This window comes from Christiangramia echinicola DSM 19838, from assembly GCF_000423065.1.
GTDB lineage: Bacteria > Bacteroidota > Bacteroidia > Flavobacteriales > Flavobacteriaceae > Christiangramia > Christiangramia echinicola.
The window spans coordinates 922744-971266 of sequence record NZ_AUHG01000010.1 but is presented as its reverse complement, the minus strand read 5'-3'; the positions used below and the strand labels follow the sequence as shown (position 1 = coordinate 971266).

At 38.0% G+C, this 48523-nt stretch carries 43 protein-coding genes (1 of these 43 cut by a window edge); 21 read left to right on the top strand and 22 right to left on the bottom strand.

Annotated elements, in window-relative coordinates; genetic code table 11:
- The 5 genes from G530_RS17880 to G530_RS0104960 all read right to left on the bottom strand — a co-directional run.
- Positions 1-3680, bottom strand: a 3680-nt coding sequence (locus tag G530_RS17880; protein ID WP_051199683.1) for a LamG-like jellyroll fold domain-containing protein, incomplete at its 3' end; no start/stop codon positions are given.
- A 479-nt stretch (positions 3681-4159) separates the two neighbouring features.
- The gene (gene hemL, locus G530_RS0104975; RefSeq protein WP_026933486.1) at positions 4160-5449 is read right to left on the bottom strand and encodes a glutamate-1-semialdehyde 2,1-aminomutase; all 1290 of its coding nucleotides are present in this window, start codon (positions 5447-5449) and stop codon (positions 4160-4162) included.
- A gap of 99 nt (positions 5450-5548) precedes the next feature.
- Positions 5549-6361 (bottom strand): glucosaminidase domain-containing protein, encoded by an 813-nt coding sequence (locus tag G530_RS0104970; protein ID WP_026933485.1) that lies wholly within the window; start codon positions 6359-6361, stop codon positions 5549-5551.
- Between the two features lies 1 nt (position 6362).
- Positions 6363-7292 (bottom strand): 1-aminocyclopropane-1-carboxylate deaminase/D-cysteine desulfhydrase, encoded by a 930-nt coding sequence (locus G530_RS0104965; protein WP_026933484.1) that lies wholly within the window; start codon positions 7290-7292, stop codon positions 6363-6365.
- A gap of 112 nt (positions 7293-7404) precedes the next feature.
- A complete protein-coding gene (locus tag G530_RS0104960; RefSeq protein ID WP_026933483.1) occupies positions 7405-7731 on the bottom strand; it encodes a hypothetical protein in 327 nt (108 codons plus the stop codon).
- A gap of 32 nt (positions 7732-7763) precedes the next feature.
- Here G530_RS0104960 and G530_RS17685 point away from each other — a divergent pair, with 32 nt between their 5' ends.
- From G530_RS17685 to G530_RS0104940, 4 genes are all read left to right on the top strand, one after another.
- The gene (locus G530_RS17685; RefSeq protein WP_169514031.1) at positions 7764-7934 is read left to right on the top strand and encodes a C1orf53 family protein; all 171 of its coding nucleotides are present in this window, start codon (positions 7764-7766) and stop codon (positions 7932-7934) included.
- Positions 7935-7940: 6 nt separating this feature from the next.
- Positions 7941-9929 (top strand): urocanate hydratase, encoded by a 1989-nt coding sequence (locus G530_RS0104950; RefSeq protein WP_026933482.1) that lies wholly within the window; start codon positions 7941-7943, stop codon positions 9927-9929.
- A 28-nt stretch (positions 9930-9957) separates the two neighbouring features.
- Positions 9958-10500, top strand: a complete 543-nt coding sequence (locus G530_RS0104945) for a DUF4136 domain-containing protein (RefSeq protein WP_026933481.1) — start codon at positions 9958-9960, stop codon at positions 10498-10500.
- A gap of 118 nt (positions 10501-10618) precedes the next feature.
- On the top strand, positions 10619-12376 hold the full coding sequence (locus G530_RS0104940) for an aromatic amino acid hydroxylase (RefSeq protein WP_026933480.1): 1758 nt from the start codon (positions 10619-10621) through the stop codon (positions 12374-12376).
- On the opposite strand, the gene G530_RS0104935 is transcribed toward G530_RS0104940, so the two are convergent.
- The 3 genes from G530_RS0104935 to alaS all read right to left on the bottom strand — a co-directional run bounded on the left by G530_RS0104935 (position 12373) and on the right by alaS (position 16913).
- A complete protein-coding gene (locus G530_RS0104935; protein ID WP_026933479.1) occupies positions 12373-12987 on the bottom strand; it encodes a DUF4230 domain-containing protein in 615 nt (204 codons plus the stop codon). The genes G530_RS0104940 and G530_RS0104935 overlap by 4 nt on opposite strands.
- Before the next feature lie 314 nt (positions 12988-13301).
- A complete protein-coding gene (locus G530_RS0104930) occupies positions 13302-14252 on the bottom strand; it encodes a GSCFA domain-containing protein (RefSeq protein ID WP_026933478.1) in 951 nt (316 codons plus the stop codon).
- A gap of 45 nt (positions 14253-14297) precedes the next feature.
- A complete protein-coding gene (gene alaS / locus G530_RS0104925) occupies positions 14298-16913 on the bottom strand; it encodes an alanine--tRNA ligase (protein WP_026933477.1) in 2616 nt (871 codons plus the stop codon).
- A gap of 131 nt (positions 16914-17044) precedes the next feature.
- Here alaS and G530_RS0104920 point away from each other — a divergent pair, with 131 nt between their 5' ends.
- The 6 genes from G530_RS0104920 to G530_RS0104895 are packed head-to-tail and all read left to right on the top strand — an operon-like array spanning position 17045 to position 20792.
- On the top strand, positions 17045-18022 hold the full coding sequence (locus tag G530_RS0104920) for a M23 family metallopeptidase (RefSeq protein WP_026933476.1): 978 nt from the start codon (positions 17045-17047) through the stop codon (positions 18020-18022).
- On the top strand, positions 18022-18351 hold the full coding sequence (locus G530_RS0104915) for a MerR family transcriptional regulator (protein WP_026933475.1): 330 nt from the start codon (positions 18022-18024) through the stop codon (positions 18349-18351). The genes G530_RS0104920 and G530_RS0104915 overlap by 1 nt, the downstream gene beginning before the upstream one ends.
- 1 nt (position 18352) lies before the next feature.
- Positions 18353-18949: a LemA family protein gene (locus G530_RS0104910; RefSeq protein ID WP_026933474.1), complete on the top strand. Its 597-nt coding sequence runs from the start codon at positions 18353-18355 to the stop codon at positions 18947-18949.
- Between the two features lie 6 nt (positions 18950-18955).
- Complete coding sequence (locus G530_RS0104905; protein WP_026933473.1) at positions 18956-19399, top strand: TPM domain-containing protein; 444 nt, start codon at positions 18956-18958, stop codon at positions 19397-19399.
- Positions 19368-20183 (top strand): TPM domain-containing protein, encoded by an 816-nt coding sequence (locus tag G530_RS0104900; protein ID WP_422678745.1) that lies wholly within the window; start codon positions 19368-19370, stop codon positions 20181-20183. Before G530_RS0104905 ends, G530_RS0104900 begins: the two co-directional genes overlap by 32 nt.
- A 36-nt stretch (positions 20184-20219) precedes the next feature.
- Entirely contained in the window at positions 20220-20792 is a 573-nt protein-coding gene (locus tag G530_RS0104895) for a pentapeptide repeat-containing protein (protein ID WP_026933471.1), read from the top strand.
- Between the two features lie 72 nt (positions 20793-20864).
- Here G530_RS0104895 and clpX read toward each other — a convergent pair whose 3' ends face one another.
- The 8 genes from clpX to G530_RS0104855 form a co-directional block, all read right to left on the bottom strand.
- Positions 20865-22097, bottom strand: coding sequence for an ATP-dependent Clp protease ATP-binding subunit ClpX (clpX, locus tag G530_RS0104890; protein WP_026933470.1), 1233 nt, complete (start codon positions 22095-22097; stop codon positions 20865-20867).
- A 45-nt stretch (positions 22098-22142) separates the two neighbouring features.
- The gene (gene clpP, locus G530_RS0104885; RefSeq protein ID WP_026933469.1) at positions 22143-22820 is read right to left on the bottom strand and encodes an ATP-dependent Clp endopeptidase proteolytic subunit ClpP; all 678 of its coding nucleotides are present in this window, start codon (positions 22818-22820) and stop codon (positions 22143-22145) included.
- Positions 22821-22931: 111 nt separating this feature from the next.
- Positions 22932-24254 (bottom strand): trigger factor, encoded by a 1323-nt coding sequence (gene tig / locus G530_RS0104880; protein ID WP_026933468.1) that lies wholly within the window; start codon positions 24252-24254, stop codon positions 22932-22934.
- A gap of 85 nt (positions 24255-24339) precedes the next feature.
- On the bottom strand, positions 24340-24681 hold the full coding sequence (locus G530_RS0104875) for a phage holin family protein (protein WP_026933467.1): 342 nt from the start codon (positions 24679-24681) through the stop codon (positions 24340-24342).
- A gap of 86 nt (positions 24682-24767) precedes the next feature.
- The gene (locus G530_RS0104870) at positions 24768-26351 is read right to left on the bottom strand and encodes a lipase (RefSeq protein ID WP_026933466.1); all 1584 of its coding nucleotides are present in this window, start codon (positions 26349-26351) and stop codon (positions 24768-24770) included.
- 8 nt (positions 26352-26359) lie between these two features.
- Positions 26360-27628, bottom strand: coding sequence for an OmpP1/FadL family transporter (locus G530_RS0104865; protein WP_026933465.1), 1269 nt, complete (start codon positions 27626-27628; stop codon positions 26360-26362).
- Between the two features lie 121 nt (positions 27629-27749).
- A complete protein-coding gene (locus G530_RS0104860; RefSeq protein WP_026933464.1) occupies positions 27750-28511 on the bottom strand; it encodes an alpha/beta fold hydrolase in 762 nt (253 codons plus the stop codon).
- A complete protein-coding gene (locus tag G530_RS0104855; protein ID WP_026933463.1) occupies positions 28512-29225 on the bottom strand; it encodes a pyridoxine 5'-phosphate synthase in 714 nt (237 codons plus the stop codon).
- Between the two features lie 89 nt (positions 29226-29314).
- Here G530_RS0104855 and G530_RS0104850 point away from each other — a divergent pair, with 89 nt between their 5' ends.
- The 8 genes from G530_RS0104850 (at position 29315) to murI (ending at position 37281) form a co-directional block, all read left to right on the top strand.
- On the top strand, positions 29315-29971 hold the full coding sequence (locus tag G530_RS0104850; protein ID WP_026933462.1) for a CBS domain-containing protein: 657 nt from the start codon (positions 29315-29317) through the stop codon (positions 29969-29971).
- Between the two features lie 3 nt (positions 29972-29974).
- Positions 29975-30859, top strand: a complete 885-nt coding sequence (locus G530_RS0104845; protein ID WP_026933461.1) for an NAD kinase — start codon at positions 29975-29977, stop codon at positions 30857-30859.
- 100 nt (positions 30860-30959) lie between these two features.
- Positions 30960-31658 carry a type IX secretion system protein PorG gene (gene porG, locus G530_RS0104840; protein ID WP_026933460.1) on the top strand — a complete coding sequence of 233 codons (699 nt, stop codon included), beginning with the start codon at positions 30960-30962 and terminating at the stop codon, positions 31656-31658.
- Positions 31659-32399, top strand: a complete 741-nt coding sequence (locus tag G530_RS0104835) for an isoprenyl transferase (RefSeq protein ID WP_026933459.1) — start codon at positions 31659-31661, stop codon at positions 32397-32399.
- A gap of 7 nt (positions 32400-32406) precedes the next feature.
- Positions 32407-35028: a BamA/OMP85 family outer membrane protein gene (locus G530_RS0104830; RefSeq protein ID WP_205619187.1), complete on the top strand. Its 2622-nt coding sequence runs from the start codon at positions 32407-32409 to the stop codon at positions 35026-35028.
- Between the two features lie 31 nt (positions 35029-35059).
- Positions 35060-35869, top strand: coding sequence for an OmpH/Skp family outer membrane protein (locus G530_RS0104825; RefSeq protein ID WP_026933457.1), 810 nt, complete (start codon positions 35060-35062; stop codon positions 35867-35869).
- 36 nt (positions 35870-35905) lie between these two features.
- The gene (locus tag G530_RS0104820) at positions 35906-36415 is read left to right on the top strand and encodes an OmpH/Skp family outer membrane protein (protein WP_026933456.1); all 510 of its coding nucleotides are present in this window, start codon (positions 35906-35908) and stop codon (positions 36413-36415) included.
- Between the two features lie 71 nt (positions 36416-36486).
- Positions 36487-37281, top strand: a complete 795-nt coding sequence (gene murI, locus G530_RS0104815) for a glutamate racemase (protein WP_026933455.1) — start codon at positions 36487-36489, stop codon at positions 37279-37281.
- On the opposite strand, the gene G530_RS0104810 is transcribed toward murI, so the two are convergent.
- Positions 37278-38297 carry a PorP/SprF family type IX secretion system membrane protein gene (locus tag G530_RS0104810; RefSeq protein WP_026933454.1) on the bottom strand — a complete coding sequence of 340 codons (1020 nt, stop codon included), beginning with the start codon at positions 38295-38297 and terminating at the stop codon, positions 37278-37280. The two genes, murI and G530_RS0104810, sit on opposite strands and share 4 nt — an antisense overlap.
- A gap of 91 nt (positions 38298-38388) precedes the next feature.
- On the opposite strand from G530_RS0104810, the gene G530_RS0104805 reads away from it, so the two are divergent.
- On the top strand, positions 38389-39306 hold the full coding sequence (locus G530_RS0104805; protein WP_026933453.1) for a NifU family protein: 918 nt from the start codon (positions 38389-38391) through the stop codon (positions 39304-39306).
- 55 nt (positions 39307-39361) lie between these two features.
- On the opposite strand, the gene G530_RS0104800 is transcribed toward G530_RS0104805, so the two are convergent.
- Positions 39362-41632 (bottom strand): inorganic phosphate transporter, encoded by a 2271-nt coding sequence (locus tag G530_RS0104800; RefSeq protein WP_026933452.1) that lies wholly within the window; start codon positions 41630-41632, stop codon positions 39362-39364.
- Between the two features lie 182 nt (positions 41633-41814).
- On the opposite strand from G530_RS0104800, the gene G530_RS0104795 reads away from it, so the two are divergent.
- A complete protein-coding gene (locus tag G530_RS0104795) occupies positions 41815-43863 on the top strand; it encodes a thioredoxin domain-containing protein (RefSeq protein ID WP_026933451.1) in 2049 nt (682 codons plus the stop codon).
- Positions 43864-43929: 66 nt separating this feature from the next.
- Positions 43930-44793 (top strand): mechanosensitive ion channel family protein, encoded by an 864-nt coding sequence (locus tag G530_RS0104790; protein ID WP_026933450.1) that lies wholly within the window; start codon positions 43930-43932, stop codon positions 44791-44793.
- Between the two features lie 2 nt (positions 44794-44795).
- Here G530_RS0104790 and tsaB read toward each other — a convergent pair whose 3' ends face one another.
- The 4 genes from tsaB to G530_RS0104770 form a co-directional block, all read right to left on the bottom strand.
- Positions 44796-45455 carry a tRNA (adenosine(37)-N6)-threonylcarbamoyltransferase complex dimerization subunit type 1 TsaB gene (gene tsaB / locus G530_RS0104785; protein WP_026933449.1) on the bottom strand — a complete coding sequence of 220 codons (660 nt, stop codon included), beginning with the start codon at positions 45453-45455 and terminating at the stop codon, positions 44796-44798.
- 11 nt (positions 45456-45466) lie between these two features.
- Positions 45467-46747: an efflux RND transporter periplasmic adaptor subunit gene (locus G530_RS0104780; protein WP_026933448.1), complete on the bottom strand. Its 1281-nt coding sequence runs from the start codon at positions 46745-46747 to the stop codon at positions 45467-45469.
- Between the two features lie 4 nt (positions 46748-46751).
- Complete coding sequence (locus G530_RS0104775) at positions 46752-48188, bottom strand: TolC family protein (protein WP_026933447.1); 1437 nt, start codon at positions 48186-48188, stop codon at positions 46752-46754.
- Positions 48189-48249: 61 nt separating this feature from the next.
- Positions 48250-48523, bottom strand: the 3' portion of a protein-coding gene (locus G530_RS0104770) for an efflux RND transporter periplasmic adaptor subunit (RefSeq protein ID WP_026933446.1). Its footprint extends 845 nt past the window's final position; the window shows 274 of its 1119 coding nt (coding positions 846-1119); its start codon lies off the right edge, out of view — the gene reads right to left on this strand; its stop codon occupies positions 48250-48252.

The following is a 48523-nucleotide window of genomic DNA, read 5'->3' as shown; positions in this document are numbered from 1 at the left end:
ACTGTATTTGGACCAATATTGTCACACGTAAATTCAATAATATCCAGGGATAAACTTGCGATTCCACAAGCATCATTCGATCCATTGTCGATATCAGACACTTCGATGGAAGCCATTCCGTTCTCGTCTAATTGAATTGTGATATTTTGAGTGATTACTTCCGGGGAAATTTTATCTTGTACGTTAATATCAAAACTTATTTCGCTTGTATTTCCGGAATAATCCATTGTTCTGTAAGTCATATTCGCACTGCCGGGGGCAATGAGTTCTTCAGGTAATGGCCCGGTTAATTGTTGGGTTGGCAGGTTCGGAATTACGCCCGGAGCATTTACAGTAACTTCAAGATCTGTGATCCTGGTTCCATAGTGTCCGGCCCAATACTCTGCATCGTCACCTCCATGTTCTATATATACATAGCGAACACCTTCTCCATAACCACTAAAGGTATGATTAATAGTAGCCCAAGTTTCAGAAGCAGTAAGTATTCCCGTATCAAAGGAAGCGAGAATGTTATCATTCGCATCTCTCAACTGAACTTTCAGATAATAATTATCCGAATAATTAGGCCAGGTACCTACATAGCTTTCGGAAACCACAATTTCAGGTACGGCATTAAGCGTTTCCCTGTCATAACCTTGAACCATAAGATCTATCTTCTGGCTCATAATTCCCATGTTATAGGAGCTTAAAAAGCTGCTGCCACTTGTTATCCAGCCATTTCCTCCGTTAAGATTAATGTTCCATCCTGCAAGACCTCCATTCGCATTTCCGTTATATGCGATATTAGCATTTTCAGAACAATTATCAGATGAAGTAATGGTGAATGACGCAAAAGCCCCACAGGCATCTTCTTCCGTATCAAAAGCAGTTTGAACTGGCGCAGTAAGTACAGGAGGAGTTAAATCCTTCACGCTAACCGTTGCAATACAGGTAGTTGAAACACCATCACTGTCGGTTACCGTTAATTTTACCTCGTTATCTCCAATATTGGAACAATCAAAGGCATTCTTATCAATGGATAATACGAATCCTGGCTTATCATCACTCGACCCACCATCCACATCTTCAGGCGTGATAGTAGCTGTTGCATCCTCTCCAAGTTCAACAATAAAGCTCTGGCAAACCGCCATTGGAGGAGCATTTGTAGCTTTCAAAACTGTACTGGTCTCAACTTTTCCAGTATTATCGCTCGAATCGGTTAAGGTTACCGACAATGTTAGGGTTCCATCCTCAAGACTGCTAACATCGATATCAGTAATTTGATCAGTGGCCGTAGTCACAGTTCCCGTACCTCTAACTACATCAAGTCCATCACTACTAGAAATTGTATAATCGTAGGTAGTTCCGATCTCTGCACCTGTAAAAGTAAAACTCAATGTGGTTTGATTGGTATCGTCGATCTCTGTTTGATCTATGTTAACTGAATAACCTGAAGGAGGTGTTACATCTTTTACTGTTACTTTAGCGGTAATCTTAGTCTCATTAGCGTTTACATCAGTTACTGTTAAGGTCACAGTATTTTCGCCCACTTCATCAAGGGTGAAATCTGTAATATCGAGGGTAGAACTTTCAATTCCGCAGTTATCTGAAGAACTTTCAGTAACCATATCTGGAGTGATAGATACCTTTCCAGTTTCATCAAGTTCTACAGTAATATCTTTTGTTTCGACCATAGGAGGTGAATTATCAAGAACGGTTACACTCGCTTTTGCAGCAGATTCATTTCCATTTTCATCGCGAACGGTTAAGGTAACTATGTTTTCTGCACCCAGGTTTTCTGAAGATGTGGTCCAGACATTAGGTTGAGAAAATTCCTGCAAACTACCATTATGGCCATTTCCGGTAAGATCATTTAAATTAATCCCTTCAGCTTCTTCCATATTGTAATAGGCTAAAAGACCATCAGTTGTCGCATCTAAAGTTCTATTATAGTTATCAAGGATTTCATCCTCGGTACGGGCTTTGTTCCAAAGTCTCACTTCATCTATCTGCCCAATGTGATAGGTATGGAAACCGGCGTATCCTATAGTTAAAGGATCGGCACTGGTTACTGGATTAGTGCCACCGGTATTGGTGGCAACAAGTTCACCATTGATATATAATTTCCCGATATTTCCAGTCTTAACTGCTGCTACGTGATACCACTCACCTATATTGATATTTTGATTGAAACTCACTTGCACCCCATTCCCATACTGCTGGAATAACCAGGTGCCATCTGGATGATACCACAGCCCGTAATTTCTTGGATCACTCAGGCTTCCCCCAGAAGACCCAGACCCTTTTCCTACGATCCTCACCCAGTCTGCATTAAAGCCGTCCACCTTAAACCAGGCTTCCATAGCCATATCCCCGGTTAACCTTAAAGAGGGATCATCAGGAATAGAGACAAAATCATTCCCGTCAAAATTCAAAGAAAAATCATTTATGGTCTCTCCTTTATCACCTACATTAACACAACCAAAAACTTGATTATCCAAACTTAAGGTCAAATCTCCTTCTGCTGTACAGTTATCGGAAGATCCATTATTTATCAATTCAGCATTAATGCTTGCCGTTCCAGTTCCATCAAGCTCTATTACAATATTCTGAGCTATTGCTTTAGGATTCTCATTATCATCTGTTGTAATATCTACTATAGCACTACAATCACCTGAGTTAGTACTTGTGGAAGTAAATGTCATACCAGCAGTTACCTCAAAAGGTTCCCCGTTGATGATTCCATTATCCCAAGTAATATTCCCCCCATTGGTTGAAGTTCCAGTAATTGTAACCATTGTACCTGGACAAACATTCGTGCTAGGAGTTACTGTTATATTTAAATCATCACAAAGTACAGTAATTATTACCTTACCATTACCAGAATTTATATCACCTGTATTTACTTGGTTAATCCCAGAGTTGTAAGAACCGCCACCTCCACCGCTTCCCCAACCGGATCCGTACCAGCCATTTCCGCCGCCGCCGCCATTATATCCGCCGCCGCCGCCGCTAGCTCCTGAACAACCAGAAGCACCGCCGCCGCCGCCATAGCCACCAAAAACATTCCCACCAAAACATTGGTTGTATCCTACTCCGCCATCGGCACCCCCTAACGGTGTTATTCCGCCTGTCGAGTTATTAGTACCTGTTCCATTAGAGCCATCTGAAAGCCAACCAGCACCAGCTCCACCATTTCCAGGATAACCTGCAATGTTTCCACTTGTACCTCCTTGACCACCGTTACCGCCAGTTCCACCAGCTGCATTTCCTGACCCAAGGCTACTATTCGTAGTCGAATTTGTAGAAGAACCAATTCCTCCTGGCCCCCCACCATTTCCAGAACGTCCACCACCACCTCCTGCAGCTATTAACAATTCATTTCCTATATTTTTCCATAAAAACGTTCCACCGCCACCGCCGCCATTGTTATTAGGTGCAGTAGTACCCTGGCTTCCAACGACGATTTTTAAAATTTCTCCAGGAGTGACTAGAAATTCTCCGGTAATATCAGCTCCAAGTCCCCCACTGTTTCCTCCTTGTGCTCCAGTTGCCTCTATTTTAATAGAAGTAGCTCCCTCAGGAACTGTGTAAGTTTGAACTGAACCAGTATAATTAAAAGTGGTTTGTGCATTCCCTTGCCATGAGCCAAATATGGCCAACAGGAAAATCAGAAATTTAAAAAAGTAGTTTTGTTTCATTAAAACGCATTTAGGTTAGTATTCGATATAATTTTCGGAGTTTGTTAAATAATTAACAATACCTCTATCGAGGTATTAATATTTTTGGATTTCTATTTTAATGGCAAGCCTGACAAAAAATTGTAACCTCTTAAATATTAAAAATTCTTAATTTTATCTTAAAAGCAACAAATATAGCCAAACCAAAATATTATAAGGCACTGACAATTAGGGGGTTTTACCCCTTTTTTTCACCAATATTACATAACTCACTCTTTAACAATTCTTTAAGAAGAATATAATTTTAACATTTCGAATCTTTATTCGACAAAAGGTTAAATTTATCGATAAAAAACAGCATTGTTTAAAGTGAAGAGAAGGCAGAAATTCTTGCAACGCCCTTATAAGCAAAATAATAGAAGGATAATTGATCAAAGAAGGCATAAAAAATCCGGAAAACTTTCGCTTCCCGGATCTCTATAATTTATTTTCCAGGTAATTTAAAATTCCCTGGTCACCTTATCTACAGCCTCAATGGTTTTATCAAGATCTTCATAAGACAGCGCTTCACTAATAAACCAGGTTTCATAAGCACTTGGTGCGATATAAATTCCGTTTTCCAGCATTCCGTGGAAGAATTTATTGAATAGACCAAGATTTGCAGATTTAGCCGCCGAATCAAAATCGGTCACCGGATCTTTACCAAAATGAACCGAGATCATAGAACCAAGCCTGTTAATTGTAAAATCAACATTATTCGCAGTCAGGACTTTCTCCATTCCTTTATGAAGATATTCGGTCTTTTTCTCCAGGCTTTCAAAGATCTCTCTTTTATTATCCAATTCGGTGAGCATGGCTAATCCTGCGGCCATCGCCAGCGGGTTTCCACTAAGAGTCCCGGCCTGGTAAACAGGGCCAACCGGTGCCAGGTAATCCATGATTTCATTACGTGCAGCAAAAGCACCAACAGGTAAACCTCCGCCAATCACTTTTCCGAAACAAACAATATCAGCCTTCACTCCTGCTCTTTCCTGAACACCTCCGGGAGCAAGTCTGAATCCCGTCATTACCTCATCAAAAACAAGCAAAATTCCGTTCTCATCACATATCTCTCTCAAGCCTTCCAGAAAACCTTCACCTGGCGGGATACAACCCATATTTCCGGCAACAGGTTCCAGTATGATACAGGCGATCTCCTCTTTATTCGCTGCAACAAGTTCCTTAACATTTTCAAGATCATTGAATTTAGCAAGCAAAGTATCTTTTGCCGTTCCCTGGGTCACGCCGGGACTATTCGGAGTTCCAAAAGTCACGGCTCCACTTCCCGCCTGGATAAGGAAAGAATCACTATGCCCGTGATAACAACCGGCAAATTTGATGATCTTTTCTTTTCCGGTAAATCCACGCGCAAGGCGAACCGCACTCATACAGGCTTCTGTACCCGAATTTACCATTCTAATTTTATCGATATTCGGAACCATTTTTACCGCAAGCTCTGCGATCTTAGTTTCGATCTCTGTAGGCGTTCCAAATGAGGTTCCTTTTTTAGCTTTTTCTATCACCGCATCCAGTACAGGTTTGTGAGCATGACCCAGAATAAGCGGACCCCATGAATTAATATAATCGATCAGTTTATTTCCATCCTCATCGTATAAATATGCACCTTCAGCTCTTTCAACAAAAATTGGCTCTCCGCCAACTGCCTTAAAAGCTCTTACCGGAGAATTAACTCCACCAGGAATTACTTTTTGCGCTTCTGCGAATAACTGACTACTTCTTTTATAAATCATAAATGACCTTTTATTTTTTAACCGTCACCCTGAACTTGTTTCAGGGTCTCCAGATTCAAACAAATTAGATTCTGAATTAAATTCAGAATGACGTTTTCTTTACTTTATACTTAATATTTGACCTATTGAAATATTATTACTTCTTAGCCCATTAATTTCCTTAATCTCTTCTACCGAGGTATTATACTTTTTTGAAATGGAATATAAGGTATCACCCTTTTGCACTTTATGAGTATCAGATCCTCGTTTAGGTTGCGCAGTATATCTTGGAGCTTGTCGCCTGCTTACTCCATCATCAAATTTATATAACTCATATCTTTCTATAAGATCAATTAATTTATCAGGATACCTGCGATCTGTAGCATAACCGGCTTTTCTCAAACCTTTTGCCCAGCCTTCATAATCATATATATCCAGATCGAATAATTCTGAATACCTGCCTCTTCCTGAAAGAAATAAAGAATGGTCACGGTAAGAATATTTGGCATGTTTATATTTCCTGAAACATTCACCACGACGATCATCATCGTGATAGACCTTTTCTCCATTCCAGTCATGGCACTTAATACCGAAATGATTATTTGCTCTTCTAGTAAGATCTCCATTTCCAGCTCCAGATTCCAGAATTCCCTGCGCCAGCGTGATACTTGCAGGAATTTTATAAAGTCTCATTTCTTCCTGAGCTATAGGTGCATAATCCCTGATATAATCCTCAATACGATAATGATAGGTATTACGTGGCAGCTCCTCTTTCACATCATCTACTACTTCGGCAGGAGAATCACGGTTCTCTTCTCCTCTATTATCTATTTTAACCTCTTCTTTTTTAGTGGTAACCACTTTCTTTTTACTTCCGCAGGAAGCAGCAAAAACAATGATCACAAAAAGCGATAAAATGCGGGTAATTTTCATATTAATATTCAATTTGAGGCAGCTTTTTTTTCTTCAAAAACCGGTTCATCCCTTCAATTCCCTGCAATCCACCGGTATGAATTGCAAGTATTTTAGAATTCGCAGGAAAATAGCCCTGTTTTATGAGGTCAAAAATACCAAAAAGTAATTTTCCAGTATAGACTGGATCAAGATTGATTTTATAATTTTTACTGAAATCGTTTATAAAGTTGATCAACTGTTCATCGACTTTTGCATAACCTCCAAAATGATAGTTTAGCATAAGTTCCCAATTTGAAGTTTCAACCATATTAGAAATCTCATCTTTAAGGTAATCTGAATTCAATGCTGAATAACCCAGCACCTTTTGAGAGTCTTTAGCAGCATTGATCAATCCGGCTAAAGTTCCGCCGGTTCCTACTGAAGAACAAATGAAATTAAAATCTTTATCCTCTTCAGAAAGTATTTCTGTACATCCTTTGATCGCAAACTCGTTGGTTCCACCTTCCGGAACCAGATAGAAATCATCAAAGTAGTTTCTCAGTTTTTCTATAAATTCCGGAGATTCTTTTTCGCGGTATTCTTCCCGACTAATAAATTTGAATTGCATTCCGCAGGATTCGGCATATTTCAACGTGGGGCTCCATTTCTGCCTGGAATTTTCCAGCTCTTCACCACGAATTATTCCTATGGTTTCAAAATCGAAAAGTTTCCCAGCAGCTGCAGATGCGGCAATATGATTGGAATGTGCTCCGCCGAAAGTTAGTAAGCTTTGAAAATTGCCCTTTTTGGCTTCGAGTAAATTATATTTCAGCTTCCGGAATTTGTTGCCCGAAACTTCAGGATGCAGCAGGTCTTCTCTTTTAATATAAAGCTGAATACCCTTATCGAATTCCTTCACGAATTGATTCGGCATATTTTGAGAAATAGCATTATCAAAAAAGTCATGCATTCTGCAAAAATACCTATTGAATTTCAGAATGAATAACATCATGAAGAAATCGTCATCCTGAACTTGATTCAGGATCTAATAGAAGCTGAATCAAGTTCAGCTTGACGGAAAATTACATGAATTTCAGAAAAGCCCAGAAAGGTCTTTTTTTGAGGTATCCAACATCATTTTCTCGCCGGTAGGCTTCTCTTTCAAAACTTATATTTCTATAAGCCAGCATTCCATCGCGACAAACCAGATATCGTATAAAGAATTCTATCGCGTACCAGACATAGAAAAAAAGCACCAGCAATTCTAACTGCTGTCTTAAATGTATCTTTTCATGATTCAGAAAAAATTCGTTTTTCTTAAGCTGATCACTTTCCAGGATCACAAAAGGCCATAAGCTTATACCCTTGAACCTGCCTGAAAGTAGCCTTTTGTTGACGATCAAAATCATGCTTTCAAGATAAGAAATTGTATTTTAGCCTCATGAATTTTCAGAAAAAAAGGATCCGGTTAGAAGATGGAGATTATTACCTTACTCCTGAAGGCTACCGCTGTTTTACTGAACAATATCATCTTAAAAGAGGTTATTGCTGTGAAAGTGGTTGCAGGCATTGCCCATACGGATATAATAAGAAAACTAATTCTCAAGAATAATATAGAATGAATTTTAAGGATCTGATACTTGAAGGAATACCGGATGAATTACCGGCAGCTAAATCTTATGATGAATCTCTGAATCACGCTCCCAGGCGAAAAGATATTTTAGATGCGGACGAAAAGAAACTGGCTTTAGAAAATGCTTTAAGATATTTCGACAAAAAACATCATAAAACTTTGGTTCCTGAATTTAAGGAGGAGCTAGAAAAATACGGCAGGATCTACATGTACAGATTCAAGCCAGACTATGATTTCTATGCCAGACCTATAGATGAATATCCGGGTAAAAGTGTTCAGGCAAAAGGCATCATGTTAATGATTCAGAATAACCTGGATCCCGAGGTTGCACAGCATCCTGAAGAATTGATCACCTATGGCGGGAACGGTGCCGTATTTCAGAATTGGGCTCAGTATCGTTTAACTATGCAGTATCTCGCCCAAATGGATAATAAGCAGACTTTAGTTATGTACTCTGGTCATCCTATGGGATTATTTCCATCACATGAAAACGCGCCTAGAGTTGTGGTCACTAACGGAATGATGATCCCGAATTATTCTAAACCTGATGACTGGGAGAAGTTTAATGCTCTTGGTGTTACCCAGTACGGACAGATGACAGCTGGGAGTTATATGTATATAGGTCCGCAGGGAATTGTACATGGAACTACTATCACCGTTTTGAATGCCGGAAGAAAGATCTCTAAGAATGGAGAAGGCCTGGACGGAAAATTATTTGTGACTTCGGGTCTTGGCGGAATGAGCGGGGCACAGCCAAAGGCAGGAAATATCGCCGGGTGTATTACAATTTGTGCGGAAGTGAATCCTAAAGCGACTCAAACCAGGCATAAGCAAGGTTGGGTTGATGAAGTGATAGATGATGTTGAAAAACTTGCAGAAAGAGTTAAAAAAGCAAAAACAAATAAGGAAGTGGTTTCTATCGCTTACCAGGGAAATGTGGTAGAGATCTGGGAATATTTTGCAGAAAACAATATTTATATAGACCTGGGAAGTGACCAGACTTCGCTTCACAATCCATGGGCCGGGGGATATTATCCGGTAGATCTGGGATTTGAAGAGGCAAATGAAATGATGGCCCGGGAGCCAGAACTTTTTAAGGCCAAAGTTCAGGATAGCTTGAGAAGACAGGCTTCCGCCATAAATAAGCACACTGCGAAGGGAACCTATTTCTTCGACTACGGAAATGCGTTCTTACTTGAAGCTTCCAGAGCCGGGGCAGATATAATGAGTGAAAATGGGAAAAGCTTCAAATACCCTAGCTATGTTCAGGATATCATGGGACCAATGTGTTTTGATTACGGTTTTGGACCTTTCAGATGGGTTTGTGCATCTGGTAAGGATGAAGATCTTCAGAAAACCGATTTGATCGCTACTGAAGTTCTGAAAAAACTAAAAGAAAACTCACCAGCTGAAATCCAACAGCAAATGCAGGATAATATTCAGTGGATCAAAGGAGCTCGGGAAAATAAACTGGTTGTGGGTTCTAAGGCAAGAATTCTTTATGCAGATGCAGAAGGAAGAACTGCAATTGCTAAGGCATTTAATGATGCCATTGGCCGCGGGGAGATTGGCCAGGTAATTTTAGGTCGTGATCACCATGATGTATCAGGAACCGATTCACCATACCGTGAAACCTCTAATATATATGATGGTTCAAGCTTTACCGCAGATATGGCAATCCAGAACGTTATAGGTGATAGTTTTCGAGGAGCGACCTGGGTAAGCATCCATAATGGGGGTGGTGTTGGATGGGGAGAGGTTGTAAATGGCGGCTTCGGCATGATTCTTGAAGGTGATAAAGCATCAGAAGACCGTTTGAAATCTATGCTATTCTGGGATGTTAACAACGGAATTGCCCGTAGATCCTGGGCCAGGAATAAGGAAGCAATTTTTGCCGCAAAGCGCGCCATGGATATGAATCCGCAGTTGAAAGTAACTATTCCTAATCTCGTAGATCCGACGCTTTTGGATTAAAATTCATATAAATCTAAAAATCTAACCTATGAAATTTCTTAAAATTACTCCAGTTCTGCTGTTATTTGCTGTTCTTTTATCTTCATGCAGCAGTGTAAGAGTCGCTTCAGACTACGATCGCGAAGCCGACTTTACTAACTATGGGACTTATGCTTTTTTTAAGCCAGGAATAGATAAGGCTGAAATTTCTGATCTTGATAAGAAAAGAATTTTACGAGCTATTGAAGCTGAAATGCAGAAAAAAGGATTTACGAAATCTGAAGATCCAGACCTATTAGTTAGCATCTTTACAAAGACAAACGAGAACATTAACATCTACAACAATGTATACCCATATTGGGGTTACGGTTGGGGATGGAACCCGTGGTATTGGGGAAGTGGATTTAACACAGTAAGCAGTACCAGTGAAGGGACCCTATATATAGACCTGATCGATTCTGCAGATAAAGAATTGGTTTGGCAGGGAATGGGAACCGCAGCCCTTGCTCGAGAAGTTAATAAAAAACAGGAACGCATCAACGAGATAGTTTCCAAGATCATGGAGAAATATCCTCCGGGTATGGAGAAGTAGAAAAATAATTAACGCCCCTTTTACAGGGGCTTTTTTATACAGGGTCGCCAGCTAAAATCTTTCCCGTTCTCTTTCAAATTTTGTACTTTTAACGCAAACGTTTTAGTTAAGCCTTATCATGATAGATAATATACAATCCAACGAAATCCTGGACAGGTTACCTGCCCACCTTCAACAATATATTAAGCCACAGAATTATGATGATTACAGCCCAATTAATCAGGCGGCATGGCGCTATGTAATGAGAAAGAATGTAGATTATCTGAGCCAGGTGGCTCATGATTCTTATCTGGAGGGTTTAAAGAAAACTGGAATTTCTATAGATAGCATCCCGAATATGTACGGTATGAACCGTATCCTCGAAGAAATAGGCTGGGCTGCAGTTGCAGTTGATGGATTTATTCCTCCTGCTGCTTTTATGGAATTCCAGGCCTATAATGTATTAGTGATTGCCAGTGACATCAGGCAGTTGGAACATATAGAATATACACCAGCTCCAGATATTATTCACGAAGGCGCCGGTCATGCACCTATTATTGCAAACCCGGAGTATGCTGAATATTTAAGACGTTTTGGAGAAATAGGCTGTAAAGCTATTTCCAGTTCTCATGATTATGAAGTTTATGAAGCTATTCGTGAATTATCTATTCTAAAAGAGGCTGAAGACACACCAAAGGAAAAGATCGAGGAAGTTGAAAAAAGAGTTGACGAACTTCAGAATGCAGATGTTAAGCCTAGTGAAATGGCTCAGATAAGAAATTTACACTGGTGGACCGTGGAATACGGACTAATAGGTACTGTTGAAGAACCAAAAATTTACGGTGCCGGACTCCTTTCTTCTATTGGAGAAAGCAAATCCTGTATGACCAATGCAGTTAAAAAGCTCCCCTATACCCTCGAAGCATCTAAGAAAGAATTTGATATTACTAAACCTCAACCTCAGCTATTCGTTACTCCAGACTTTGCTCATTTGAGCCTGGTACTGGAAGAATTCGCCAATAAAATGGCCCTACGCAAAGGAGGACTGGAAGGTATTCAGAAATTAATAGATTCTAAGAACCTGGGCACAATTGAATTCAGTACAGGTATACAGGTTTCTGGAAACTTTTCTAAAGTGATCGAGCACGAAGGAAAACCTGTTTATATTCAAACCAAAGGCAAAACAGCCCTGTCTTCTCGTGAGAAAGAACTCGTAGGACATGGTGTCTCAACCCATCCTGAAGGTTTTGGCTCACCTATAGGCAGCTTAAAAGGGATTAACCTGGCTATTGAAGACATGAGCCCAAGAGATCTAAGGGCTTACGATATTTATGAAGGTGAGAACGTAAGCCTTGAGTTTGAAGGCGGAGTTAAAGTTGAAGGAGAGATCATCACCGGAACAAGAAATCTGCAGGGGAAGATCATCATTATAAGTTTCAAAAACTGTACGGTGACTCATCATGACGAAATTCTTTTTAAACCGGAATGGAGTAAATATGATATGGCTGTTGGAAAAGAGATCATTTCTGCTTTTGCCGGACCGGCAGATCATCATTCATTCGATCTTATTACTCATACTCCATCCACTACTACTATTAAAAGTAAGAAAACTCCAGAAAGAGAAGAACTGGAGTCTTTATATAAATCAATAAGGAATATAAGAAATGGTGAAAACACTAAATTTTCACTAAACGCTGCATTTGATATTGTAAAAAAGCATCATCCTAAAGACTGGCTCTTATCTGTAGAGATCTATGAGCTTGCGGTCGAGGATGATCCTAAACTAGCTAAGGAGGTAAAAGCAAGGCTGGAAGAGATTAAGAAAGACAGACCAGAAGTTGCGCACTTAATTAATGATGGTATAGAAATGACCGAAATAAAGATGGTCACTCCTTAGAGTTTGATCTTCTCAAGATTTTCAGAATTTGAAATGGGTTGGTCCTTATATTCCAGTGTCCAGCCCATACTACTGATTAGAATGTATATTTTTTGAAGTTCACTAACCAGCCTGTTCCTGGCATTAGATTTTAATGTAGAATTCTCTATCTTCTCCCGTAAACCTTTTTCAATACGCGTTTTGATCTTATTATAATCTTCAGCTTCAAATTGATTTAGATAATCCTGTGTTACATCATAATACTTGATATTAGGATTAATACTAATTTCCTCCTCTGGAATATCGTTAATGATCACTCTTTTCCCTTCTTCATCTATTTGAATATCGAGTTTACTGAGATCATAAGCCACACTCACATCTGCATTCACAACTATAAGCGCCTTCTTCCTGGCTGAAAGAACATCAAAATAGAAGGATTTAGAATTTTTATACGTAAATACCTGGGAAAATGTACCTTCAGTCACCACCAGTTTACCCACGTTCCTTATCTGTTCCTGGGTAAGTACAGTATTTTCTTCAAGACTTTCTCTTTCATCATTCTTTTGTTCCCAATACATAAATCCAAGGATGACGACTGCAACCATGAGAATGGATAATAGAATATTCTTCATAAGAATTTATTAGAAAAGGGAAATTAGGAAAAAAACCGAAGAAGGATTAAAACTAAAACTTAAAGAGAGTTAATTAATTGCTATAAAAAACTAAAGGACGGCCCCACCCGTCCTTTAGTATATTCTAAAATCTACCCCAACAAATTTTAGAAAACAAACCTTCCATAAATATTTGATTATTGAGATTCTCATCATTATAATCTGCATATATTTATTTCAAATCTGCTTTGTAAAAATACGAATATTTTAATATGATTTGTATTTATATGGTTTCCATTATATTAAAAAATTAAGAATCCCAATAACTACAAGGCCTAAGAAAAGTTAATTTCAGGGTATTTTTTTTGAATTTCCTCGATTTTTGCTTGTAATTCCGTAAGAAATTTCCTATGAGCTGCGGAATTTTCTTCGCGCGGAGAGTGTGAAAGTGCCTTCTGAATTTTATCTATTTCAGCATTCAAATTTATAGATTTATCTGTCATCCAGTTCACTGAAAATAAATTCCAGATATATTCTATTGCCACTTTATTTGGATGCAGCATATCTTCAGAATAAAATCTATAATCACGAAGTTCATCCATCATGATTTCATAAGAAGGAAAATAAGAACTGGATTTTGAAGAATCTATAAAATCATGTAAAGCAGAAATTAATTGTGCTTTACTATGCTGATTTTCAGAAAATCCATCTTTTAAATGTCGTACTGGAGAGATCGTAAAAATAATTTTTGCCTTTTCATTCAATTCAGATATTGAATGCTCGATGACCTCGAGGTCGTTCATTATTTCTTTTACCGACGAAAGCTCCCTGGTAAATCTATTTTGCGGAATCTTATGACAATTCGCTGCAATGGTATCCCTACCTTCGTATATATATCCCCAGGCAGTCCCCAGGCTAATTATAACATGAGAAGCTTTCTTTATAAAATCCCTGCTTTCTGAAAGTGCTGCGTTAAGATCCTGAAGACAATCCTCCCGGGAAGATCTCCGCATATCTGAATGTGCTTCTAAAGTTTGCCAGCCTCCATTGAATTCCATTACATCCTGCTCCTTAAAATCTTCATTATTAGAAATTCTCTGGAAAAATTTGCGAATTGGTGAAGGATGGAAAATGATCCCTGTAGGGTTTTGAAGATTTTTAAACCTGAACCATTCCAGTTTATCTCCTATATTTTCCACAAAACACGAACCTATCAGGAATACTCCCGAAGAATGTTCGATCTTAGGCAGACCTTCTTTAATTGGAACTTTGGTTCTAAAATCCATATTCTTAAATTAAAAAATCCCGGCGACTTACCGGGATTTTAAATGTTATTTTATAAAACTTTCGGCTTTTTGCAGCGCCTCGTTGAGCCCATCAGGTTTTTTACCACCTGCGGTAGCAAAGAAAGGCTGGCCTCCTCCACCTCCCTGGATATATTTACCTAGTTCACGAACTATCTGTCCCGCGTTTAGATCTTTTTCCTTTACAAGGTCTTTAGAAATATAACATGAAAGCAATGCTTTTCCGTTCTGCTCTGTCCCGAATAACAAGAACAGGTCATCTATTTCTTCTCCTAACTGGAAGGCAAGATCTTTGATCCCTGCCGCATCCAGATCTACTCTTTTTGAAAGGAAATTAATTCCACTAACATTTTTTACTTCCTGCTTAAGTTCAGATTTAAGGTTTTTCGCCTTATCCTTTAATAAACTTTCAACCTGCCTCTTTAAAGCAATATTTTCATCCTGAAGATTATTTATTGCTTTCACGGGATCATTAGCATTCTTTAATCCGCTTTTGATCTCTTCCAGAATATTGGTTTGCTCTTCAAAATACTCCATAGCTGCTTCACCAGAGATCGCTTCTATCCTTCTAATTCCTGAAGCAACCGCAGATTCACCAGTGATTTTGAAATACCAGATATCTGATGTGTTTCGAACATGGATACCGCCGCAAAGCTCCATTGAATCACCAAAACGTATAGCTCTTACCGAGTCACCATATTTTTCTCCGAATAAAGCGATCGCACCCTGGTCTATCGCTTCCTGATATGAAATATTTCTTTGCTCTTCCAGACTTAAATTTTCACGGATCCTGGCATTTACAAAAGTTTCAACTTTCTCAAGCTCTTCAGAAGTCACCTTACTAAAGTGAGAAAAATCGAATCTTAAGTAACCGCTCTGCACCATAGACCCTTTTTGCTCTACATGAGTTCCAAGAATGCTTCTAAGCGCCTGGTGCAATAGATGGGTAGCAGTATGATTAGATGCAGTATTAGACCTTTCGGTCTTATTCACGATGGCTTTAAAATCTGCATCAGTATTTCTAGGCAATTCTTTGGTGAAGTGAACTATTAGATTATTCTCCTTCCTGGTATCCAGCACATCCACCACTTCGCCGTCTGATGACAAAATAATACCCTTATCACCAACCTGTCCTCCACCTTCTGGATAGAATGGTGTTTTATTAAGTACCACCTGGTACATCTCACCTTTCTTCTTGGATTCTACTTTTCGGTATTTGGCAATTTTCACCTCAGCCTCCAGTTGATCATAACCAATGAATGTATCTTCCTCCAATTCATTTAAGTCTATCCAATCACCAGCGCTAACCGCAGTAGCTTCCCGGGAACGATCTTTTTGTTTTTTTAGTTCAGCCTCGAAGCCTTTTTCATCCAGTTCATATCCATTTTCCCTTAATATCAGGGCCGTAAGATCTATAGGAAATCCAAAAGTGTCATATAGTTCGAATGCTTTTTCTCCCGAAATAGTCTTATCCTTTGAATCCTTCATTAGGTTTTCAAGTAAAACCAGACCTTGCTCTAAAGTTCTTAAGAAAGATGCTTCTTCTTCGCGAATCACATTCTCCATTAATCCCTGCTGAGATCTTAATTCTGGGAAAGCTACTCCCATTTGTTCACTTAGAACTGGAACAAGTTTATATATGAACGGCTCTTTAGTATTTAGAAATGTAAAACCATACCTTATCGCTCTCCTTAATATTCTTCTAATTACATATCCGGCCCCGGTATTACTAGGTAATTGCCCATCTGCAATTGAAAATGCTACCGCCCTAACGTGATCTGCGATCACTCGCATGGCGATATTGGAGTCTTCAGATTTACCATATTTTACACCAGTGATCTTTTCAATTTCGTTTAAAAGTGGTGTAAATACATCTGTATCGTAATTAGACTGTTTATTTTGAAGCACCATACACAAGCGTTCAAATCCCATCCCCGTATCTATATGCTTAGCTGGCAGTTCTTCAAGATCTCCATTGGCTTTACGGTTATATTGCATAAATACCAGGTTCCAGATCTCTACCACCTGTGGGTGGTCCATATTTACAAGATCTCTTCCCGGTGCCTTCGCTTTTTCATCTTCAGATCTTATATCTATATGAATCTCAGAACAAGGTCCGCATGGCCCCTGGTCTCCCATTTCCCAGAAATTATCTTTCTTATTCCCGTAAATAATTCTGTCTTCCGGAACGATCTTTTTCCAAAGCTCTAAAGCTTCGGTATCTAATCCCAGATTGTCTCTATCTTCACTTCCTTCAAATACCGAAACATATAAGTTTTCAGGATTTATTTTGAAAACTTCAGTCAGCAATTCCCAGGCCCAGTTGATAGCCTCTTCTTTAAAATAATCACCAAAACTCCAGTTACCCAGCATCTCGAACATAGTATGATGATAGGTATCATGACCAACCTCTTCAAGATCATTATGCTTACCGCTCACCCGAAGACATTTTTGAGTATCGGTAACCCGGTTATTTTTTGGAATCGAATTTCCAAGGAAAAACTCCTTGAACTGATTCATACCCGCATTTGTAAACATAAGCGTAGGATCATCTTTAATGACCATGGGTGCAGATGGCACAATGCTATGGGACTTCGATTTGAAATATTCTAGAAACTGTTTGCGGATATCCTGTGACTTCATTCAGTTATTTTCTTGCAAAATTCATTAAATTATGAAGACGGCAAAACAATTCATATATTTGTTCGTTTACCGTATTAATTAACACGGTATTTGAGCCGTTTCTGGACGCAAAAATAGCATAAATTTAACTCATGTCGAAGGTTAAATATTATTACGATAGCGAGACCCTTTCTTATAAAAAGATCGAGCAAAAAAAAGGCAGGCGGTTAGGTATCGTCCTGCTTAGTATTACTGGTTCATTTCTGGCCGGATTCATACTTTTAATCATCTATTTGAACATTCCTCAAATAGAAACTCCAAAAGAAAAAGCGCTTAAGCGTGAATTACATAACATGCAGTTACAATATGGCCTTCTTAACAAGAAGATGGACCAGATCCAGGATGTAATGGCTAATATTGAAGACAGGGACAATAATATTTACAGACTTTATTTTGAAGCGAATCCAATTCCCGAGGAGCAAAGAAAAGCTGGATTTGGAGGAATTAACCGGTATCAAAATCTTGAAGGTTTTGACAACTCCAAGCTTATCGCTGAAACTACCAAAAGGATGGATATCCTTACCAAACGTCTGGTAGTACAGTCTAAATCTCTTGATGAAATTGCTGAACTTGCCAAGGAAAAAGGTGAATTACTTTCTGCAATTCCTGCGATACAGCCAGTAAATAATGAGGATCTTAGCAGAATTGCTTCAGGTTATGGATGGAGAACAGACCCTTTTACCAAAGCGCGAAAATTTCATTACGGGATGGATTTTACCGCCCCAAGAGGCACACCTGTTTATGCTACCGGAGATGGTAGAATAGCGAGAGCAGATAGTAGATCTACTGGTTACGGAAATCACATTAGAATAGATCACGGCTATGGCTACACCAGCCTTTATGCCCATTTATATAAATATAATGTTCGAAGAGGTCAAAGAGTAAAAAGAGGTGATGTAATAGGATTTGTTGGAAGCACCGGTAGATCTGAAGCTCCTCACCTGCACTATGAGATCTTTAAGGACGAACAAAGAATTAATCCTATTAATTTTTATTACGGAAACCTTTCTCCAGAAGAATTTGGGGAAGTACTCGAAAAGGCCCAACGTGAAAATCAATCGCTTGATTAATGCACATAGATCTTCCTGACAAACGCTATTACAGCATTGGCGAAGTCGCCGAAGCTTTTAAAGTAAATACCTCCCTGATACGATTCTGGGAAAAGGAGTTTGATGTGATCAAGCCAAAGAAAAATGCCAAGGGAAATAGGAAATTTACTCCTGAAGACATTAAGAATCTTAGCCTCATCTATCATTTAGTAAAAGAAAGAGGCTTTACCCTGGAGGGAGCAAAAACGCATCTTAAAGAAGAAAAACATAAAACGCTGAGCAATTTTGATATAATTACTAAACTTGAAAGCGTAAAATCTGAACTAATCAATCTTAAAAATCAATTGTAATATGAAAAAGTGGCTTATCCCATTAATAATTATCGTTATAGGTGTCGTTGTGATCTGGAAATTCACTGCAGGATTTAACAACACCGCTGTTGCCAAGGAAGAAAACGCCAAATTAGCCTGGTCTAACGTAGAAAGTTCTTACCAAAGAAGGAACGACCTAATAGGTAATCTTGTTAAAACTGTGGAAGGTGCTGCAGACTTTGAAAGAGGTACCTTAAAAGAGGTGATCGAAGCCAGAGCAAAGGCAACTTCAGTAAATGTAGATGCAGAAAATTTAAGTGCCGCTCAAATTCAACAATTTCAACAGGCACAACAGGGAGTTACTTCAGCATTATCAAGGTTATTAGTTACGGTAGAAAGATATCCTGAGCTAAAAGCGAATCAGAATTTCCTTCAATTACAATCACAACTGGAAGGCACTGAAAACAGGATTAATGTAGCCAGAGATCGTTTTAATGAGGCTGTTACAGATTACAACACATACATTCGAGTATTCCCTAATAATCTATTTGCAGGAATGTTCGGTTTTGAGAGAATGGAGCGATTCCAGGCAGATGCCGGGGCAGAAAATGCACCAGATGTAGAATTCGATTTTTAGAAAAAAATGAGCGTACAGAGTGAAGCTTTTTTAAGCAAGAGAGAAGAAGAGGAAATCGTTGACGCTATTAGACAGGCTGAAAGAACTACCAGTGGTGAGATTCGTGTGCACCTGGAACCAAGTACGGGTGATCTAGACATTTTTGAGAGAGCCATGGAAGTATTTCATGCACTGAAAATGGATAATACTAAAGATGCTAATGGCGTGTTGATCTACGTGGCCGTAGAAGATCGCAATTTCGTGATCTACGGTGACAAGGGAGTCAACGATGTGGTGGCAGATGACTTCTGGGAAAGCACCAAAGACCTTATAGTTTCTCATTTTAAAAATGGCAATTATAAAGATGGTCTGGTTGAAGGTGTTCTTAAAGCCGGCGAGCAATTACAGAAACATTTTCCATGGGATGAGGATGACACCAATGAATTATCAGATCAAATTTCAAAAGGATAGGCTTATCAAACGATTTATACTTTTACTGATATTATTAACGGGATTCACTGCGTTGGCTCAGCGCGATATTCCGCCAAAACCATCAGAGCAAACAAGTGTTTATGACGAGGCAGATATGCTTTCTACTTCTGATGAGAACAGACTTGAGCAAAAACTGATTAATTACGCAGACACAACTTCCACTCAAATTGTAGTAGTCACTATTCAGTCTCTAGAGGGAGAGTATGAAGGAACATATGCCACACACTGGGCCCATGAATGGGGAATTGGTCAAAGCAAGAAGGATAATGGTCTTTTAATTCTTGTAGCTCAGAAAGAGCGAAAAATTTGGATTACTACTGGGTATGGTCTTGAAGAATATATGACTGATGCTAAAACCAAAGAGATCATCGAACTTATTATTCTACCTGAATTTAAGAATGGTAATATATATGGAGGTCTTAATAACGGAACCACAGCAATTTTTCAAGTACTAAACGGCACTTTTGAAGGATCGCCTCGATCCAGTGGCAACGGGGGTGGCGGAATTTCTTTTAAGACTATTATTATCTTTTTTATTCTCTTCGCAGTCCTGGTTTCTTTTTTTAATAAGCGTGGCGGAGGAAAAAATGGAGGTAGAAGAACCGGTAGAAGTGTTCTATGGGACGCGATAATTCTAAGTTCTCTGGGTCGTGGTAGTTTTGGCGGCGGAAGTTCTGGCGGAGGCTTCGGTGGCGGCGGAGGCTTTGGAGGAGGTTTCGGCGGCGGCGGATTTGGCGGTGGTGGTGCCGGTGGAAGCTGGTAAAATGACCTTATTTTATAAACCTGCAATATTCTGAAAATGAATGATCAATTCTTTACAGACGAAAATTTCAGTGATTTAAATCACAAAAAAGAAGCGCTTAAAACTGCAGATTATGAAGGTTGCACCTTTACGAACTGTAATTTTTCTGATCACGACTTTAGTAGTTTCAGGTTTACAGAATGCACCTTTATAGAATGCGATCTAAGCAATTGCAAATTATCAAAAACTGAATTTCAGGAATGTCAGTTTTCAACCTGTAAGCTTATAGGGCTTAATTTTGATCATTGCGAGAGTTTTGCCTTTTCTATATCTGCTGAAAATTCCGTTTTTGACCATTCTATATTCTATGGAATCAATCTCACGAAATCCAGGTTCAATAATTCAAAATTTAGAAACACTGATCTGAGTGCCTGCGATTTTAGCTACTCCAATCTGGAAGGCTGCGATTTTCAAAACGCGATCTTTGATAATACCATTCTTGAAAAAGCAAATCTAAGATCGGCTTACAACTATAGTATAGATCCCGAAATTAATAAAATAAAGGGAGCTAAGTTTTCACTTCCTGAAGTCACTGGTTTACTAGATAAATACCAGTTACATATCGAATAATTCAGATTTTATATAAAAGAAAAACGCCATCAAATTGATGGCGTTTTCTATATAAATATGATTGAAGCTGAATTAAGAAACCGCTTTCAATTTACTCATTGTAGATTTATTCAATTTATCATCTGCATATTCACGAGTTACTGTAAACTGCCCCTCTTCACTTTCAGGCAATTCGAACATAGCATCTGTTAGAATAGCTTCACATAGCGAACGCAGACCTCTTGCACCTAATTTATATTCCACTGCTTTATTAACAATATAATCCAAAGCATCATCGGTGATATCAAATTCTATATCATCCATTTCGAAAAGCTTCTTATATTGCTTGATGATCGCATTCTTAGGTTCTGTAAGTATTGCGCGAAGTGTTTTTCTATCCAGAGGATTCATATAAGTTAGCGCAGGTAAACGTCCAATTATCTCAGGGATCAATCCGAATTCTTTAAGATCCTTCGGGATGATATATTTTAAAAGATTGGTACGCTCTATAGAATCTTCACTTTTAGAAGCGCTAAATCCTACAGCTTGCATATTTAATCTCTTACTGATAATTCTTTCGATACCATCAAAAGCACCACCGGCAATAAACAGGATATTCTCTGTATTTACCTCGATGAATTTTTGGTCTGGATGCTTACGCCCTCCTTTAGGTGGAACGTTTACAGAAGTTCCTTCCAACAGTTTCAATAAAGCCTGTTGCACACCTTCTCCTGAAACATCACGGGTTATTGAAGGATTATCACTCTTACGGGCGATCTTATCTATCTCATCAATAAAAACAATTCCTCGTTCCGCTTTCTCAGTATTATAATCTGCAGCCTGAAGCAACCTGGTTAATATTCCTTCAACATCCTCTCCAACGTATCCTGCTTCGGTTAAAACGGTAGCATCTACGATAGCCAGAGGAACATTCAGCATTTTAGCAATTGTTCTGGCCATTAAGGTCTTACCCGTACCGGTCTCCCCTACCATTACAATATTACTCTTCTGGATCTCTACATCATCATCGCTCTCTGGTTGCAGCAATCTCTTATAGTGATTGTATACCGCCACAGACATCACCTTTTTGGTTTCTTCCTGACCAATGATATACTCATCCAGAAATGATTTAATGGATTTAGGTTTACTTAGCATTAGGTCTGAAGAAAGCTCCCTTGCATCACCCTGCTTAGATTCTTCTACAACAATTCCGTGAGCCTGTTCAATACAGCGATCACATATATGTGCATCTAATCCTGCAATAAGCAGGTTAGTTTCGGGTTTTTTTCTACCACAAAAGGAACATTCTAAATCTTCTTTCGCCATTATTTAAATTTTCAGTAATTACTTATTTAACAAGTTAATCACTATTTATCCTTCTCTTTTTAAAATCTCATCGATCATACCATATTCTTTAGCTTTTTCAGCTTTCATCCAGTAGTCACGATCACTGTCTTCATGAACCTTTTCATAAGTTTGACCTGAATGTTTTGCTATGATCTTATATAATTCTTCTTTTAGAGTTATGATCTCTCTGGCTGTAATCTCAATGTCACTTGCCTGACCCTGGGCTCCACCCATTGGCTGATGGATCATTACTCTGCTATGTGGAAGTCCGCTACGTTTTCCAGCTTCTCCCGCACATAATAGCACTGCTCCCATAGAAGCCGCCATTCCCGTACAAATGGTAGCAACATCTGGTTTTATGAACTGCATAGTATCATAAATACCAAGACCAGCATATACACTTCCTCCCGGAGAGTTAATATATATCTGAATATCTTTTGATGCGTCTGTACTTTCCAGGAACAATAACTGAGCCTGCACGATATTCGCTACCTGCTCATTGATTCCTGTTCCAAGGAAGATGATCCTGTCCATCATTAAACGTGAAAAAACGTCCATGGCCACAGCGTTCATCTGGCGTTCCTCAATAATATTCGGGGTCATGCCCTGAGGCATCATACTACTAACAATCTTATCGTAATAATTGCTGTTTATGTTATGATCTGAGACAGCATATTTTTGAAATTCTTTTCCGTAATCCATCAATTTTTTCGTTGTTTTTCTAATCTTAATTAAAATTCCGGTTAAAACCAAAAAAGGCGTTACTCTAAATGAGTTAACGCCTTAAAGATAGGTAATATATCGTAAAAAGGCTTACTTATATATTGCTTTCACAAATTCTTCGTAAGTCAGTTCTTTTTCGTCGAATTTCATATTTTCTTTATAAAATTCAAGAAGTTTTTCATTCATCAATTGCTCAGAAAGTCTCTTAACCTCATCCTGGTTAGATAATATTCTGGCAGCGATATCATCAAGTTCTTTTTCTGATGGATCCATCTGGCCAAATTGTGCCATTTGCTGCTTGATCTTATCTGTAGTGAAAGCTTTAAGGTCGTTGAAATCTACATTAAGGTTATTGTCATTAACAACTTTCCCTTCGATCAACTGGTAACGAAGCCCTTTTTCACTCTTTTCGTATTCTTCTACCGCTTCTTCTTCAGTTAATGGTTTTTCACCAACTGTCTGGATCCACTTCTGAAGAAATTCTTTAGGAAGTTCAAAATTAGTAGCTTCGATAAGAGCTTCAGTAATATCATTCATCAATTGCTGATCACTCTGTTGCTCGAATTGCTTCGCTGCGTCTTCCTTGATCTTTTCTTTAAGTTCTGTTACCGACTTAACTTTTCCTTCTCCGAAAAGCTTATCAAACAATTCCTGGTCTAGATCTGCAAGTTCTCTTTCATTAATCTCAGAAATAATAAAAGCTACCTCGATATCAAGATCGTGAGCTTTATCATGTTCAACTTTTAAGTGATTTACCAAAGCGTGATCATCTTCGAAAAGTCCTTTAGTTTTTACTGTAACAGTATCACCAACTTTAGCTCCAACGAATTTATTCAGGTTTCTTTTACCTTTAATATTAGAAAGCTCAATGGTAGAATCATTCTCGATACCTTCGTCTTCATTCTTAAAAGTACCAGCAACAGTATCTCCTTCTTCAACAACATCCTTGGTCTTCAACTTTCCGTATTGCTTCTGAATACTTTCAATTTGATCGTTTACCATTTTCTCATCGGCAACGATATTATATTTAGTAACTGGTTTCTTAAGATCAAGATTTACATCAAATTCAGGAGCTAGTCCCAATTCGAATTCAAAGCTGTAATTATCTTTTTCCCAGTCAAAATTTTCCTGCTCTTTTGGAAGAGGATTCCCTAAAACATCAAGTTTCTCTTCAGTAAGATATTTATTAAGACTATCCTGTAGCAATTTATTAACCTCATCTACCAACACAGCCTGGCCATATTGCTTCTTCACCATCCCCATAGGCACATGACCTTTTCTGAAACCGGGAATATTGGCATTCTTACGGTAATCTTTTAAAATCTTCTCTACTTTACCGGCATAATCTTCTTTAGCGATATCAACTTTAACTACCGCATTTAATTCATCAATATTCTCTCTGGTAATATTCATTTTGATCTGTTATAAAAATTGGAGTGCAAAATTACGTTTTTTCTTAAAGTCTGCAAAGTTTCAATTTGTTGAAATTCAGTTAAATCTAATCTGATTTCAGAATTGAAAAAAGCAAAGATTGCACCAGAGATAGTAACAAACTAAAAATAATGGCAATAAACCATCCATCTACGTCAAATCCGCTCACGAATCCATCTGCCATAAATATGATGATCGCATTGATGACCAGTAAGAATAATCCTAGAGTTAGGATGGTAACAGGCAAAGTAAAAAGGACCAGTAAAGGCTTTACTATAAAATTTAATAAAGCCAAAACCAGCGCTACTATTACCGCTGTCCAGTAACTATCTACACTTACTCCCGGAAGCACTTTTGCAAGAATTACTACCGCAAGTGCCGTTAGTAATAATCTAAGTATAAATTTCATATCTAAAAAAGGTTGATTATCAGGTAAAGTTGCAAAAAAAAGGCCGGGAATATCCCGGCCTTTTAAATTTTATGGCAATTTAAATATTACTGAACGTCCTGACTAAGTGTCACAGTCCCATATGCACCAACATTCGCTTTTGGAACATTAGATCCATAAGTTGCATTAATTTCTGAAATAATTTCGTTAGCGATAACTGCATTACCTCTAGGAGTTAAATGAATCCCATCTAAAGAGAAAGCCCCACCACTTACAAAAGCTGAAGTGATAGTTCCACCATCAAAAGCAATCCCTTCGCTATCTAACTTATTTAAAACAGCATTAGCATCAACTAATCCAAGACCGTTGTCTTGTGCTATTTGTGAAATCGCAATATTGAAGGCAGTAGTCGCAGATTGCACGATACTCACTTCGCTTTCAGTTAGAACATATTGATCTTCCATAGGAAAAGTAACCCCATTTACAGATAACTGACCGGCTGTTTGTTGATCTAACCCTAAAGCCATTAATTCCTGAACTCTTTGTGTATTCACAGTTCCTATAACCCCTGCACTCGTAAGTACTAGTAGATCTTCAGCCGTTGCCTGGCGCGACTGCCCGTATTGCATTCCGTATAAGGTTGCAGTTGCAGGATCCACTCCACCTCCAATTAGCACTTCTGTTAATTGATCTGAGATATCTGCTAGAGATTCGTCTTTAATTAAAACCGGACTAGCTGCATCTGTCGCGAAATTAACACTTCTTTCCGGCACACCTAAGAAAGCGAATGCCTGGTTAAGCGGTGCAAAAGTCGCATTTAAAGTAGGGATCTGAGGACCGAAATTTTCATCAGCCGGACTTAAAGCTGCAAATGGCACAGCAGTGAAATACGGAGCTGAAGTTACGTTTGGAATATTCAACAATACTCCTCCTGCATTTTGAGCTAGCGCTCCTACCATCTGACCATATAGCATTGCGAAAAAGTTAGGATCTGTAATATCATTCTCTCCGTAAAGAGTAGGATCTGTTTCATTTAATCTATATTCACCTACTCCTCCTGATGTTGCATAAGAAAGCACGTCATTATTCCCAATCCAAAGTGTGAAAAAAGTAGGTTGCTGTGCCAATGCATCTTCAAGTACAGTAGCACTTTCAGAACTCGAAAATCTTGCGAAATACGGATTAGCCATACCTGTCGCTACTCCAGAAACACTTCCATAATTTGGAGCTACTAAATGATAAGATTTTGCTCCTGGAACCCCCATATTATTAAAAGGCCCAGCTAGTTTAGTTGAAACCTCTGTGGTTGGATCTGCACCAGTATATCTGGCTGGTGAGGGATCACCATCTGCATTAACAGAAAGTACAAATCTATTTTCTGTAATCTGCGAACCATTCAATATAAGTCCACCTGCATTATCATTTACTAATGGCTGGGTAAAACCATCTGTATCTTGTGTTAAAGCAAATTTACCGGCAAGAATGTTTGGATAAGAATTCTCCTGACCAGTAATGTAAAGTGCTCCATCTGCATATCCCGCGGTTAAAGAGTTTCCTAGAGCCACATAATTTGAGAAGTCTGCCTCACCATTTGAATATACTTCACCGTCTTCGATGGCGTTTTCTAATTCTGGTTCACAGGATACTACCCCAAGGGCTAATATTGCTATATATTTAAAATAATTCTTCATCGTTCTTATTAAATTTTAATTGTTACACCAAGACCAGGAATAAATGCGCTGGATTTATACGTTCCTCCAAAAGGCACTCTGCGAGGCTGACCTGTACTTGGATCTGGCTCTGTATAATAATCATAAGACTCATCGATTTCTTCGAACCTACTATAAAGGAAAGAAGCATCGATGGCAACATTATCTGTCACATTTACCGAAAGACCACCAGTAAAATTATTAGAATCATTTCTTGGCGTTTCAGGGGCAAAATATCCAGATTGTACCGGAGATTCATCAAAGTAATACCCAGCTCTCAAAGTAAAAGTTTGGTTTGCAGTATACTGAAGACCAAATCTATATATAGAGGAATCTTCATATTCTCTAGGGTTATTTGAATCTGGTATTCCCGGATCAGCGAAATCTACATCTAAAGATTCGTAAACACCCCAGAAGGTTCTGTTATAATCAAATGCGAAAAGCCATTGATCATTTAATTGATAAGATGCTCCAATTGTAAGTTCAGCTGGAAGCGGTAAGGTTGCATCAAATTGCGTATCACTAAATGGAGTTAAAGGGGAATTTGGAATATTTTCAAAATCGGCATCACCACCTTCAGCCTCAACTAAGATCTCTGAACGATAATTCACACCAATTCTCAAACTATCAACCGGGCTCCACATCGCTCCAGCAGACCATCCAAAGGCACTAACACCGGAAGCGTCTATAGTTACATTGGCACGATTGCCATCAAGATCTGTAAGTGTTCTATTTAGGTTTCTGTTAAAATTCACAGAACCGCTCACATAGATAGGTCCACCACCTACAGAAAGGTTATCGGTAATTTTATAAGAAGCTAATGCCTGCACATAAATTGCAGCCAGCTCAATATCATTTACAAGATGAGATCCTGCCCAGTCTTTTTCCCAGGCAACAGAACTACCATAAGGAGTATATGCCGCAAGACCTACACTTAATTTTTCATTTAATTTATAAGAAAAATATGCATAAAAAGGAGTTCCAACAGGGCTATCTGTTCTAGCCGTCTGGCCAAACTCCTGGTTTTGCCATACAACATCAGAGAAAACGGCACTCACACCAACAGCTGCATTAATCTTATTTTCAAGGAAAACCAATCCGGCTGGATTAAAGAAGGCCAATTCAGCATTATTCACCACTGCTACTCCAGTGTGCCCCATAGCAAGTCCACGTTGACCCTGTAGACTTACCCTGTAACCACCGGCATAAGTAATAGCCGTGACCATCATAACCAGGCCAAGTAAAAATAGTCTTTTCATAATTTAATTAGGATTATATTTAATATGTCTTAAAAAGCTTCCGCCAAAAATAGTATAAAATAGATATTATGCAACATTTCGCCGGTTTTTATTATGCATACATAATAAATTTAGAAAGATTTTAAACAAATCGGATTACGGCCTCGTAGAATGCTTTCATATTTTCAGCATGAACCCAATGACCCGCATTTTTAATAGGCTTAATCTCTGCATTTGGGAAATGCTCTTTGATGAGCGGCTCATCTTCAGACGTAATATAATCTGATTTATCCCCATTTATAAATAAAGTTGGCCCATTATAGGTCATATTACCTGGTAGGGATTCTCCTATATTGTTAATATTATCCTTTAATGAGTCAAGATTAACCCTTAAAGCAAGCTGCTCTTTGGTTTTCCAATACAGGTTTTTAAGTAAGAATAAGCGCACCCCGGTCTCGGATATATAATCTTCAAGAAATTCTTCGGCATCACCCCTGGAGGTTAATTTAGCATCATCCAAAGCAGTAAGCCCTTTTAAGATTTGCTGATGATGCGGTGCGTAATATTTAGGCGCAATATCTACTATAATAAGCTTTTCTACCAGACCTTCATATTCACATGCCGAAAGCATTGCTGTTTTTCCGCCCATGGAATGCCCTAAGAGTATGATATTTTCTAAATCATGAGATTCACAATATTCTTTTAGATCTTCAGCCATTAACTTATAAGAAAAATCATCACTATGTGGACTCTTCCCATGGTTTCGCTGATCTATCAAATGAACCTGAAAACCATCGCCTGCGAATTTTTTCCCAAGGGTTTTCCAGTTATCGCTCATTCCCAAAAATCCATGCAGTATAAGAAATGGTTTACCTTCTCCTAATATATTAGAGTGTAATTGCATCTATTTCAAAATTTTTAAATATTCCTGAATAGTTTTCTCCAGACCATGATAGAGTGCTTCTGAGATCAAGGCATGACCAATAGACACTTCTGCAAGGTGAGGAACATTTTCTTTAAAATATTTCAGATTAGGTAAAGAGAGATCGTGTCCTGCATTCACACCAAGGCCAAGTTTATGAGCTAGTATAGCACATTCAGCATAAGGTTTTACTGCATTAAGATTACCCTCTGCATAACCCATAGCATAACTTTCTGTATATAACTCTATCCTGTCAGTTCCAGTTTCTGCGGCGCCCTCCACCATTTTTATATCTGGGTCCACAAAAATCGAGGTTCTTATTCCCTTAGCTTTAAATGCTGCTATTACCTCGTTTAGAAAATCTTTATGCTTAATGGTGTCCCAACCTGCATTAGAGGTAATGGCATCTTCTGCATCAGGAACAAGTGTCACCTGCGCAGGATTTGCATCAAAAACAAGATCTATAAATTGCTGAATTGGCTTGCCTTCAATATTAAACTCGGTAGTAAGCACTGGTTTTAATTCTTTAACATCGGCGTAACGAATGTGCCTTTCATCTGGCCGGGGATGCACTGTAATACCTTCAGCACCAAAAGATTCAATATTTCTGGCGGCATCTACAACATTAGGCACACCACCACCACGAGCATTTCGAAGAGTGGCTATTTTATTAATATTTACACTTAATTTTGTCATTTCTGCTTCATTTTATTAACAAAAATACAAAGTGCAGCCTGCTTCAATGAATTTTATTTTGATTAATTTGCAGAAAAGGAAACGAGACGATGAGTTTGAAAGAACACATATTGAATGATGTAGAAATTCTTAGTATTTCTGAAAAAATCGGAGATATCCAGGAACTTTTTAATCAGCTCACCTATACCCATATGCCGGTTGAAGATGAAGGGGTTTATGTTGGTTGTATATCAGAAAATGATGTTAGGTGTTTTGAAAATGAGAAGACTCTCGAGGATTACAAATACTCACTGGAAGGTTTTTTTGTAAGAGAAAGCAATTATTGGCTTGATAGCCTCGAAGCTTTTGCCCAGAATAATTCTAATATTTTACCGGTCCTGGATACCGAAAACCATTACCTGGGCTATGTAGAATTAAATGAAATGATCTCATTATTCAAGGAAACTCCATTTCTTCATGAGGCCGGGAATATTCTGGTGATAGAAAAAGCATTTAAAGATTATACTTTTGGAGAGGTTAGCCAGATCGTAGAATCTAACAACGCCCATCTTTTAGGTGCTTTCGTTTCTAAAATGGAAAATGACATGGCTGAGATCACCTTAAAAATCACCCCTTCGGGAATGAATGAGATCATCCAGGCGTTTAGAAGATATGGCTACATTATTATCTCTGAACATCAGGAAGACACCTTCAATAAAAATCTCAAGGATCGTTCGAAATACCTTGACAAATATTTGAACATATAATTTATGAAGATAGGCATCTACGGTCAGTTTTATCATGCCAATGCTGCACAATATATAGGTCAGTTTCTTGAACTTCTGGATAAAAAGAATATCGAGGTCCTCATTGAGGAAGATTTCTTAAAGCTGATTCATAGCAATAATAATATTGAAAAAGATTATGCCCATTTTAGCGCTTTTGAAGAGCTGGACAATTCATTCGATCTTTTTTTCTGTATTGGAGGTGATGGTACGATATTAAAATCTATCAATTATATACGCAATCTGGATATTCCAATAGTTGGAATTAACACTGGAAGATTAGGTTTTCTAGCAACGATTCAAAAAGAGCAGATAGAAAGTACTTTAGATGAAATTCTGGAAAAGAGATTCAGTCTTTCCCCCAGATCTGTATTGACCATAGAAACAAATCCAAAAAATTACGACCCTGTATTTTCTCACATTGCATTAAATGAAATTGCGGTTAGCAGGAAAAACACTACTTCTATGATCACGGTGGACACTTGGCTAGATGATCAATACCTTACTTCCTACTGGGCAGATGGTTTAATTATTTCCACACCAACAGGATCTACAGGTTATTCGCTTAGTTGCGGTGGCCCGGTAATCACACCAGATGCAGATTCACTGGTAATTACACCTATAGCGCCGCATAATCTAAATGCCCGACCACTGGTTATTAGAGATCATACCAAAATAAAACTAAAGGTTTCCGGAAGAGAAGAAACACACCTGGTTTCTATGGATTCCCGTATTGCCACTTTAGAAAATGATACGGAGATCATTATTACAAAAGCACCCTACACAATTAATTTTGTTGAATTACGCGAAGATAGTTTTCTTAACACTCTTCGAAAAAAACTGCTTTGGGGTGAAGACAAGCGGAATTAAGCAATAAAAAGTTTCAAAAACTGTTTATACTTATGCACAAATCTGCTCAAATTATTGCAGAGCAACCAGAATTGTTATATTTGCAAACTTTTGAAAACCTATGAGGTACCTTATCGCATTTGTAGTGATGGCATTTTTTACCATAAGCACATACTCGCAACAAGTTGAGATTGGAGCTTTTGCCGGAGGCGCAAATTTTATTGGTGATGTTGGAAAAACCAATTATATCCTACCGAATGCACCGGTTGGAGGTTTGATCGCAAAATGGAATAGAAGCGCCAGGCATTCCCTTCGCTTAACCTTGCTTTATGCACAACTTTCTGCAGATGACACAAAATCTTCAGACACAAGAAGACAGCAGCGAGGTTATTCATTTGAAAATAACATCGCCGAAGCTTCACTGGGTATAGAATTTAATTTCTGGGATTTTGATTTAAGCGAACCATTACCGCAAAGTACACCGTATCTTTACACAGGTATCACGTATTTTAGAGCAGATCATGTTTGGCTGAAGAATGGAAGAGCTAATAATCTGGTGAATGAAGGTACTAACTGGGAATTCGCTATCCCTATGGTGATGGGGTATAAGGAAGCTGTTACCGAGCATATTATTGGAGCCTTTGAGATTGGAGCGAGGTATACATTAACAGATAATCTCGACGGTAGCTGGCCTGAAGAATACTTAGGCCGAAGAGAACCTGCTGTAGAATTTGGAAATAGAGATAATAAAGACTGGTATGTATTTACCGGTGTAACATTCACATTTACTTTTGGCCGAAAGCCATGTTATTGCTTTTAAATGAATTATAAAGACAATCTAAACCTTGATAAATTACCCGGACACATCGCCATTATTATGGATGGTAATGGACGCTGGGCAAAGCAAAAAGGTTTTCTCAGAGCTTCTGGTCATAAAGAAGGCACTAAAGCTGTGAGAGATGTTGTTGAAGGATGTGCTGAAATTGGGGTGAAAAACCTAACCCTATATGCATTTTCTACAGAAAACTGGAACAGACCAAAATTAGAGGTTGATACTCTTATGAGACTTCTTGTTTCCTCACTAAAGAAAGAAATTAAAACCTTAAAGGAGAATGATATTCGGTTAAATTCCATCGGAAACATTGATAATCTACCCAATAAGGCCAGAAAAGAATTACTTGATGTAATTGAAAAAACATCAGGCAATAAACGCATGACCCTAACCCTTGCGTTAAGTTACGGTAGCCGTGAAGAAATCACTAATTGCATCAAACAAATCGCTGCCAAAGCAAAAAGTGAAGAATTATCCATAGATGCAGTTGATGAATCGGTTATAAATGAGCATCTTTACACCCGAAATTTGCCAGAGGTAGATCTTTTGATCCGCACCAGTGGTGAACAGCGCATAAGCAACTTCCTGTTATGGCAGATTGCCTATGCCGAATTGTATTTTACGAAAATCTTATGGCCAGATTATAGAAGAGAAGATCTTTTTGAAGCCATATACAACTATCAAAACAGAGAAAGAAGATTTGGAAAAACAAGTGAGCAACTCAGTTAGTGCATTCATGACGAAAAAGATATTTACACTATTCGCAATTTTTTTCATATTCAGTATAGCTGCCAAAGCACAAGACCTACCCCTTGGAGATTCTAAAAAATATACCATTGGAGATATAAAAGTCACCGGCACCACAACCTATAATGAACAAACGGTAATCGCATATACCGGCCTTAAAGAAGGCGATGAAATTTATATTCCCGGTGAGAAACTTCGTGATGTAATTAATAAATTATGGAAGCTGGACCTCTTTAGCGACATTAATTTTTACATCACCAATGTAGAAGGAAATGTAGCCGATCTTGAACTTGAAATCAAAGAAGTACCTGTATTAAATCAGGTTAAATTCGCAGGGATCAAAAAGAAAAGCGAAAGAGAAGACCTCATAGATGAGAATGATCTAAAGCCAGGTGTTAAGGTTACTGAAAACCTACTTACCACTTCTAAAAATTATATTGAAAATAAATATAAAAAAGAGGGATATTTTAATGCCCGGGCAGAAATAAGAACTTCTGAAGTAAAAGACACTGTTGCCTCCAATAAGGTAAATATGGTGGTTGACATAGATCAGGGTGATCGCGTAAAGATCACTGATATAGATTTTATAGGAAATGACGAACTTTCTGATGCGAAGCTAAAACGCAACATGAAGAACACCAAGCAAAAAAATATCTTCAGATTCTGGAAGCGTTCTAAATTCGTAAGAAATGACTACCAGGAAGACAAAGAATCATTGATCAATAAATATAAAGAAGAAGGTTTTAGAGATGCCCGAATAACTTCTGACACTCTTATCAAGAAAGACGACGAAAATATTGCTCTTCAACTCAATATTGAAGAAGGAAATCGTTACTATATAGGTGAAATAGATTTCCTTGGAAATATCGCTTATACAGATTCACAGCTAAATCGCTTTTTAGGAATTAAAAAAGGTGATATTTATAATGGTGTTTTACTTGATGAAAGAGTCCAGGGAAGAGAGCCAAATAAAACTTCTATTGCAAATGAATATCAGAACAACGGATATTTATTTTCTAATATAGATCTAGTGGAAACTAATGTTTACAACGACACTATAGATTTCGAGATCAGGATAGTAGAAGGAAAAGAAGCCTATTTTGATGAAATTAGAGTAACAGGTAACGAAAAAACAAAAGATCACGTAATTTACCGTGAACTAAGAACCAAACCTGGCCAAAAGTACAGTCAGGAAGCAGTTGTGGCTACAGTGCGTGAATTAGGAGCACTAGGTTTCTTCGATGCTGAACAATTAAACCCTGAATTTGTAGATCCAGATCCTAGAGAAGGAACCTTAAGTTTAGAATACCAGGTTGTAGAAGCAGGTGCCAGCCAGATAGAGTTACAAGGTGGTTACGGTGGAGGTGGCTTCATTGGAACACTAGGTCTTTCTTTTAACAACTTTTCTATACAGGGATTATTCGACAAGGATGCTTATAAACCAATCCCAATGGGTGATGGTCAAACCTTATCTTTAAGAGCACAGGCCAGTACTTTTTACCAGACATACAGCCTATCTTTCAGAGAACCATGGTTAGGAGGAAAAAGACCGGTGAGTCTTTCTACTTCTTTTAGCTATACAAGACAGTTCTTATATGATTATGTAGAAAGAGAAGCAGATAAATCAAGAAGTTTTGATATTCTTGGAGTTAGCATAGGTCTTGCAAAAAGACTTACAGCACCAGACCAGTACGTAACAATTTCTAACGTAGTAGGTTTCCAGAGATATGATCTTAATAACTACAATACAGGATTATTTACTTTTGGGAATGGTCACTCTAACAACTTATACTACCAGTTAGGAATTACAAGAGATAATACTGCATTCAACCCTATTTTCCCTACAAGCGGATCTAAATTTGCATTTACTGCAAAATTCACCCCTCCTTATTCTCTATGGAATGGTATTGATTACGCAAACCTTGAGAATCTTGATGAATATCAGTTAAGAGACGATAACGGGAATTTAATTGACCAACAAGGGAACAGAGTAACTCCCGAAAATTCGGTTGCAGACCAGGAAAAGGTAGACCAGAAAAAATACAACTGGCTAGAATTCTATAAGATCAAATTTGCAGGTACATGGTACACTAACCTTTTCAGTTTTGGCCCAAGTAGCAACCTGGTTCTTAGAACACATGCTGAATATGGTTTCCTTGGAGCTTATAATAATGAAAGAGGAGTTCCTCCATTTGAGCGTTTCTACTTGGGTGGTGATGGACTTGGAGCATACAGCCTTGATGGTAGAGAAACTATACAGTTGAGAGGTTACCCAAACCAATCTGTAGTGCCAATTGACAGACCTGCGAACGATAGAGATGATGGAGCTGTGATCTATAATAAATATTCATTAGAGCTGCGTTTCCCTATTACTTTGAAACCTGCAGCATCTATTTATGCACTATCATTTTTAGAAGCCGGAGCTACCTATGACAATTTTAGAGATTATAATCCGTTTCAATTAAATAGATCTGCGGGTGTAGGGCTAAGAATTTTCATGCCAACTTTCGGATTATTAGGTATTGATTTTGGATATGGATTTGACCCTGTAGTAGGGCAACCAGGTTCAAATGGATGGGAAACACATTTTATCATTGGCCAACAATTTTAATTTGGCATGATATTTTCTATATTCGATCTAGATGAAAAAAAGAGTATTTACCATTTTAGCAATTGCAGCCTTAGGACTTTCATCGGTCACGGCTCAGAAGTCTATTAGACTTGGTTACATTGATATGGAATATATTCTTGAGAATGTTCCGGAATATCAGGAAGCATCAAGGCAATTAGAAAGCAGAGTACAGGAATGGAAAGTTGAAGCCGAAGCAAAAATGCGCAAGGTTGAAGACATGAAAACCAGGCTGGATAATGAAAGAGCTTTACTAACAAAAGAACTAATCGCAGAGCGTGAGGAAGAAATTTCTTATATGGAACAGCAGGCTCTGGAATATCAGCAAAACAGGTTTGGCCCGAATGGTGATTATATCATTCAGAAAAAACAGTTGGTAAGGCCAATACAGGATCAGGTATTCAGTGCGGTCCAGCAAATTGCTGAAAACAGAAATTTAGATTTTGTTTTTGACCGAACTGCAGATATTGGAATGATATATGCAGATAAACAGTACGATGTTAGTGAAACTGTTCTTCGAACAATTAAAAGAACAGCTAACCGGGAACAGTTAGAATCAAAAGATGAGATCGAAGAGTTTGAAAGAGCAGAAGATCGCACTGTAGAACAGGATGCTGAGATCGAAAAAAGAGAAGAATTAGTAGAAGAACGTAAGTCTGAACGTGAAGCATTTATAGAGGCTAAGAAAAAAGAGAGAGATTCTTTGAAAGCCGTAAGACAAAAAGAATTTGAGGATCGTAGAGCCAGAATTCTCGCAGAAAGAGAAAGAAAAAAGGACTCTATCCTTAAAGCAAGAGAAAAAAAGACAGATACAATAAACTAAATTTTTAAACCTAAATTAAACTTAACGACGATTACAATGAAACAATTCAGAACACTTTTTATAGCTTTAGCTTTAACAATTAGCGCTACTGCTTTTACAAATGCACAGTCTAAAGTTGCGCATATAGCTACTCAGGAATTAGTACAGGAATTACCTGATTATAAAAACGCAATGGATCAGCTTCAAAAACTGGAAAAGACATATGATGCAGAGATAAAAGATATGCTATCTGAAGCTCAGAGTACAATGCAACGTTACGAGGCAGAAGCTAATACGAAGTCTGAAGAAGAGAACCAAAAACGTGCTACAGAATTACAAGCTGCACAAAGAAGAATTCAGGAGCACAGTTCAAAGGCAAGACAGGATCTTCAAAAGAAAGAGACAGATCTATTAAAGCCAATTCTTGAAAAAGTGCGTACTGCTATTCAAAAAGTAGCAAGAGCTAAAGGATATGATTATGTTCTTGACTCTACTACTGGAACAGGAGTTCTTCTAGCTGACGGGTACAACCTTATGCCAGACGTAAAGAAAGAATTAGGAATGTAATTTATTCCTTTTACTAATAAATTTAGAAAACTGCGTACATATTTGTACGCAGTTTTTATTTTTACAGTAATATGAACGATCCCAGACCTATTGGTATTTTTGATTCAGGTGTTGGCGGAACCTCTATTTGGAAAGAGATCCATCAGCTTTTACCTTCAGAAAAAACTATTTACCTAGCTGATAGTAAAAATGCCCCTTATGGCATTAAAACTCAGGAAGAGATTATAAGTCTTTCTATCAAGAATACTGAAAAGCTCCTGGCTATGGATTGTAAGCTTATTGTAGTAGCCTGCAACACTGCCACCACAAACGCGATAAAAGTCCTTAGATCTTCATATAAACTGCCTTTTATAGGTATTGAACCTGCAATTAAACCAGCCGCTTTAAAAAGTAGTAACAAAGCAATTGGGATTCTCGCGACCAGAGGCACACTTACCAGCGAACTATTTTCACAGACCGCTGAAATATACACCAAGGATATTCAAGTGATCGAGGTAGAAGGGAATGGCCTTGTGGAACTAATTGAAAGTGGAAAAAAAGAATCTGAACAAGCAAAAAGATTACTTGAACATTTATTAGAACCTATGCTAAAAGCAAAGATAGATTTCCTGGTTCTGGGCTGCAGTCATTATCCTTACCTAATTCCTTTACTTAAAGAAATACTTCCTGAAGACGTGCAGATCATAGATTCTGGCGAAGCAGTTGCAAGGCAAACCAAAGCAATTCTTTCTCAGAATGGTTTACTGAATACCGAATATAGAAATCCAGAGAACCCTGAATTTTTTACTAATATCGAACCGGAAGTACTTTCTGAAATTATTGAAGCTGAAAAACACAATTATAAAGTCTCAAAACTGAACTTTTAATTGTTGATCGCAGGACATTTACAGTCATAACGCTTTCTACTCTCTCCAAAATTATAACCAAGAGTAATTTGATGAAAACCACCATTGCTCAGCACTAAAGAATTCACCTGATAACTAAAAGTATAACCAAAGATGAACTTTTTATAATCTACCCCTACAAACGGTGTAATATATCTTAATTGCTGACGGTTGATCTCCTCCCCTGCTGAAGTATACTCGGTACTTTCAAAACTATTCCGGTAAGATAAACCTCCCCATAGATTTCCAAACTCCAATTCATAATATGCTTTCATATTTGCATCTAATGCCATTTCATTAGTAGCTTCTCTGGCCTGAAATAAAATTGATGGCTCAAAACTCCAGGGATCATTAGGGTTTAGAGAAAAAACATAACCTCCAGAAAACAGGTATTTTCTCATATTACTTGGCACAGCGTCAGAATAAAATAGTTCTCTATTTACAGAAAGAATATTTTTAGCAGCAAAATGGAAATAAAGATCGCTCACATAATAAGAAACCCCCAGATCCATATTCGCGAACATATCTGTATCACTAGCCCCCAATAAAGGATCAAATCTTGTAAACCCACTTGTGTCCAGCCTGTGCTGAATAATCCCTGCACTAACTCCAAATGACAATTGATTGAGATCTGCCGTACTTCTTGAAAACATCAAATGATAGGCAAAAGTTACATAAGCACCCATTTTAGAGAAATTCCCATTTTCATCTCTAAAAAGAATTCCGCCGAGACCAATCTTTTCACCAGCCCTAGTATTATATGCTGCAGTTTGTAAGTTGGGCGCATCCTCTACGTCGAACCACTGGCGCCTGCCGGTTAATCTTATTTGATCATAACTGGAAGCCCCAGCCATAGAAGGATGAATTAAATAAAGATTATCTGTAAGATAATCTGAATAAGTAGGTATAACTTCCTGCGCCTTCAATGCTGAACTATTAAGAAGAAGATTCAACAATAAAAGTCCTAAAAACTTTAACCCGTAATTATGCTTAATCAAGCAAGGTTTTAAATGTATTGAGCTGGTCATAAAGGCTGTAAATATATGTATTACCTTGATTTTCTTTAGTATTTTTGCCAAAAATTTTGAGATGAAAGAATTCAACATAAATATAGTTCCAACAACAACGGCTTCGATTGTAAAATTTGAAGCAGATAAGTTTCTCACACGTCACGAAAGTTTTGAATTCAAAAATATAGACGAGGCATCAAAATCACCTCTTGCACAGCAGTTATTCTATCTCCCGTTTGTTAAAACGATTTATATAGCGCAGAATTTCATTGCGATAGAAAAATATGATATTGTAGAATGGGCAGATGTGCAGGAAGAAGTTGCTGCACAGATAGATACTTACCTGAATAAAGGCGGCGAAGTTATTAAGGAGACTACAACCCAGTCTGGGAAAGTACCGGTAACAGTTTATGCCGAGAGTACTCCAAACCCAGCTGTGATGAAATTCGTTGCGAACAAAAAACTAGTATTACAGGCTTCAGAATTCAAAAATATAGATGATGCCAAAAATGCGCCAATTGTTCAGAAGTTATTCCACTTCCCTTTTGTAAAAGAGGTATTTATTGATGAGAATTACGTGTCTATCCAGAAATATGATATGGCCGGCTGGGAAGAGATCACTATGGAGCTTCGAGAATTCATAAGGAACTATCTGGAAGAGGGTAACGAAGTCCTAACTGAGGAAAGCGTAGCATCTTCCAAAGCTACTCCTGCTGAAGTTGAAGAAAAGAAAAATGCTGCCTTCGAAAATCTTGATGATACTTCACAACAAATCGTGGCTATTTTAGATGAATATATCAAACCTGCCGTAGCAAGTGATGGTGGAAATATACTTTTTGATAGCTATAACGAAGAAAGTAAGACTGTAAAAGTTATTCTTCAGGGCGCCTGTAGCGGATGCCCGTCTTCTACTATGACCTTAAAAAGTGGTATAGAAACCATGCTTAGAGATATGCTAAGAGGTAAAGTAGAATACGTAGAGGCTATCAACGGCTAAAAAAACAGACTATTTGAATATAAAAATCCCTTTGATAAAAAGGGATTTTTCTTTTTTAATATGCTGTAGCTCTGGCTTCATTATAGAACTCCTGGAATAACTGTAGCAAACTCATGGTAGAACCAATGAGATCTTTTGTTTCTAGCAATATCCCGAAATAAAGTTTTGTATTCTTAGGGCTCGATTCTGAGGTTCGGATCCTCTGGATCTGTTTCTGGATCAAATCACTCACATAATCCAGAAGGTCCTGCTTTTCATTCAGAAGATTATCAATATTTCCGAATTCATGATTATCGAAGGTATAAGTGATCTCATCAAATAAGATCTGCATTTTATCATCTACCTTTTTAAGGTCTCTAATTTGATTGAATTTTAGATTCTTGTGATTGTTATGAACGTGGTTATAACTATTCCTGGTTATAAAACTAATAGACTGAACCATATCCTGCAGATAATCAAGGGTAAGAATATAAAATTTACTCGCCTCTACTGAATTTTCATCCAGAGATTTGATAAAATAGAATATATTATCCTTTAATTCGTCAACCTCAGATTCCAGCTTTTCTATCTTTTTATAATTCTTCTTTAATTTACTAAGGTCATAATAGCCTAATTGATCTACCGTTTTGGAGTACATTTTATTGATACCCCCAATAACATTAGAGATATTTTCTGAAGTTTCAGAAGTAATTTCATTGATAGTGATGATATCACTCTTATTGAACTTCTTTTTATTTTTTTCATCCTTGGCTTTTCTGGAATGAATTATTCCGCTTCTTACTACTAAAACCAGGGCTACAATAATAAGAATCGCAAGAGCAATGGTCCCTCCAAAATATATGATAGAAGCAAATAAAGCTGCAGCCGTAAATGCGACGATTGCTGTTACAAACCACCCCCCTATAACATTCAGAACTCCGGCTACTCTATAAACCGCGCTTTCTCTATCCCATGCCCTGTCTGCCAGCGATGTACCCATTGCAACCATAAAAGTAACATAAGTAGTTGATAGCGGTAATTTCATGTTTGTACCAATAGAAATAAGTACACTGGCCACGACCAGGTTCACAGACGCTCTAACCATATCGAATGCTGGAGCATCAAATCTTTTACTACGCGCATGACTGGAAGGTTTATCAAATTTATTTTCGATCCTTGATCTCATATCCTGCGGAAGCACTGTAGTTATTGCATTTCCGAAAAGCACCGAATACCTTACAATACCTCGAGAAAGCCAATTAGGGTCAAATCTTTCTACAGCATCACCCTGTCTGGATAAATTGATCCCTGTATCTACTACAGACCTGGCTTTACTGGACAACCAAAGAGTCATAACCATTACCGCTCCCGCCCCTATTAAAAGGATCTCTGGAGTAGGAACACTCCCCGATAGACCGGTCATAGAAAATCCTGAAGGAACAACTCCGGTAGCATTATAAGCTGTTTGCCATAGCTCAAAAGATTGCCAGGCCGCGATGGGAACCCCTATAAAATTTACGAGATCGTTCCCGGCAAATGCAAGGGCTAATGCGAAAGTACCAATGATGATGATCGTTCTAAGTATATTAATCTTCAAAACACTCATTAAGAACTGAGATATCCCGGTAAACAAAACAAGACCTGATAGAACGATGATAATGGTATGATTATTTACATAATCCATGGTCTCCTGAGAAATATAAGGGACGCTTTTCATCCCTTTTATAAGAATGAAATATAGGATGGCCGTTAGCGAAAGACCTCCAAATACGGCACCTACATATTTTATCTTTTTCTCAAACTGAAATGAAAACACCAAACGGGAAATATATTGTACTAAGGCACCAACAATGAAGGCGATCACTACTGCCATTAGTATCCCTATAATAATTTCAGTGGCTTTGGCGGTATTTATATAATCGGTCAAAGCTGCAATATCACCATCTTCCTGAGTATATATTTTAATAACCGCCATACATACAGCCGCTCCAAGTAACTCAAAAACGATAGAAACTGTAGTGGATGTTGGCAGACCCAGGGAATTAAAAAAGTCGAGCAATAGTACATCGGTAATCATCACGGCCATAAAAATGATCATGATCTCTTCAAAATAAAACTCTCCGGGCATAAAAATACCCTTACGAGCAACTTCCATTAGACCACTTGAGAAGATAGCACCCACCGCAACACCAATACTGGCAACTATCATAATAGTTCTCATGGAAACTGCTTTAGAACCGATAGCAGAATTTAGAAAGTTGATAGCGTCATTACTAACCCCAACAACTAAATCTGTAATAGCAAGAGCAAATAATGCCACCAGCATTACGAGGTAAATATCTTCCATAAATAGATCTATTTTCAACCAGCAAAAATGTTGCTTTTATCTCTAAATGATTGAATTCTAAAGTTATTAAAAGTTTAAAAATATAAAATGGAGTTTACTCCGTGTCCATATTATATTAAATTTAGGGTTTTCGGTTAGCATTTAGCCTCTCTCCTCAATACCTTTAAGTTTTAAATTGAAATATGACAGGTAACTCTACTGAACATACTAATGAATTAATCCATGAAAGCAGTCCTTATTTGCTTCAGCATGCTCATAACCCGGTAAACTGGAAACCCTGGAACGACAGGGCGCTTAAAGAGGCACAGAATAAAAATAAGTTACTGTTGATTAGTGTAGGATATTCTGCATGTCACTGGTGTCATGTTATGGAGCATGAAAGTTTTGAAGATGAAGGTGTAGCCGATTTAATGAATTCTAATTACATCAACATTAAAGTAGACAGGGAAGAAAGGCCAGATATAGATCATGTATACATGAATGCTGTGCAGGTAATGACAGGTATGGGTGGATGGCCCATGAACGTTGTTGCCCTTCCAGACGGCAGGCCGGTTTGGGGAGGCACCTATTTCAGAAAAGAACAATGGGCAGATGCTTTGAAACAAATTGCTCATCTATACGAAACACAACCAGAAAAACTTGTGGAATATGCTGAAAAGCTTGAAAATGGACTAAAACAGATCCAGATTATTGAACCTGATAACGATGGAAATGACTTCCATAAGGATTATTTTTTACCGATCATAGAAAAGTGGAAACGCTCATTCGATTCAACAAATGGAGGTTATCAAAGAGCTCCAAAATTCATGATGCCAAATAATTTTGAATTTTTAATGCGCTATGCTTTTCAAAATTCTGATAAAGAATTAATGGATCACTGTATACTTACTTTGAATAAAATTTCATGGGGAGGAGTTTTTGATCCAATAGAAGGCGGATTCTCAAGATATTCTGTAGATGAAAATTGGCATGTCCCGCATTTTGAAAAAATGCTCTACGACAATGCGCAATTGGTTCAGCTCTATTCTAAAGCTTACAAAATTACCCAGGATGGATGGTATAAGGAAGTTGTAAAACAAACGCTTAATTATATTGAAAAGGAAATGACCGATGCATCAGGGGCTTTTTATTCAGCTTTGGATGCCGACAGTGAAAATAGCAATGGCTTAAAGGAAGAAGGGGTTTACTATATATGGACTAAGGAGGAACTGAAAGCTATACTAAAAGATGATTTTCTGCTATTCTCGGCATATTATAATATCAATAAATATGGCAAATGGGAAGGTCAGAATTATGTTTTAATAAGAACAAAAAAACCTGAAACCATAGCCGATGAATTGGGTATTCCTCTGGTTGAATTAAAAGAGCGCATCCACGATTGCCACGAAAAACTCAGAGTTGAACGAGCAAAACGAATCAAACCCGGATTAGACGACAAATCCTTAACTTCATGGAATGCCATGATGATAAGTGGTTATATTGATGCTTACAAAGCTTTAGGCACTGCAGATTACCTTGAAATAGCTAAAAAGAATGCAGATTTTATTATAAAACATCAAATTCAGGAATCAGGGCGATTATATCATAGCTATAAAAATGGTAAAAGCACCATAAATGGATATCTCGAAGACTACGCTTTTACTATAGAAGCTTTTTTAAATCTTTACGAGGCGACATTCGACCTTACATATCTTAAAAAGGCAGAAGAACTGGTAGATATAACGAATGCAGACTTTTTCGATCCAGATTCTAAAATGTACTTTTTTACCTCAGCCAAGGATCGACCGCTTATAACCAAAACTATCGAGATTAGCGACAATGTGATCCCGGCTTCAAATTCGGCAATGGCCAGGAATCTTTTTAGAATCGGAAAATTCACGGCAAACAGAGATCACATTAGCGGTTCAGAGAAAATGCTTAAAACCATCTTACAGAAGGTCCCTGAATACCCTCAATCATATTCCAACTGGTTAGAGTTGCTAATGAACTTCAGCTTTCCATTTTTTGAAATCGCTATAACAGGAGAAAATTATAAAAAATCTGCTGGATTTTTTCAAAAACAATTTTTACCTAATACGGTTCTCGCAGGTACAAATTCATACTCTGAATTAGCATTGCTAAGAGACCGGTTAGTACAAGGCAAAGATCTCATTTATATTTGCCAGGATGGTTCGTGTCAGCTTCCGGCAGGAACTACAGAGGAGGCTATTCAGCTAATAAAGCAAGTTTAACATAAATTAAAGAGGAAATAAACTCTATTTTTTTACAATTAGATCAAATAACAACTAAAATTAAATATGGAAAAGTTAAATGACTGGGGCGATATCGCCAAAGAGTACGCCGCTAAATTTATTGATTACTTACCCACATTAATTGGAGCTTTAGTTCTATTACTTGTAGGTCTTTGGGTCATCAAAATTATCGTTGGGTACTTAAGAAAACTATTTGATAGAAAAGATTATGATCCTACCCTGGAAAAATTCACATTAAATGCCGCTAGCTGGGGCCTTAAGATCCTCTTATTTGTACTCGTGATCACGCAATTAGGTGTTGAAAGTGCTTCTCTGGTAGCCGCAGTCGGTGCAGCTGGTTTAGCAATTGGTCTTGCCCTACAGGGTTCTTTAGCCAACCTTGCGGGTGGAGTATTAATAATTGTACTTAAACCATTTAAAGTGGGCGATTGGATAGAAGCTCAGGGAGTTTCTGGTTCTGTAGTAGAGATCTCACTTTTTTATACCAAAATAGACACTTTTGGCAATCAAAGAGCAGTAGTTCCTAATGGCCAGTTAAGCAATGACAACGTAATTAATTACAGTCATAACGGAACACGTAGAGAAAATTTAACTTTCGGTATTTCTTATGATGATGATATTAAGAAAGCTAAAGAGGTTCTTACCAATATGGTTATGGAACAGGAAAATGTTCTTAAAGACCCGGCACCTCAAGTTATCGTCTCTGAACTTGGAGATAGCTCGGTGAATTTCTCTGTAAGGTATTTTGCTGAATTACCTGTATTCTGGGATCTGCACTGGTATATGATCGAAGAAGGTAAAATAAGACTGGAAGAAGCTGGAATGACCATTCCTTATCCTCAAAGAGATGTTTATCTCTATGATCAAACTAAAATGAAAGGGACTGTTCGGGAAAAGAGATCTGAATAGATCTAACCGGCAATAAAATCCTTTAAATAATAAGGCTCAAAATAAGCGACATCCTCGGTGTCGCTTTTTTGATGCTTTAATTCTGCAATTTCTGCCATTTCTTTTGCTGAAGGATATTGTTCTTTATGAAAAACAGCATTAGGATGGTTGCAAATAGCCTCAAATTTGGCCACGCCGTTCCCTATAAAATGCACTGTAGAACTTTCTAAATATGGCGTAAAAGATGTTTCCTCCAGGATCTGCGCCTCGGTATCTCTCAACTGGTTAAATTTGGCATCATATATAGCCGAATAAACTTCCATTCTTCGGGCATCTAACATTGAAACAAAAATTCCCTGCTCACCTTTTAATTTATGCGCCAGAAGATCTAATGTTGGCACTGAGATCAAAGGAATGTCCAGGGAATAACAAAGTCCTTTAGCCGAAGATACTCCTATTCTTAATCCCGTATAAGACCCGGGACCTTTACTCACCGCAATAGCGTCAAGATCCTCTGCAGAAATACCAGCTTCAGATAAAGCCTCATTTATAAAAACATGAAGTTTTTCAGCATGAGAGTAATTCTTACTGTTATCTTCTTTCAAAGTTAAAAGCTTGCCGTCTCTTGCTATTCCAACAGAACAGTTCGTTGTAGCCGTTTCAAGACATAAAATTAGTGCCAAATTGCTTAAATTTATTCGGTTTCTTTCTCTACTCCTTCTTCCTTCACCTCTATCTCGTCACCTGAATCTAAGTTTTTGGTAACAGTGCTATAAGGCCCGGTGATAACCACATCCCCATCTTTAAGACCATTAATGATCTCAATATGAGAATCATCCTGGATACCGGTTTTCACAACGCGAAGTTTAGCTTTTCCGCCATCATTTACAAATACGCACTCAAATTTTTCTTCCTCTTCGTTATCCTTCTTTACTACAAATGATTTTTTTGTTGCCGTAGTATCATTTTTAATAACTATAGAACTTATTGGCACTCCAATAACATCTATTCTTTTATTTGTAATAATATCTACAGTTGCAGTCATTCCCGGTCTAAATGGAGAATAGTTCTCTGGCTTTCCTTCTATTAGGTCTGCATAAGATCCTTTTAGTATTCGAACTTTTACTTTAAAGTTAGTAACCTGGTCTGTAGTTAAAGTATTATCTGCGGTATTAGAGATCTCGGTCACAACACCTTTGAACTCTTTTCCTAGATAAGCATCAACCTCAACAATTGTAGAGTCGCCTACCGAAACTTTTACTATATCATTTTCATTTACATCAACCTCAACTTCCATATTATCAAGATTGGCAACCCGTAGGATTTCTGTACCAGCCATTTGCTGAGTCCCAACAACTCTCTCTCCTAACTCGGCATCGAGTTTAGAGATAGTTCCGGTCATAGGCGCATAAATATTGGTACGCCCCAGGTTATCCTGAGCTTCGGTCACGGTTGCCGAGCTACTCTGCATCCCATAATAAGCCGATTCTTTATTGGCTTCGGCCATTTCATAATTAGACACGATACCATCCCATTCTGCTTTAGAAATAACTCCTTTCTCAAACAATGTTTTATTCCTATTATAATCTGCTTCTGCCTGCTTAAGATTTGCCTGAGTTTGAGCAAAATTCGCTTTTGAATTCTGATAACTTGCTCTGGCTCTTTGTACGCTAGACTGATAAATATCCGGGTTGATCCTAACCAAAAGATCACCTTTTGTAACTGTCTGGCCTTCTACTACCGGCAATTCAATAATTTCCCCGGAAACTTCAGAAGATAATTTCACTTCAACTTCGGGCTGTATCTTTCCAGTAGCGGATACAGTTTCAGTAATATTTATTGGTTCCACCTTAGTGATCTCTACTTCTTTAATATTTGCAGAGCTACCAAACCAACCGGCTTTTTTACCTATTACCAATAATACAATCAAGGTTATTACAACCCCAAGAATGATGAAAAGTGTCTTTTTATTCATTTAATTAAAATTTTAAATCCCTAACCGGAATTCCAAAATATAGTTCAACTACTTTCAGTTTGAAAATATAATCGTATTTGGCTCTTAAAGCCTCTATTTGTGTGTTTTCGTATCTAATTTTTGCCTGGCTAAAATCGAAAGCATTAGTTAATCCCACATCATATCGCTCTGTAGCATATTCAAAAGCTCTCTTTTGTGCTTCTGAAGCTACTAATGCCGCTTCATAAGCTTCAAATGCACCATTAGCATCTGTATAAGCCTGGTAAACATTTGCTTCAAGATCCAGCTCTGCCTGCTCTAACTGAAATTCTGCACGTTTCACATTTACTTCATTTCTTTTTACCTGGTTTCTGGTTGCAAAACCATTGAGGATAGGAACATTCAACTGAAATCCGTAACTAATACCATCATTTCGGTAAAGTTGCTCCATGAACGGCAAGGGACTTCCAAGTGTAGGTATCGTATTTGGTGCCACAACAATTTCATTACTAGACTGCACTACCCCAATCTGCCTTGTAGGCTGATCTGGGTCCAATACACCTCCGGTGATTCTAGCCTGTCCGCTTTCTCTTGTGTTATAGTTGAAGAAAGCATTCAAGGTTGGTAGATATGCTGCTTTAGCCAGGTCTACATCCATTTCTGCCAGATCCTTATTTGCTTCTGCAATCTTAATTTCAGATCTTTCCTCTTTAGCTGTATTTATTACGTCATAAACCGTATTGTCGAGAATTTCATTTCCAAAAATATCATAATCTCTTTCAACTATATTGAAATTTTGATAGTCTCTTATCCCTAAAAGTTGAGCCAGGTTTATCAGAGAGATCTGGATCTGATTTTCTGCCAGGATCATTCTTTGTTTTTCATCTGCCATGGTCGCCCGGATCTCGAGAAGGTCACCTTCCGGTAAAACTCCAGCATCCACAAGTTCCTGAGTTCTTCCCAACTGCTCTTGTGTTACCTGGTTTTGTGATTTAAGAACCGCTAAATTTTGTTTATTGAAAAGAACCTGCAAATACGAATCTGCCACGAAAAGGGCAATATCATCTTTCATTTTATCCAGAGAATAATCACTGGCAATTCTGGAAAGTTTAGCTCTTTGTAATTGTTTGAAGTTTCTTAATCCGTCAAATAATGTTAAACCTGCACTAACCCCAGCTGAAAAGTTCCTCGTCGTTTGATTTTGCAGAATTCCGGTGGTCACGTTCTGGGTTAAACCAGTATTCCATGCATTCGAAGCCTGAGCATTAATATTTGGAATAAAATTCCCAAGTGCATCGCGTTTTTCGATTTCTGAAAGTTCAACATCCAGCATGGTTTGTTTTACCTGGATATTATTTTCTAATGCATAATTAACGCATTCTTCCAGGGTCCATTCCTTTTGCTGTGCTGTAAGCAGGCTGGAAAAAAGCAATAGCATGGCTAGTAAACTATAATTCTTCATAATAATATTCTGTATGATATGTCTGTAAAATGTGTAGGTTGTTACAATCGGAATAAAAATTCTAGTTTTGAGCAAGATTCAGTGCAGGTTTAATCTGGTTCCAAACCTTGATCTTGTCTCCTTTTTTCACGCCACTTAGCACCTCCACATTAATACCATCACTAACGCCAAGTTCTACATCCTGCTTCTTAAATTCCTGATCTCCAATCATAATTTCCACGAATGGCTCCTTAGTTTCAGGATCAAACTGAACCAGGGCTTCCTTAATTGCAAGTACGCTATCTGCACGGGCTAGAATAATTGATGCATTGGCACTAAGCCCAGCTCTAATAAAA

Bases quoted from the DNA above. Each gene is read 5' to 3' on its own strand.
- G530_RS0104930 (WP_026933478.1), bottom strand. From the start codon at position 14,252: ATGGATTTTAGAACCAAAGTTCCAATTAAAGAAGGTCTGCCTAAGATC.
- G530_RS0104850 (WP_026933462.1), top strand. From the start codon at position 29,315: ATGAGTTTGAAAGAACACATATTGAATGATGTAGAAATTCTTAGTATT.
- murI (WP_026933455.1), top strand. From the start codon at position 36,487: ATGAACGATCCCAGACCTATTGGTATTTTTGATTCAGGTGTTGGCGGA.
- G530_RS0104895 (WP_026933471.1), top strand. From the start codon at position 20,220: ATGAATGATCAATTCTTTACAGACGAAAATTTCAGTGATTTAAATCAC.
- G530_RS0104790 (WP_026933450.1), top strand. From the start codon at position 43,930: ATGGAAAAGTTAAATGACTGGGGCGATATCGCCAAAGAGTACGCCGCT.
- G530_RS0104945 (WP_026933481.1), top strand. From the start codon at position 9,958: ATGAAATTTCTTAAAATTACTCCAGTTCTGCTGTTATTTGCTGTTCTT.
- G530_RS0104855 (WP_026933463.1), bottom strand. From the start codon at position 29,225: ATGACAAAATTAAGTGTAAATATTAATAAAATAGCCACTCTTCGAAAT.
- G530_RS0104835 (WP_026933459.1), top strand. From the start codon at position 31,659: ATGAATTATAAAGACAATCTAAACCTTGATAAATTACCCGGACACATC.
- G530_RS0104910 (WP_026933474.1), top strand. From the start codon at position 18,353: ATGAAAAAGTGGCTTATCCCATTAATAATTATCGTTATAGGTGTCGTT.
- G530_RS0104820 (WP_026933456.1), top strand. From the start codon at position 35,906: ATGAAACAATTCAGAACACTTTTTATAGCTTTAGCTTTAACAATTAGC.
- G530_RS0104900 (WP_422678745.1), top strand. From the start codon at position 19,368: ATGAATTATCAGATCAAATTTCAAAAGGATAGGCTTATCAAACGATTT.
- G530_RS0104865 (WP_026933465.1), bottom strand. From the start codon at position 27,628: ATGAAAAGACTATTTTTACTTGGCCTGGTTATGATGGTCACGGCTATT.
- G530_RS0104870 (WP_026933466.1), bottom strand. From the start codon at position 26,351: ATGAAGAATTATTTTAAATATATAGCAATATTAGCCCTTGGGGTAGTA.
- tig (WP_026933468.1), bottom strand. From the start codon at position 24,254: ATGAATATTACCAGAGAGAATATTGATGAATTAAATGCGGTAGTTAAA.
- G530_RS0104775 (WP_026933447.1), bottom strand. From the start codon at position 48,188: ATGAAGAATTATAGTTTACTAGCCATGCTATTGCTTTTTTCCAGCCTG.
- alaS (WP_026933477.1), bottom strand. From the start codon at position 16,913: ATGAAGTCACAGGATATCCGCAAACAGTTTCTAGAATATTTCAAATCG.
- G530_RS17685 (WP_169514031.1), top strand. From the start codon at position 7,764: ATGAATTTTCAGAAAAAAAGGATCCGGTTAGAAGATGGAGATTATTAC.
- G530_RS0104860 (WP_026933464.1), bottom strand. From the start codon at position 28,511: ATGCAATTACACTCTAATATATTAGGAGAAGGTAAACCATTTCTTATA.
- G530_RS0104825 (WP_026933457.1), top strand. From the start codon at position 35,060: ATGAAAAAAAGAGTATTTACCATTTTAGCAATTGCAGCCTTAGGACTT.
- G530_RS0104905 (WP_026933473.1), top strand. From the start codon at position 18,956: ATGAGCGTACAGAGTGAAGCTTTTTTAAGCAAGAGAGAAGAAGAGGAA.
- G530_RS0104805 (WP_026933453.1), top strand. From the start codon at position 38,389: ATGAAAGAATTCAACATAAATATAGTTCCAACAACAACGGCTTCGATT.
- G530_RS0104830 (WP_205619187.1), top strand. From the start codon at position 32,407: ATGACGAAAAAGATATTTACACTATTCGCAATTTTTTTCATATTCAGT.
- G530_RS0104845 (WP_026933461.1), top strand. From the start codon at position 29,975: ATGAAGATAGGCATCTACGGTCAGTTTTATCATGCCAATGCTGCACAA.
- G530_RS0104875 (WP_026933467.1), bottom strand. From the start codon at position 24,681: ATGAAATTTATACTTAGATTATTACTAACGGCACTTGCGGTAGTAATT.
- porG (WP_026933460.1), top strand. From the start codon at position 30,960: ATGAGGTACCTTATCGCATTTGTAGTGATGGCATTTTTTACCATAAGC.
- G530_RS0104940 (WP_026933480.1), top strand. From the start codon at position 10,619: ATGATAGATAATATACAATCCAACGAAATCCTGGACAGGTTACCTGCC.
- G530_RS0104950 (WP_026933482.1), top strand. From the start codon at position 7,941: ATGAATTTTAAGGATCTGATACTTGAAGGAATACCGGATGAATTACCG.
- G530_RS0104915 (WP_026933475.1), top strand. From the start codon at position 18,022: ATGCACATAGATCTTCCTGACAAACGCTATTACAGCATTGGCGAAGTC.
- G530_RS0104795 (WP_026933451.1), top strand. From the start codon at position 41,815: ATGACAGGTAACTCTACTGAACATACTAATGAATTAATCCATGAAAGC.
- G530_RS0104960 (WP_026933483.1), bottom strand. From the start codon at position 7,731: ATGATTTTGATCGTCAACAAAAGGCTACTTTCAGGCAGGTTCAAGGGT.
- G530_RS0104800 (WP_026933452.1), bottom strand. From the start codon at position 41,632: ATGGAAGATATTTACCTCGTAATGCTGGTGGCATTATTTGCTCTTGCT.
- G530_RS0104965 (WP_026933484.1), bottom strand. From the start codon at position 7,292: ATGCATGACTTTTTTGATAATGCTATTTCTCAAAATATGCCGAATCAA.
- clpP (WP_026933469.1), bottom strand. From the start codon at position 22,820: ATGGATTACGGAAAAGAATTTCAAAAATATGCTGTCTCAGATCATAAC.
- G530_RS0104970 (WP_026933485.1), bottom strand. From the start codon at position 6,361: ATGAAAATTACCCGCATTTTATCGCTTTTTGTGATCATTGTTTTTGCT.
- clpX (WP_026933470.1), bottom strand. From the start codon at position 22,097: ATGGCGAAAGAAGATTTAGAATGTTCCTTTTGTGGTAGAAAAAAACCC.
- G530_RS0104780 (WP_026933448.1), bottom strand. From the start codon at position 46,747: ATGAATAAAAAGACACTTTTCATCATTCTTGGGGTTGTAATAACCTTG.
- G530_RS0104935 (WP_026933479.1), bottom strand. From the start codon at position 12,987: ATGAAGAATATTCTATTATCCATTCTCATGGTTGCAGTCGTCATCCTT.
- G530_RS0104920 (WP_026933476.1), top strand. From the start codon at position 17,045: ATGTCGAAGGTTAAATATTATTACGATAGCGAGACCCTTTCTTATAAA.
- hemL (WP_026933486.1), bottom strand. From the start codon at position 5,449: ATGATTTATAAAAGAAGTAGTCAGTTATTCGCAGAAGCGCAAAAAGTA.